Source organism: Parahaemophilus parainfluenzae (genome assembly GCF_001055095.1).
Lineage (GTDB): Bacteria > Pseudomonadota > Gammaproteobacteria > Enterobacterales > Pasteurellaceae > Haemophilus_D > Haemophilus_D parainfluenzae_Z.
The window spans coordinates 1-45270 of sequence record NZ_JVHG01000019.1 but is presented as its reverse complement, the minus strand read 5'-3'; the positions used below and the strand labels follow the sequence as shown (position 1 = coordinate 45270).

The window sequence follows — 45270 nt, the reverse complement described above, 5'->3', positions numbered from 1 at the left end:
CAACATCAAGAATTTTTGAGGTTGTATAGTTAAGTGACTAAGCGTACAAGGTGGATGCCTTGGCAATCAGAGGCGAGGAAGGACGTGCTAATCTGCGAAAAGCTTGGATGAGTCGATAAGAGGCGTTTAATCCAAGATGTCCGAATGGGGAAACCCAGTAGATGAAGAATCTACTATCACTTACTGAATCCATAGGTAAGTGAGGCAAACCGGGAGAACTGAAACATCTAAGTACCCCGAGGAAAAGAAATCAACCGAGATTTCGTTAGTAGCGGCGAGCGAACGCGAAGGAGCCTGTTAGTGATAATGACAGAGACAGAGGAACAAGCTGGGAAGCTTGGCGATACAGGGTGATAGCCCCGTACTCGAAGTCCAGGTCATGGTACTAAGCTAACGACAAGTAGGGCGGGACACGTGATATCCTGTTTGAAGATGGGGGGACCATCCTCCAAGGCTAAATACTCCTGATTGACCGATAGTGAACCAGTACTGTGAAGGAAAGGCGAAAAGAACCCCGGTGAGGGGAGTGAAATAGAACCTGAAACCTTGTACGTACAAGCAGTGGGAGCCCTTTTGGGGTGACTGCGTACCTTTTGTATAATGGGTCAGCGACTTATATTTTGTAGCGAGGTTAACCGAATAGGGGAGCCGAAGGGAAACCGAGTCTTAACTGGGCGTCTAGTTGCAAGGTATAGACCCGAAACCCGGTGATCTAGCCATGGGCAGGTTGAAGGTTGGGTAACACTAACTGGAGGACCGAACCGACTAATGTTGAAAAATTAGCGGATGACTTGTGGCTGGGGGTGAAAGGCCAATCAAACCGGGAGATAGCTGGTTCTCCCCGAAATCTATTTAGGTAGAGCCTTGAGCGGACACCTTCGGGGGTAGAGCACTGTTTCGGCTAGGGGTCCATCCCGGATTACCAACCCGATGCAAACTACGAATACCGAAGAGTGATACTCAGGAGACACACGGCGGGTGCTAACGTCCGTCGTGGAGAGGGAAACAACCCAGACCGCCAGCTAAGGTCCCAAAGTCTATATTAAGTGGGAAACGAAGTGGGAAGGCTTAGACAGCTAGGATGTTGGCTTAGAAGCAGCCATCATTTAAAGAAAGCGTAATAGCTCACTAGTCGAGTCGGCCTGCGCGGAAGATGTAACGGGGCTCAAATATAGCACCGAAGCTGCGGCATCAGTAGCAATACTGTTGGGTAGGGGAGCGTTCTGTAAGCGGATGAAGGTTAATCGAGAGGTTAGCTGGACGTATCAGAAGTGCGAATGCTGACATAAGTAACGATAAAACGGGTGAAAAACCCGTTCGCCGGAAGACCAAGGGTTCCTGTCCAACGTTAATCGGGGCAGGGTGAGTCGGCCCCTAAGGCGAGGCTGAAAAGCGTAGTCGATGGGAAACGGGTTAATATTCCCGTACTTGGATAAACTGCGATGTGGGGACGGAGCAGGTTAGGTTATCGCACTGTTGGATATGTGCGTTTAAGTTGGTAGGTGAGAGGTTTAGGCAAATCCGGACTTCTTTAACACCGAGAGATGATGACGAGGCTCTACGGAGCTGAAGTAACCGATACCACACTTCCAGGAAAAGCCACTAAGCTTCAGGTTTATCTAAACCGTACTGAAAACCGACACAGGTGGTCAGGTAGAGAATACTCAGGCGCTTGAGAGAACTCGGGTGAAGGAACTAGGCAAAATAGCACCGTAACTTCGGGAGAAGGTGCGCCGGCGTAGATTGTAGTCCCTCGCGGATGAAGGTTGAACCGGTCGAAGATACCAGCTGGCTGCAACTGTTTATTAAAAACACAGCACTCTGCAAACACGAAAGTGGACGTATAGGGTGTGATGCCTGCCCGGTGCTGGAAGGTTAATTGATGGTGTAATCGAAAGAGAAGCTCCTGATCGAAGCCCCAGTAAACGGCGGCCGTAACTATAACGGTCCTAAGGTAGCGAAATTCCTTGTCGGGTAAGTTCCGACCTGCACGAATGGCATAATGATGGCCAGGCTGTCTCCACCCGAGACTCAGTGAAATTGAAATCGCCGTGAAGATGCGGTGTACCCGCGGCTAGACGGAAAGACCCCGTGAACCTTTACTATAGCTTGACACTGAACATTGAATTTTGATGTGTAGGATAGGTGGGAGACTTAGAAGTAGTCACGCCAGTGATTATGGAGTCGACCTTGAAATACCACCCTTTAACGTTTGATGTTCTAACGAAGATTACGAAACGTGGTCTCGGACAGTGTCTGGTGGGTAGTTTGACTGGGGCGGTCTCCTCCCAAAGAGTAACGGAGGAGCACGAAGGTTTGCTAATGACGGTCGGACATCGTCAGGTTAGTGCAATGGTATAAGCAAGCTTAACTGCGAGACAGACAAGTCGAGCAGGTACGAAAGTAGGTCATAGTGATCCGGTGGTTCTGAATGGAAGGGCCATCGCTCAACGGATAAAAGGTACTCCGGGGATAACAGGCTGATACCGCCCAAGAGTTCATATCGACGGCGGTGTTTGGCACCTCGATGTCGGCTCATCACATCCTGGGGCTGAAGTAGGTCCCAAGGGTATGGCTGTTCGCCATTTAAAGTGGTACGCGAGCTGGGTTTAGAACGTCGTGAGACAGTTCGGTCCCTATCTGCCGTGGGCGTTGGAGAATTGAAAGGGGCTGCTCCTAGTACGAGAGGACCGGAGTGGACGCACCACTGGTGTTCCGGTTGTGTCGCCAGACGCATTGCCGGGTAGCTAAGTGCGGAAGAGATAAGTGCTGAAAGCATCTAAGCACGAAACTTGCCTTGAGATGAGTTCTCCCAGATTTAAAATCTGTAAGGGTTGTTTAAGACTAAGACGTAGATAGGTCTGGTGTGTAAGCGGTGCGAGCCGTTGAGCTAACAGATACTAATTGCCCGAGAGGCTTAACTATACAACGCTCAAGGGTTTTTGAGGTTGTAAGACTAAAATAAAAAGACTCAGAGACGAAAGAGAAAGTTTTTAGGTTGAATCAGCTTGTTTGGTTGTGAGCACTAGAGATAGTGAGAGCAGAAAGAGAGAGAAGAAGTTATTAAAGGAATAATCCTGGCGGCGATAGAGCGGTGGTCCCACCTGACCCCATACCGAACTCAGAAGTGAAACGCCGATGCGCCGATGGTAGTGTGGGGCTTCCCCATGTGAGAGTAGGACACCGCCAGGTAATTTTTATTTTGTTAGTTTATTTTAAGAGTAAATTAACAAAATAAAAATTTTGGCAGCAACAGTGCAATGGTCCCACCTGAATCCATACCGAACTCAGAAGTGAAACATTGTTACGCCGATGGTAGTGTGGGGCTTCCCCATGTGAGAGTAGGTCACTGCCAATCATACCTCATTTAGCGGAGTGGTAGTTCAGCTGGTTAGAATACCTGCCTGTCACGCAGGGGGTCGCGGGTTCGAGTCCCGTCCATTCCGCCAATTCTTAATACCAATAGGGGCGTAGTTCAATTGGTAGAGCACCGGTCTCCAAAACCGGGTGTTGGGAGTTCGAGCCTCTCCGCCCCTGCCATTATTCCATATCAATTTATCTTTAATTTTTATAAGAATATTGTCTATTTTGCTATTCGTTTTATACTAATTGCATTTTAGTGCTTCAGAGATATTCTTATGCGTTATTCTATTCAAGATTTTATTCAATTAATTGCACAATTACGTAATCCTGATGGCGGTTGTCCTTGGGATCTTAAACAAAATTATGACTCCATGATTCCTTGTTTAACTGAAGAAACTTATGAAGTCATTGATGCCATCCAAAAGAAAGATATTGCGAATTTAAGAGAAGAGCTTGGTGATCTTTTATTACAGGTAGTATTCTTCAGTCAGCTTGCTTCAGAGGATGGTTATTTCACATTTGATGATGTTCTTAATGATGTTTCTGAAAAGATTGTACGTCGCCATCCTCATGTATTTGGTGATGCAACAGCTGGAAATGAAGAAGAAGCGCTAGCCCGTTGGAACAGCATCAAAGCTCAAGAAAAATCAGCTCAAAAACAACAGTCTATTTTAGATAATGTTCCGAATGCTTTTCCTGCATTGTTAAGAGCACAGAAAATGCAAAAACAGTGTTCAAAGATTGGATTTGATTGGAATGAACTTGAGCCTGTATTTGCTAAAGTTGAAGAAGAATTGAAGGAAGTACGAGATGAGGTCAACCAAACACCTCGTAATCAAGAAAGAATAGAAGAGGAAATTGGGGATTTATTTTTTGCGACAGTCAATTTGTCTCGTCACCTTAAATGTAACGCAGAAGAGGCTTTACGTAAGGCGAATAATAAATTTGAACAACGTTTTCGTAAAGTCGAAGAAAAGGCATTAGAACGAGGCGTATCACTTAAAAATCTTTCTTTAATCGAAATGGATATTCTGTGGGATGAAGTGAAAAAAGAAGAAAAATAACCGAAATGGCAGAGGGCGTGTTTTACTCTGCCATTTTTTATTTTATGGAATGGATAAGTAACATATAAGCGCTGATTACTAATAAAATAATACCCAATAGTTTTTTGACTAAGTGCGGTGATAATTTACCTCGGATTTTCATTGAGAAAAATCCGGTTACAAAAGCACTTAGTACAACAATAATCACAATCGAAAAATTGACGTAACCGATTTGCCAACCAAAGTGATAAGTCGAGTTTTTTGAAAGATAGCCATAAAGGCTACCTAGCCCACCAATAAACATCATCGCATTGGTATAAGGCGCAATTTGGTGGGCTTTAACGGATTTTAATTGTCCAATTAAAGGTGCCATAATTGAGCCACCTCCAATGCCGGTCATGCCAGCAATAAATCCACCTATAGTTGAAAGACCGATTCCTTTAATCGTTTCATCCGCTGTAGATTGCTGAATTATTGCGGTTTCTTTACTAAAAATAGTACGAATTGCTAATAGGGAAAGTGTGATAACAAACACACTGATGATGGCAATATCAGGTACATAAAAACTGGATTCGAATCCTAGCTGCACACCAATAATCATACCCACAGACCAAATGAGCATCGCTTTGTAATTAATCGATACTTTTTGTTTGTAAAAATAAATTAAGTTAATAAAGGATGACCCCATGACAATCGTCAATGATGTTGCAGCAATCATTTGTAAAGGGAACTGTGGGAATAAGGTGTAGAGAATAGGTACCATCAATACGCCGCCACCGATGCCAAAAATAGCGGACATTATATTTGTCATCACACCACATAAAATTAAAATAAAAATTAACTGTAAACTCATTTCAAACTCCTTTTTTGTGGGAGTACGGCATTATTATTCTTTTGGATAAATAAATAATTTATGATCTTGCTCATAATTATCTATAAAAACAGACTTTATTTTAATTTTGTGATCCTTCTCACACAATCAGTATGACAATTATCATATGCTCTTTATACACCTAGCAGTAGTCTATAAATGGATATTAATAATGGATTCTACAAGGAGGAGCGTATGCTATTAACAGTTTCGAGTTTCCTCATCGTAACAGCTTTGGTAGCCTATATTTCATGGCTACGGACGAAAAACGATGATTTAACCACCTCGAAAGGTTATTTCTTAGCGGGACGAGGATTAAGCGGTATTGTGATTGGTTGCTCAATGGTGCTAACTTCACTTTCTACTGAGCAATTGATTGGCGTGAATGCCGTTTCTTATCAAAACAACTTTTCTATTATTGCGTGGACTGTGCCAACGGTGATTCCGCTTTGTTTCTTGGCGCTTTATATGTTGCCGAAATATTTGCGTAACGGTTATACCACTATTCCTGAATTCTTTGAAAATCGCTTTGACCGTCAAACTCGTTTGATTATGTCAGGATTATTCTTGGTCTTCTATCTTTTAATCGTTATTCCGACCGCACTTTATACTGGGGCAATTGCCTTTAACAAAATCTTCAATCTAGAAACGATCTTTGGATTAAGCTACGCTCAAGCAATTGTCTATACGGTGATTGCTATTGGTGTTGTCGGTGCGATTTATGCGATTTTTGGCGGGTTAAAAGCGGTGGCAGTTTCCGATACTATCAATGCCGTAATCTTAGTGATTGGTGCATTGCTTGTGCCTGTATTTGCATTGCTTTATTTAGGTAATGGTAGCATTTCTGAAGGCTTGAATATTATCACCACCACTCACGTTGAAAAATGGAACGCCATTGGTAGCTCAACAGATTCTACTCCTTGGCCAACAATTTTTACCGGTATTATGGTTGTTCACTTCTTCTATTGGACAACGAACCAAGCCATCGTACAACGTTGTTTAGGGGCGAAGGATTTAGCATCGGGTCAAAAAGGGATTTTAATTGCAGCACTTTTCCTACTCACATTACCGATTATTCTTAATTTACCGGGTTTATTGAGTTTCCATATTTTAGGTGAAGGCTTAAATCCAATTGATACATCTTATCCATTGTTGGTTAATAAAGTGATGCCGACTGCATTGCAAGGCTTCTTTATTGCGGCACTTTTCGGTGCAATTTTAAGTACCTTTAATTCATTCTTAAACTCTGCAGCGACCATTTATTGTAAAGACTTATTACCATCTATCAGTAAAAAACAACGCACCGATCAAGAATTGATCGTCTATGCGAAAAAAGTCTCTACCATTATGGCGATTGTGACCATGATTATTGGCCCACTTTTGATGTTCGGTACAGATGGTATTTTCTTAATCACTAAACGCTTTGCTGGTTTTGTGAATATTCCGATTGTTGCGCTATTTGCTGTGGGTTTATTTAATAAAACAGTTTCTGGCTTGGCTGCACGTATAGCTTTGCTTGTACACGTAGTACTTTATTTCAGTATTGTTTGGGTGTTCAATGTGAAAATCAATTTCGTGTATGTAATGGGCGGATTATTCGTATTTGATGTTGTTTTTATGTTGATTCTAGGTCAATTCTTAAAACGTGAACCTTATGTGGAAAATACCATCAATAAAGGCGATGTAGACTTAACCAATTGGAAATACATTAAAGTAACATCTGTTTCATTAATTCTTGGTTTAATTGCGCTTTATGCATTCTTATCACCAATTGGTATTGCTTCACCAGATGGCAATCCAATGTTAGTGTTGGAAGTGTATGCGGTATTACAACTCATTGTGTTGATTGTCTTTAGACCAAAAAATGAAAAAACAGAACATCAATTACATCTTTCTAACCAACATTAAGCAGTAGGGCGTACATCACGTACGCCCTTAAAATAGATAAGGATTGTGTATGAACATTATCTATATTTTACTCGACCAAGTGCGTAAAGATATGTTGGGGGCTTATGGTCACCAGATCGTTAAAACCCCGAATATTGACCGTCTAGCTAAAGATGGCGTACGTTTTAATAATGCTTTTACGCCCGCTTCCGTTTGTGGGCCCGCACGGACTTCACTCTTTACCGGTTTAATGCCATCTACCCATGGCATCATTCGTAATGGTGAAAAAGGTGGTACAGGTGAAGTGAGTGAAGCAGCCCCCAATATTGGTAAACTAGACGGCTATAACACCTATGTTGTGGGGAAATGGCACGTGGGTACAAAGTCTGTACCGGAAGATTATGGCATTAAAGGGCATAATTTTGATGGCTATGGTTATCCTGGCAGTGGTGTGTATAAAAATTTAGTGTTCAACCAACCGCCGACACATTCCAATCGTTATAAAGAATGGTTAGATGAAAAAGGCTATGAAATTCCTGAAGTGAGCCGTGCTTATTTCGGTGATAACCCTCATTTACGTGTACAAGAACTTTGTGGTTTGCTTTCAGGCACAAAAGAACAAACCATCCCATATTTCATTATTGACGAAGCAAAAAGCTATATTAGTGAATCACTTGCTGAAAATAAACCGTTCTTTACATGGATTAATTTCTGGGGACCGCATACGCCTTGTATCGTGCCAGAACCGTATTATTCCATGTATCGCAAAGAAGATGTGGTGCTAGATGAAAGCTTCTTCAAGCCACTAGAAGGCAAACCAGGACACTATCGTACCATCTCTAAAATGTGGGGAATGTGGGAAGCGAGTGAAGATCATTGGAAAGAAGTGATCACAAAATTCTGGGGTTATATCACCTTGATTGATGATGCAATTGGTGAGCTATTTACCTTCTTAGAAAACAACGGCATTTATGACCGCACTTTTATTGTGGCAACTGCTGACCATGGGGATGCGATGGGTGCTCATCGAATGATTGAAAAAGGGGAGTTCATGTTCGATACCACCTACAACATTCCGATGATTATTAAAGACCCAAATTCAAACCGCGTTAATCAACAAGATGATAATCTTGTCTATCTCCATGATTTAACCTCGACCGTTTATGATCTCGCTAATCAGCCTATTCCTCAAGCCTTTGAAGGGGAAAGTATTTTGCCGATTGTTCGTCAACATCAAGATAATCAACGCAAAGGGATATTGGCACAGTTGGCGGGGCATTTCGTCTATTTTGAACAACGCATGTGGCACCGTAAAGACTATAAATTAGTGTTTAATGCTTCGGACATTTGTGAGCTTTATGATGTGAAAAACGATCCGGCTGAAATGCATAATTTGTTCTACAAGCCAGAATATGAAGCGGTCAAAAAAGAGATGCTGGAAGAAATGCGTCAAGAAATGAAACGCTTAAATGATCCATTAGAAAACTGGGTATATCGGATTATCAACGAAGTGTAAAACCAATAAAAAATTGACCGCACTTTTAAGGGACGATTATGGAAAATTGCGCAATCAAGCCTACGGAATTGTCACATTGTCAGTTTACTGAGCTGCATCACTTGCCGAAAGGTTCCTTCTTGTATCAACAAGGTGAGTCAGCACATGAATTTTATTATGTGCAAGCAGGCTTGGTTGGCTTATTTCATACCCTTGAGAATGGCAAGGAAAGCTTAGTGCGATTATATTCCAAGGGCGATTATTTTGGTTTTCGAACTTTGTTTTCGATGGCAGATAAACATTATCATTGCAATGCAAAAGTCTTAATTGATGCGGTGATTACTCGCATCAAACCTAATGTCGTGAGTGAATTTTTCACGCATAATACGGTGATGAGCCAATGTTTATTACAGATTTTGGCAGATGAATTACGCGAAGCAGAAGAACGTTTGGCAAAAAGTGCCTATTTGCGTACTTTAGATCGCGTGATGGATAGTTTGTATTTTCTCAAACAACATTTTCCTGATTATAATTGGACATATCGTGAAATTGCAGAATATGCTGGCTGTGAAACTGAAACTGCGATTCGTATTGCAAAAGAACTCAAACAAAATGGCGCATTAGACCGAATATCTGGTCATAAATAATGTTGTAACAAAGGATGGTTGATGTCTGTTTTTCTACCACAAGCTCATTTTCACTTAATGGCGAAACCAAGCAGTTTTCACTGTAACATTCAGTGTGAATATTGCTTTTATTTGGAAAAATCAGAACAGTTGGGGAAACATGCGCCTTTTATGTCGAAAGACACCTTAAAACATTACGTCAAAAACTATATCCAATCTCATGTCGGTAATGTGGTTGAATTTGCTTGGCAAGGGGGGGAGCCGACTCTCTTAGGCTTAGATTTTTATAAACAAGCCGTTGAATATCAGCAGGAATTTGCCCAAGGCAAACAGATCACAAACGCCTTTCAAACCAATGGCATTGCTATTAATCATCAATGGGCCGCATTTTTCAAACAACATCATTTTCTCATTGGGCTTTCTATTGACGGTTTAAGTGCTGTGCATAATCGTTATCGTATTTCGGGTAATGGTAATCCCACCTTTGAAAAAGTCGTGAAAGCTTTAAATCTGCTACAAGAATATGGCGTGGAATTTAACACCTTAACCGTCATTAACGATCAAAACTGGCAAAAAGGAAGAGAAACCTATTTAGCACTCAAACAGCTTGGTTCAACTTATATGCAGTTTATTCCTATTGTGGAACGTCATGCCCAAACACAATCAGTAACCGATTTTTCAGTACCATCAGAAGGTTATGGGCAATTTCTTGTGGATGTCTTTCATGAATGGTACGAGTATGATGTAGGGAAAATTTATGTGTCGCAGTTTGATAATTTGCTAGGGCAATGGCTTGGTTATCCTTCCACAACTTGCGTTCACCAACCCACTTGCGGTCAATCTCTTGTGGCGGAAGCCAATGGTGATGTATATGCTTGCGACCATTTTGTGTACCCCGAATACAAGGTCGGCAATTTAACTCAGCAACCTTTAACGGAGATTGTGCTTTCCAGTAAACAGCAACAATTCCGTTTAGAAAAATCACAAAAATTGACCGCACTTTGTCGGCGTTGCGAGTTTCGTAAACTCTGTTATGGTGGCTGCCCAAAACATCGTTTTGTTTCTCTTGAAAATGAACCTGATCCACATAATTATTTATGTGCCTCTTACCGTTATTTCTTTGAGCAAACGGCACCTTATATGCAGGCGATGGCTCGTCAAATTCGGTTACATCCATCCGCTGCTTAAGGTAGAATAGCGTTTTTCTATTTTACTGTTTTATTGATATGAATCCTTGGACATTACTCGCTATCTCTATTTGCCTTGAAATCGTGGCAACGAATTTATTAAAAGTCAGTGATGGCTTTACCAAACTTTTACCCACCGTTGGTTCATTAGCGCTATATGCTATTTCGTTTTATTTTGTCTCCATTGTTTTCCGAACACTTTCCGTGGGCTTGGTTTACGCCATTTGGTCGGGCGTTGGTATTGTTCTGACCGCTATTGTGGCATATTTCGCATTTGGTCAGAAAATTGATACCGCAGGGCTGATAGGTATGGCGTTGATTATCAGTGGTGTTTTAGTGATTAACTTGTTTTCTCAAACAGGGCATTAATCCTCCAAATGAAATATGATCAAGCTCACAAATTTTATTTTTCTTCAAAATAAAATTATGTAAGCAATCGATTCACCGCTATAATTCTCCGGCATTTTTAACCGCACTTTGTGCAACTTTAAAGGAAATTCTATGAAAAAATTACTTTGCTTATTATGTGCGCTTTCTGCTGTTAGCACAGCAATGGCACAAGAAGTGAATATTAAATTATTAGGGACCTCAGATGTTCACGGTCGTATCGTACCTTGGAGCTATGGTGCAGACGTAGAGGACAAATCTGGTTCTTATGCACAAATTGCAACTTATGTGAAAGATGTGCGTAAAAATAATAAAAACGTGGTGTTAGTGGAAGTCGGTGATGCGATCCAAGACAACCAAATCGATGTGTTCGCAAAAGATAAAAAATATTACAAAGATCACCCAATTCCAAAAGTATTAAACGAAATGAATTATGATATTTTCGTATTGGGTAACCACGAGTTTAACTTTGGGATGAAAGCATTAGATGAAATCCTAAAAGATATCAAAGCGAAAAAATTAACCGCAAACTTCTATCATAAGAAAAATGACAAACGTTATATCGATGCGACAACCATAATCGAAAAAGATGGCGTGAAGTTAGGGATTATTGGTTTAAGTACCCCAATGTCAGCAAAATTTGAAGAAGACACGGGCAACTTAAAAGACATGAAATTTACTTCACCGACAGAAGAAGCGCGTACACAAGTTGAGAAATTAAAAGCAAAAGGCGTGGATGCGATTATTGCGGTGACCCACATGGGTATCGATAATGAAAACAATATTCCTGATACCGGTATGCGTGATGTCATCAATGCGGTAGATGGCATTGATGTAGTTATTGCAGGTCACATGCACAAAGATGTACCAAGTGAAACCATTAAAAATACACTAATCACTGAACCACACCGTTACGGTACCGTGGTATCTGAAGTGGATCTCACTTTTGATATCAACGATAAAAAAGAAGTGAAATTAGTGAAGAAAGAATCTAAAACGGTTCCAGTTAAAGCACTTGAAGCAGATAAGAAAATTGTGGAAATCTACAAACCTTATCACGAGAAATTACGTGAATTAAACAACGTAGTAATCGGTCAAACAGCGAATGAAATGGTACCTCAAGAGACTAAACACGGTGTATCTGCTGCATTCTCAAAAGATACTGGTCTATCTTCATTCATTAATGATGTTGAACAACATTACAGCGGTGCAGATGTGGTGACTTTCTCTTTCGACCATCAAAAAGCACGTATGGATAAAGGCGATATCAAGAAAAAAGACATCATCTTTAACTATCGTTATGCAGGCGGTGATGTTACCGTTTATGAACTGACCGGTAAACAATTGAAAGAATATATGGAATGGTCTGCGAACTACTTCGATACCATCCAACCAGGTGATACTGAATACCGTTACAATGCGGAGCGTAAAAAATCAAAATATGTGACTTACGACATTTTCGGTGGCGTAAATTACAAAATTGACTTACGTAATCCAAAAGGTAGTAAAATCGTTGATTTAACCCTTGCTGACGGCAAACCGGTCACTGATGATATGAAATTAAAAGTGGGTATGAACTCATATCGTTTCGCTCAGTTAAACGGTAAAGGTGGTATTTGGGAAGGTCAAAAAATCCCCGTACTTTGGGAATCTAAAGTAGCAATGGGTCGCGAAAAAGGCACTATCCAAAATATGATGATCGATTACATTACCAACGTGAAGAAAGGCAAAATCGATGGTCAATCTCACAACCGTTGGGAAATCATTGGATTAAACTAATCGGTCTTTTAAAAATACGATAAAAACCAACCGCACTTTGAGGTAATTGAATCAAGTGCGGTTATTTTTTTCTTTGTTTTCAGCTAAAACTTGTAAATAATCAAGGTAAAATTAAGCCTAACGTAGTAAACTACAAGGACTTTTATCCTTTAGGAGATGACAAATGAAACCTTATTTAATCGCCCCTTCTATCCTTTCTGCAGATCTTGCTCGTCTAGGAGATGATGTGCAAAACGTGTTGAATGCTGGTGCGGATGTGATTCATTTTGATGTAATGGATAATCACTATGTGCCGAATTTAACCTTTGGCCCAGCCGTGTGTAAAGCTTTGCGTGATTATGGCATTAAAGCACCCATTGACGTGCATTTAATGGTGAAACCGGTCGATCGTATTATTCCTGATTTTGCCAAAGCGGGTGCGGATTACATTACGTTTCATCCTGAAGCTAGTGAACATATTGATCGCTCGTTACAGCTTATTCGTGATCACGGCTGTAAAGCGGGTTTAGTGTTTAATCCTGCCACACCATTAAGTTATTTGGATTATGTATTAGATAAGGTAGATGTGATTTTGTTAATGTCCGTGAATCCAGGATTTGGTGGACAATCCTTTTTACCTTCAACATTGAAAAAATTACAACATGCACGTCGTCTGATTGATGAAAGTGGTTTAGATATCCGTTTAGAAGTTGATGGTGGGGTAAAAGTGGATAATATTGCAGAAATCGCCGCAGCCGGTGCAGATATGTTTGTGGCAGGCTCAGCGATTTTTGGTAAACCAGATTATAAACAAATCATTGATCAAATGCGTACGCAATTAGCGTCAGTAAAATAAAAGGTAGTAGTAATGAAGACTCAATTTAAAGTTATCGGTTTTGATTTAGATGGTACGCTCGTGAATAGCTTGCCGGATTTAGCGTTATCCGTGAATTCTGCATTGGCTGATTTTGGTTTTGCACCTGCATCAGAAGCACAGGTTTTAACTTGGATCGGTAATGGCGCACCTGTATTAATTGCGCGTGCTTTAAAATGGACTGAAGAGCAAACAGGTAAAACATTCTCTGAGGCTGAAATCGAGCAAGTGAAAGAGCGCTTTAATGTGCATTATGCTGAAAATCTTTGCAATGTGAGTCGTTTATATCCAAATGTAAAAGAAACATTGGAAACTTTGAAAGCTCGTGGTTATACCTTAGCTGTGGTAACGAACAAACCAACTCGTCACGTTCAGCCTGTATTGGCGGCATTTGGTATCGATCATTTATTCAGTGAAATGCTTGGTGGGCAATCATTACCCGCGATTAAACCACACCCAGGTCCATTGTATTATTTATGCGGTAAATTTGGCGTAGAACCTCGCCAAGTGCTTTTTGTGGGTGACTCTCGAAATGACATTCTCGCCGCACATTCAGCGGGTTGTCCGGTTGTGGGATTAACTTACGGATACAACTACAACATTCCAATTGCTGAATCAAATCCAGATTGGGTGTTTGATGACTTTGCGAAGTTATTAGAGATTCTTTAATCCATCTTAAAACGTAAAGTGCGGTTAAAAATAACCGCACTTTTTTCTTAAACCTCCCACCAAATCAACGCCCATTTGCGTTGTCCATGCTTTATCGGTTCATTATTTATTTGTTTTTGTTGATAGAATTGAGCTAAGTCTTGTTTTTCTTTTTCGGTGAGATTACCGAGAGAAAATTCCACGGAATTTAATAAATCTTCAAAGGTTTCGCCTTGGAAATAACCAGATTCGGTTTCAATAAAATTCACATTCGCGTGAATGCCTTTTTGGTAAAGACGATTGACCAAATAAATATAAGTCGGAAAGCCCACGTCATCACGGCTAATGGCTTCAAATACGCCTTCATCGAGAAAATGGCGTTGGGTCACTGAGGTTAAAAAGACGCGTTTTTTAGCCTTGCTTTGCAGCTTTTCAATCATGTCATCCAAATCATCTACAAGCGTAGAACGAGAGGCGAGTATTACATCGGCTTGAGGCACATCATCCCAGTTATCGGACCATGATTTATGTAGAAGGGTAATATTATTTAATTGGTGCTTTTCTTTGTATTGCTGCACCATATCCAACATCCCTTGGCTGTAATCGAGAGCATACACAGCTTGGCATTGTTGGGCTAAAGGAATCACAAGCGTGCCGGGGCCACAACCAATATCTAGCACCGTTTCATTGGGTTGTACATTCATGGCTTTAAGCAACGTCTCGTTATAACGGCTTGGTTTACCCACTAAATTCTCGGCCATTTTAGGCGCTTTTTTATCCCACTTTGTTGGTGGAAGATTATAGTGATTGCAGGCTTTCAGATGTTGTTGATAGAGATCGTTGAAATTAATGTCATTGATGATCATAGTGGCGCCCCAAAGTGCGGTTAGTTTTCGGATTGTTTTTAAATTTCTTGATGATTATATGCTTTCTCCCACTTAAAATCATTTGAAAATGATTGACGCAAACGTTTTCGTTTTGGCGTGTTTTCCTTTATAATAGCCCGCGATTTTCATCTCAAACACAACTCAAAGGTACCCGTATGTTTCAAACTTTTCGTGGCTCACCCGCCCTTTCTGAATTCCGTATTCAAGGTTTAATGCAAAAATTCCAACAAAATCAATTACCGGTGAAATCGGTTTATGCGGAATATTTGCATTTTGTGGAATTAAATCGACCGCTTGTTAGCGAGCAGGAAGCAAAACTAAAAGCATTGTTACATTACGGCCCAACTTTGGCAGAACACGATGCCAAAGGCGAAACTTTTATTGTGATTCCACGCGTTGGCACGATTTCTTCTTGGTCTTCTAAAGCGACGGATATCGCGCATAATTGCGGTTTAAATGAAGTAGAGCGCATTGAGCGTGGTTTGGCGTATTATTTTGAGTTAAGCAAACCGCTTGATGAAAAAACAACAGAAAAATTGACCGCACTTTTACATGACCGAATGATGGAAACTGTGGTGCGTAATCCGCAAGATGCGGAGATTTTATTCCGTCATCAAGATCCGAAACCGTTTAAAACCGTGGATATTTTAAAAGGTGGGCGTGAAGCTTTGGTGACAGCCAACGTAGAATTAGGCTTGGCACTGGCAGAAGATGAAATTGATTATTTGGTAGAAAACTTCACTCAATTAGGACGCAATCCGCACGATATTGAACTTTATATGTTCGCGCAAGCCAACTCTGAGCACTGCCGCCATAAAATCTTTAATGCGGATTGGATTATTGACGGCAAAAAACAGGATAAATCCCTGTTTAAGATGATTAAAAATACCTTTGAGAAAACCCCTGATTTCGTGCTTTCAGCTTATAAAGATAATGCTGCGGTAATGGAAGGCTCAAAAGTCGGCCGTTTCTTTGCGGATCAAGATGGGCAATATCGCTATCACAATGAAGATGCACATATCTTAATGAAAGTGGAAACCCATAACCATCCAACGGCAATTTCGCCATTCCCGGGTGCTGCAACAGGTTCGGGCGGTGAGATTCGTGATGAAGGTGCAACCGGTCGTGGTGCCAAACCAAAAGCCGGTTTAACCGGTTTCTCTGTATCTAACCTTGTCATTCCAAACTTTGAACAACCTTGGGAAAATCCACTTTCCAAACCAAACCGTATTGCTTCAGCCTTAGATATTATGATTGAAGGCCCATTAGGTGGCGCAGCATTTAACAACGAATTTGGTCGTCCTGCATTATTGGGTTATTTCCGTACCTATGAAGAGAAAGTCAACAGCTTCAACGGTGAAGAAGTGCGTGGTTATCACAAACCGATTATGTTAGCGGGTGGTATCGGTAATATTCGTGGCGAACACGTTCAAAAAGGTGAAATTCCAGTCGGTGCGAAATTGATCGTATTAGGTGGCCCAGCGATGAACATCGGTTTAGGCGGTGGTGCCGCTTCTTCGATGGACAGCGGTAAATCAAAAGAAGATTTAGATTTTGCTTCCGTTCAACGTGAAAACCCAGAAATGGAACGCCGCTGCCAAGAGGTGATTGATCGCTGCTGGCAATTAGGTGATGAAAACCCAATTCTCTTTATTCACGATGTGGGGGCGGGTGGTTTATCCAACGCGATGCCTGAATTGGTGCACGATGGTGAACGTGGCGGTAAATTTGATTTACGCTCAATCCTTTGCGATGAAAAAGGTATGTCACCATTAGAAATTTGGTGTAACGAATCGCAAGAACGTTATGTATTAGCGGTTGCGCCAGAAAAACTCGAATTATTTACCGCACTTTGTGAACGTGAGCGAGCGCCATTTGCAGTCATTGGCGAGGCAACGGAAGAGAAACATCTAACCTTGCACGATAGCCATTTCGACAATAATCCAATTGATTTGCCAATGAATGTGTTATTAGGCAAAACCCCGAAAATGACGCGTGAGGTTTCATCAAAAACTGTGGAAAATCGACCGCTTGCAACAGAAAATATTCAATTAAAAGAAGCGTTACATCGTGTATTACGTTTACCGGTGGTGGCAGAAAAAACGTTCTTAATCACCATTGGCGACCGTTCGGTAACGGGTATGGTGGCACGCGATCAAATGGTCGGCCCATGGCAAATTCCGGTGTCTGATGTGGCTGTTACAACTGCATCATTAGACAGCTATCATGGTGAAGCCATGGCAATGGGCGAACGCGCACCGGTGGCATTATTAGACTTTGGTGCTTCTGCACGTTTAGCGGTAGCCGAATCTATTACCAACATTGCGGGCACCAACATTGGCGATATTAAACGCATCAAACTGTCTGCAAACTGGATGTCTGCAGCGGGCCATGGCGGTGAAGATGCAGGCTTATATGAAGCCGTAAAAGCAGTCGGTGAAGAACTTTGCCCAGCATTAGGTATCACCATTCCTGTGGGTAAAGACTCGATGTCGATGAAAACCACTTGGGAAGAAAATGGCGAGAAAAAATCCGTCACCGCACCGCTTTCTTTAGTGATTTCATCTTTTGCACGCGTGGAAGATGTCCGCAAAACCGTGACACCTCAATTACGCACAGACAAAGGCGCAAGCCGTTTATTGTTGATTGATTTAGGTGAAAGAAAAAATCGCTTAGGCGCGACCGTACTTGCGCAAGTGTATAAACAATTAGGTGATAAACCAGCCGATGTGGTAAACGTAGCTAAACTGAAAAACTTCTTCGATGCAATGCAAGCATTGGTGGCAGAGCGTAAATTATTGGCTTACCACGACCGTTCCGACGGTGGTTTAATTACCACCCTTGCAGAAATGGCATTTGCGGGTAACTGCGGTGTAGATGTGGATATCTCTGCATTAGGCGATAATGATTTAGCCGTGTTATTCAATGAAGAATTAGGTGCGGTAATCCAAGTGTCAGAACGTGAATTAAGCGCCGTGCGTGAGGTATTAAAAGCGTATGACTTGCTTGGTTTAACTTATGAACTCGGTTCTGTAAGTTCAGAAGATCGTTTTGAAATCACACGAGGCAGTAAAAAACTATTAAGCGAAAAACGTTCTGAATTACGTGGTATTTGGGCAGAACTCACTCACCAAATGCAACGCTTACGTGATAACCCAGAATGTGCTGACCAAGAATTTGAAGCGAAAAAAGCAACAGACAACAAAGGCTTATCGGCTCACTTAACTTATGATGTGAATGAAGATATTGCCGCACCGTATATCAGCAAAGGCGTAAAACCGAAAGTAGCCGTATTGCGTGAACAAGGTGTAAACAGCCACGTTGAAATGGCGGCCGCTTTTGATCGTGCAGGCTTTGCGGCGATTGATGTTCACATGAGTGATTTAATGGCAGGCCGTTACAACTTAAACGACTTCAACGCGATGGTGGCCTGTGGTGGCTTCTCTTACGGTGACGTATTAGGCGCAGGTGGCGGTTGGGCAAAATCTATTTTATTCAACCCACAATTACGCGATCAATTCAGCCAATTCTTCGCCAATGAAAACACTCTTTCATTAGGCGTATGTAACGGCTGTCAATTTATCTCCACCCTTGCGGAAATCATTCCTGGTGCAGAAAACTGGCCACGTTTCGTACGTAATAAATCAGAACGTTTTGAAGCGCGTGCTGCGATGGTGAAAATCAACGACACCAACTCATTGTGGTTTAAAGGCATGACGGGTTCACATATGCCGATTGCCGTTTCTCATGGTGAAGGTCGTGTAGAATTCAAAACACCTGAGAATTTGACCGCACTTCAAGCGCAAAACTTGATTGTGGCACAATATATCGACAGCCATTTGAATGTAACTGAAACCTATCCAGCCAACCCGAATGGTTCAGCATTAGGGATTACCGCCATTTCTAACGTGGACGGTCGTATTGCCGCGATGATGCCACACCCAGAACGTGTATTCCGTGCCGTGAGCAACTCATGGTATCCAGAAGATTGGTCTGAAGATGGCGCATGGATGAGAATTTTTAGAAATGCGAGAGTGAATTTCAAATAATGTGAAATTGATCACGGAAAATTAATTAAAAATAAGAGATACTAAGAAATTGGTATCTCTTTTTTTATTGCATAAATCTTAGCAATAAAAAATACCAACAATATTACTCGCTAATATTGTTAATGATTTATATAAATATTTTATATAAAAATTCTTGGACATTATGTCCGTTATATCCATTGAACTATATAAGGAGTTCTGAATGAGTGCATTAGTTACATTGCTAGCTAATATTGTTGCGCCATTGCAACGTCAATTTATTAACTTTATCCGCATTGCGATTTGTGTTGTGATGGTTTGGATTGGAGGTTTAAAAGTTTGCCAGTATGAGGCAGATGGTATCGCACACTTTGTGTCAAATAGTCCTTTTTTAAGCTTCCTTTACAAAAACGGTGCAAATGAAGTGACAAATGATAAGGGTGTTTTAGTAAAAGAATATACCTTATATAAAAACCCTGAAGGCAAAATGGTCGCAAAAAATATCGAATGGCATAAAGCCAACGGCACCTATACCGCTTCTTATATTATTGGCGCAATCATTGTGACAATTGGTATTTTAGTATTAGCAGGAATTTGGTCTCCAACATTAGGTTTATTTGGGGGCTTACTCACCTTTGGCATGTCGATAGTCACGCTGTCGTTCCTGATATTTACGCCAGAAACCTGGGTGCCTAATTTAGGAGGGGACTTCCCAACCCCTAATTATGGCTTCCCATATCTCTCAGGTGCTGGCCGACTCGTGATTAAAGATATTATTATGATGGCTGGTGGCTTAGTTGCTGCAGCAGAATGTGCAAAACGCTATTTAGAGAATAAAAAGCAGTTTGCTTAATTAGTTTATTTAAAAGGCTTGCTGAGATAAATAGCAAGCCTTTTTACTTAGACATAAAAAGAGATGGGTAAATAATGTTCATGTGTCAATCTTGATGATACGATATCAAGAACCTGCACACCACGCATTTAGCAAAATTAATTGCACCTAACAAATTCTGGAAATGATATTAGCTTATTAAGGTGATTACATCATGAAAAAAAACATTACAGCTAAAATATATAAGATAACTGAATACCCAGATGTCAATGAATTGTGTGAGTTAAAGATTAACAATAGTAATATTCTCTTTTTACGTTCTGTTCTATTGTCTAATAATAAGTTTTATGAAGATAAAAATGGAAATTGGTTACTAATGTTTTTTATCGGTGAAAAATATGAACAAAGTATGTTTGTTGATTTTTCAAAAATAGAATTAGATTATAAGAAATATTCTATTTTATCAGTTTCAAAATTAATTATTGATGATTCTTTTTTCAATGATGCTATTGCAGAAGAAATCTCTCTAGAGATAAGAAAGTCAAAAGCCATAAAGAAAAATGATTTTATAGAGTATCCATCTCATTATGAGCATATTGATGGCAGAGGAATGGGATTCTATTCTCGAATACCAGAGCAAGAATATAATTTTAAACGGAGACTTATTCTGTTAGCGTTGGCTCATGCTTATTTGGGGGCTATTGAAAATATAAGCAATAGGCTTTCTGAGAGTATTTGTTGTCAGGATGATGTTGATAAGTTAAGACAGCTATATATAGAGGCTACAAAGTTTAAGGCGGTATTTTTATTCCATCAGCCAGTTGTTATGAGAAATATTAGTTTGATTGAAACATGGAAGTACTTGGATAATGTTTTTGACATAAATCAAAACTCAGATGAGTTGTTGGAGCAGTTATCTAGTGTGCATTACATCTTGAATTTGGATGAGGATAAAAAGCGGAAAGAAATAGAGAAATTAGCACATGAAAAACAAGATAAATGGAATATGAGGTTTACAATATTTGCTATATTAATTAGTTTGTTGGATTTAATAGAATTGTTTAAGTAAAGTTTAGCTAATTGTAATTATGATATCTACTTTATAAAATTATTGGAAAGTGATCTATTTAACTTTATAAATGAAAAAACGGTCAAAAATCACAACGAATTTTGACCGCTCTTTTTATTACTTTTACTTACGTATTATTTTTGTTTTTTCAAAAACTCAACGCCAGTGTCAGGGAAGTCGGTGAATACACCGGTTGCGCCAGATTTATTTAATAATGCATCGTACATTTGATTTACGTCAGTGAAGAATTCAGGTAAAGCATCTTTACGTACGGTGTATGGGTGTAATTCCACTTTGTATTGTGCGAGTTCTTTCACTAATGGGGTATACACGATGTTGCCTGGTTTAGATTTTTCTTTATCTACTAACATGTACCAGCCTGGACCAACGCCATCAGCATATTTCACCACTTCTGCCATTGCACCTGGTTTGAACATCCAATCGTAATCGTAGTTCACCCATTTGCCTTTCGCGTCTTTTTCTTCAGTTTCATGCCAGTCGGTGTATGCTACTAATTGGACAAGTTTTAAATCCATGCCCATTTTTGGTAGCAATTCATTTTTGATACGTTTTAACTCATTGAAGTCGAAGGTTTGTAAGTAAACCATGTCAGATTTCTTATCGTAACCGTATTTTTTCAACACTTTAAGGGTTTCAACTGCAATGTCTTTGCCATTTTGGTGGTGGAACCAAGGTGCTTTGATTTCAGGGTAGATACCCACTTTTTTACCGGTAGATTTTTCTAAACCTTGGATGAATTCTAACTCATCTTCAAAAGTATGGATTTTGAAGTGTGATTTCCAAAGTGGGAAACGACCTGGATATACTGCAACTTGTTTACCATCTTTAGTTTCAAAGTTTTCAGTCATATTTAAACTTTGAATTTCTTTCAAGGTGAAATCGATTACGTAGTAGCGACCATCTTTACGATGACGATTTGGGAATTTTTTCGCCACGTCAGTTAAGCCGTCTAAGAAGTGGTCATGGATAACAACTAAACGACCATCTTTTGTCATCGCTAAGTCTTGTTCTAAGTAGTCTGCATGTTGTGCAAATGCAAGCGCTTTAGACTCAAGTGTATGCTCTGGTAAGTAACCACTTGCACCACGGTGAGCAATGATAATTTTGTCTGATTTCATAGTGTCCACAGAAGAGTGTGCGCTACATCCTGCAAGTACGCCTGCAGCTAATAAAGAAAGCGCTAAAGTTTTGAGTTTCATGGTGTGTTCTCCTTGATTTACTTATTACATCTTGGTTTCATGTCGTAAAAATAGATTTCACTAATTTCACGGTCATATCCTGGATAAAATCCTTTTGGCATCCCTAACACAATTTGTTTGCCTCGGTTTGCATGGACAAGTAGTTGTTTCGTTTTTGGATTCACATTCAAGCCTTCGACTTCGCCGACATCTCGAATGTCGTTCAATGTTTTTTCTAAAACAACTCGAGCTTCATTATTTTTATCTGAAATTTCTACACGATAAATATGATCAGGTTCTTTTTCATCTGCTGTACCATCATCAGATGTGACGTAGAGATCACCGTTATAGGCATAAACACCTTGAATCCATTGTGGAACAGGTTGTAAATGCACTTTACGTTTATATTTACCGGTTGAAAGGTCATATTCATATAAATAACGGCCACTTTCCTCACCAACCCAAGATGCCATCCAAACAGAATTGTGAACGGTATCTACGGTGATGCCGGAAACTTCGACTTGACCTGACTCAGGATTAAAATCAACTGATCTTTTTAATGCGAGGGTTTCAGGATCGTGAATCGCAATTTGAATATTTTTACCTACGCCGGCATCAAACCATTCGGAGGAAACATAAAGTTCATTGTTGTAGATATCAATGTCGCCAATGTGATTGGCTTCTTTTTGATAGCCGACAAAAGGATCTTTATTTTCTTTAATCAGTTTTCCATCCATATCGTATTTGGCGAGCGTTTTACTGCCCGATACGTATAAATATTTACCATCAGTGGTAATGCCTTGACGTCCGTTGACTTCGAGTACTTTGTCTAATTTATAAGTATAAGCGGGGAGGGCTGAACGATAGGGTGCTTCACAAGTTTGATTTGCGAATGCTGCATTTGCCATAACTGCCGCGCCTAACATAATGGTTAATTTATTCAATTTCATCACATTATCTCCTTTTAAAGTGCAGTTAAAAATTCAGTTGTTTTTTGTAATAAAAAAGGCGGCAAGCCTTCGCCTGTCGCCTTTAATTTATAGATTATTTACCGTAGGTATCGCCTAATTTAGCTTTATGTTTACCTTCTTCAACCATTACGATGAAGAGTAATAACACCGCTAAGACACCACCACCGATCATGACGTAGAAACCGCCGTCCCAGCCGTAGTGTTGTGCTGCCCAACCGATAACAGCTGATGCTGATACTGTACCGCCTAAGTAACCGAATAAACCGGTGAAACCTGCTGCTGTACCTGCTGCTTTTTTCGGTGCAAGCTCAAGAGCGTGTAAGCCGATTAACATTACAGGACCGTAGATTAAGAAACCGATTAAGGTCATTAAGATGAAGTCAGTTAATTGATATGGGTTTTCATACCAAGCTGAGTAGTTTGCAAGTTCAGCTTCTGGTGTAGCTGGGTTCATCCAGTATGCTACAACTGCTGCGGTAGTTAAGATCATGAAGATGAAACCGGTTAAACCACGTTTACCTTTGAAGACTTTATCTGATACCCAACCACATAATAATGTACCTGGAACCGCTGCTAATTCATAGATTGTGTAAGCCCATGCGGTACCTTTGATGTTGAAGTGTTTTACTTCACTTAAGTAAACCGGAGACCATTTCAATACGCCGTAGCGGATTAAGTATACGAATACGTTAGCAATCGCGATGTACCATAACAGTTTGTTTTTCAATACATAAGTTACGAAGATTTCTTTTGTGCTTAAATCGTTTTCGTAAGTTTTTTCGTTATAGTCATCTGGGTAGTCATTACGCCATTTTTCAATTGATGGTAAACCACAAGATTGTGGAGTATCACGCATCACGAAGTAAACTGGAATTGCACAGATCATTGCAGCAATACCCGGATAGTAGAGGGATTGTTGCCAAATATCTTTTGCTTGTGCTTCGACACCATGAGTGCTGAAGAAGACGGCACTTGCTAATAGCACCATTGCACCCGGCATCATACCACCGATGTTGTGCGCGGTATTCCAGATAGATACGATAGTACCGCGTTCTGATTTAGACCACCAGTGTACCATTGTACGACCACATGGAGGCCAACCCATACCTTGGAACCAACCATTTAAGAAGATCATTACCCACATGATGGCAATGCCTGAAGTTGCCCATGGGAATAAACCCATCATGGTCATACAAAGACCAGAAAGCAATAAACCAAATGGTAAGAATACACGAGGGTTCGAACGGTCAGACATACCAGCCATTACGAACTTAGATAAACCATAGGCAAGACCGGCAGCTGAGCCGATAACACCTAATTCCGCTTTTGAGTACAAGCCGGCTTGAATTAAACCAGGTTGTGCCAAGTCAAAGTTTGCACGTACAAAATAGTAAGCGGCATAACCAAAGAAGATCCCTGCAAACACTTGCCAACGTAAGCGTTTATACGTGGAATCAATTTTCTCCGCTGGAAGTTCCGCAATGTGCGGAGCGGGTTTAAATGGTCCAAACATAATTTCTCTCCAAAATCATTTTAATTATGAGTCCACCCCCATGATGGGGATAGCGTGCATGATAAAATAAAAATAGAAATTAAAAAGAGAAATAATTCAAAAATGTGATGCATTTCACAAAATATTTTTTAACAAATGAGCGAATTCGAAAATTGTGTGATCTATCTCACAAAACAGCTTTCTTTTTCGCTCAGAATGTTGTGAATTTAACCGCTCTCCCATACAATAGCCATGGAATTTGTAACAGTTTTTACGTTTCTTTTTATTAATATTTTGGCTTTGGGGGTAACAATGGGATTATCGCCTAATATGTATCGTGATGTGGGAGATTTTTCCCCTATCTCGACGGATGTGATTATCATTGGTGGTGGTGCGACAGGTGCGGGGATTGCTCGTGACTGCGCATTGCGTGGAATTAACTGTATTTTATTAGAGCGTCGTGATATTGCGACAGGCGCAACAGGTCGTAACCACGGTTTGTTACATAGTGGTGCGCGTTATGCCGTAAACGATCAAGAATCAGCAGAAGAATGTATTAGAGAAAATAAAATTCTGCGCAATATCGCTCGTCACTGTGTGGATGAAACAGAAGGTTTATTTATTACCTTACCTGAAGATTCCCTTGATTATCAAAAAACTTTCATCGAAAGTTGTACTAAATCCGGTATTGAAGCTGTCGCCATTGATCCTAAACTTGCCCAAATTATGGAGCCATCAGTAAACCCAGATTTAGTGGGGGCCGTTGTTGTGCCAGATGGTTCAATCGATCCTTTCCGTTTAACGGCTTCTAACGTGATGGATGCCACCGAAAATGGCGCGAAAATGTTCACTTATTGCGAAGTGAAAAGCTTAATTCGCGAAGGTGGCAAAGTAATCGGTGTGGATGTTTACGATCACAAAAATCGCGTAAATCGTAAATTCTTTGCGCCATTAGTCGTTAATGCGGGTGGTATTTGGGGACAAGGCATCGCAGAATATGCGGATCTCAAAATCAAAATGTTCCCAGCAAAAGGTGCATTACTTGTCATGGGACACCGTATCAACAAAATGGTCATTAACCGTTGCCGTAAACCAGCGGATGCGGACATTCTTGTGCCAGGTGATACCATTTGTGTTATCGGTACAACCTCTAGCCGTATTCCTTACGATCAAATTGATAACATGGAAGTCACTCCGGAAGAAGTGGATATCTTATTCCGTGAGGGGGAAAAACTTGCACCAAGCTTGCGTCATACTCGTGTATTACGTGCTTATGCCGGTGTGCGTCCGTTAGTCGCGTCTGATGATGATCCATCAGGTCGTAACGTAAGTCGCGGTATCGTGTTGCTTGACCACGCAGAGCGTGATGGCTTAGACGGCTTTATCACTATCACTGGTGGTAAATTAATGACTTATCGCTTAATGGCTGAATGGGCAACGGATCTTGTTTGTAAAAAACTCAACAAAACCGCACGTTGTACGACTGCTGAGCGTCCATTGCCGGGTTCAACTGAAAGCCGCGCAGAAACCAATCAGAAAGTGATTTCACTTCCAAGTACGATTCGTTATTCAGCCGTGTATCGTCATGGTTCACGTGCAACTCGCTTATTAGATAAAGAACGTCTTGATCGTTCAATGGTGTGCGAATGTGAAGCCGTGACAGCGGGTGAAGTCCGTTATGCCGTTGATGAATTAAACGTCAATAACTTAGTGGATTTACGTCGTCGTACTCGTGTAGGTATGGGTACTTGCCAAGCTGAGCTTTGCGCATGTCGTGCGGCGGGCTTAATGAACCGTTTTGAAGTGGCAACACCTCGCCAATCTACCACACAATTAACCTCTTTCATGGAAGAGCGTTGGCGTGGTATTGAGCCTATTGCATGGGGCGAAGCGATTCGTGAAGCGGAATTTACTTCATGGATGTATGGCAGTGTGTTGGGCTTAAACGATGTTCAACCGCTTGAAACTGACAAACAGCAAGGGACGGATAACAATGAATTTTGATGTAGTGATTATTGGTGGCGGCCTTGCAGGTTTAACTTGCGGCATCGCTCTACAAGAACAAGGCAAACGTTGTGTCATTATTAATAACGGCCAAGCAGCAATTGATTTTGCATCCGGCTCATTGGATTTATTAAGCCGTTTACCAAATGGTGCGTTTGTTAAAAATATTCCTGAGAATTTGACTGCACTTGCAGCTCAATTACCGCAACACCCTTATAGCATTATGGGTGCTGAACGCGTATTAGCGAAAGCGCAAGATTTCGAAAAATTAGCGGAATCATTAAATTTAGATTTAATTGGTTCAACCGCAGAAAATCATCTTCGTGTAACGGGTTTAGGCAGTTTACGTGGTGCATGGCTTTCACCAAATAGCGTGCCAACCGTGCAAGGCGAAACCCCATTCCCTTATAAAAAAATTGCGGTTTTAGGCATTGAAGGCTATCACGATTTCCAACCAGAATTATTGGCAGATAACCTTACGCTCAATCCACAATTTGCACATTGTGAAGTGAAAACGGGCTTTTTAAATATTCCAGAATTAGATCAGTTACGTGCAAATTCCCGTGAATTCCGTAGTGTGAACATTGCGCAAGTTTTAGAATATAAACTGAAATTTGATGATCTTGTGGCTGAAATGAAAGAAGCTGCGAAAGGCACTGAAGCAATTTTCTTACCAGCTTGTTTCGGTTTAGAAAATCAAGAGTTTATGGAGTCACTTCGTAAAGCAACTGGCTTGCCATTATTTGAATTACCAACTTTACCGCCTTCTTTATTAGGTATGCGTCAACGTATTCAATTACGTCATCGTTTTGAGAAATTAGGCGGACTCATGATGAATGGTGATAGCGCATTAAAAGCACATTTTCATGGCAACAAAGTTCGTGCTATTCAAACGCGTTTGCACGAAGCGGAAGAAATCACAGCAGAACATTTTGTCTTAGCTTCTGGCAGTTTCTTCAGTAAAGGTTTAGTTTCTGAATTCGATAAAATCTACGAACCCGTATTCCATTCTGACATCATCGGTGTGGAAGGTTTTAACGATACGGATCGCTTTACTTGGACTGATCACCGTTTCTCAAATCCACAACCGTACCAATCTGCGGGCGTGGCGATTAATGCGCAATGCCAAGTACAAAAGAGCGGTCAATTTTTAACGAATTTATATGCGGTGGGTAATGTGATTGGTGGTTTCAATGCCCTAAAGCTTGGTTGTGGTTCTGGCGTAGCAGTGGTAACAGCGCTTGCTGTTGCTGATGAAATTCTTCACAACACACATTAAGGAGGCGTTATGAACATTCAACAATTAATTGATAATGCAAAACAATCCCTTAATGCGCCACAACATCATCATGCCTTTGATGAAAGCTTTGAGAGCTGCATTAAATGTACGGCGTGTACTGCAGTATGTCCGGTTTCGCGTCAAAATCCAAACTATCCAGGTCCAAAACAATCAGGCCCGGATGGTGAGCGTTTACGCTTAAAATCAGCCGAACTTTATGATGAAGCATTGAAATACTGTACTAACTGTAAACGTTGTGAAATTGCGTGTCCGTCTGATGTGAAAATTGGTGACATTATCGTTCGTGCAAGAAATAAATACCTTGCTCAACAACACAAACCGGCTGTGCAAAAATTACGTGATGCGATTTTAAGTAACACCGATATTATGGGGTCACTTAACACGCCACTAGCCCCAATTGTGAACACAATCACGGGTTTGAAAGCGACAAAATTTGTGTTGGAAAAAGCGTTAAAAATCAGCCGTCATCGTACGTTACCAAAATATTCCTTTGGTACGTTCCGTAGCTGGTATATGAAAAAAATGGTGGAAAGCCAACAAAAATTCGAACGCAAAGTGGCGTATTATCACGGTTGTTATGTGAACTACAATAATCCACAATTGGGTAAAGAATTTATTCAAGTGTTCAATGCTATGGATATTGGCGTGGTGTTATTGGAAAAAGAAAAATGTTGTGGCTTGCCATTAAGCGTGAACCAATTCCCAGAACGAGCGAAAAAAATTGCACAATTTAACACCGATTACATCAGCAAAATGGTGGATGAAAATGGCTTGGATGTGATCAGTGAAGCATCGAGTTGCTCCCTAAATTTACGTGATGAATATCATCATATTTTAGGTATCGACAATGCGAAAGTTCGTCCGCATATTCACATGGTGACACCATTCTTATATCAACTCTTTAAAGAAGGTAAAACCTTACCGCTTAAGCCATTGAAATTGCGTGTAGCTTATCACACCGCATGTCACGTGGATAAAGCAGGTTGGGCACCGTACACCTTGGAAGTGTTAAAACAAATTCCAGGTTTAGAAGTAGTGATGTTACCATCACAATGTTGTGGTATCGCTGGAACATACGGTTTCAAAGAAGAAAACTACGAGGTTTCCCAATCTATCGGTAAGAACTTATTCGATAACATCAATGCCGGTGGATTTGATTACGTGATCTCTGAATGCCAAACTTGTAAATGGCAGATCGATATGTCATCTAACGTGACTTGTATCCATCCATTGACGTTATTGTGTATGTCGATGAATCAAGTTTAGTGAAAAGAGCGGAAACTGATAAAAAAGTGACCGCTCTTTTTGTTATTCAATCCAATATGGAGAATTAATTATGCAAAAAATCTTCAAGGTTTCCTTGTCTTGTGATTGAAACAGTTGCTGCGTTAGATAAACCGTTAGATCAATTACAAAAAATTACGGAGAAAGACTTACTGGGTATTTATCGTGACAGCTTAAAAACAATGGGATTGCCAATGTTTAACAGTGGTGCATTACAAGATTAATTAATTTCCTAAAAACAAAAGTGCGGTGAATTTTCACCGCACTTTTTATTTTCTCTTTTGATTAAAGAATATGTTGATATTGTTCTAACATTTCTTTTGGCCATACACTTGATTGCACTTCACCAATGTGTTTTTTGTGAAGCAAAAGCATAGCCATACGAGATTGACCGATACCACCACCGATGGTGAGAGGTAATTTGCCGTTTAATAAATCTTGGTGCCAATCCATTTTTAAGCGATTTTCATCACCGGTTAAACCAACTTGTAAACGTAATGCTGATTCATCCACACGAATACCCATTGAAGAAAGCTCAAACGCTTTACCTAACTCAGCGTTCCACACTAAAATATCACCGTTTAAGCCTTTGTAGCCGTTTTCAGATTCAGTTGTCCAGTCATCATAGTCTGGTGCACGGCCATCATGTGGTTTACCGTCTGATAATTTGCCACCGATACCAATTAAGAACACGGCGCCATATTCTTTACAAATGGCGTTTTCACGTTCTTTACTGCTTAAATCTGGGTAGCGTTTCACTAAATCTTCACTGTGAACGAAGGTGATTTCTTTTGGTAAGCTTGATGGGATATCAAAGCGCGCTTCTACCGCTAATTCAGTTAAACGGATTGCACGATAGATAGAACGTACCGTTTCTTTTAAATAAGCAAAGTTACGACGACCTTCAGGAATCACTTTTTCCCAGTCCCATTGGTCCACATAAACAGAGTGAGTTTGATCCAATGAATCTTCATCTGGACGTAATGCTTTCATGTGCACAAATAAGCCTTCGCCTTCTTTAAAGTGGAAACGTGCTAAAGTGTGACGTTTCCATTTTGCTAATGAGTGAACCACTTCATAAACCGCATTTGGGATGCATTTCACGTTTACTTGAACCGCTTTCTCAATGCCTGATAAGTTATCTTGCATACCGTTGCCAACTTCACTAAGAATTGGACCTTGTACTTCGATAATGCCAAGTTGTTCAATCAAGTTTTGAGTAAAGGTGTTCTTCACAAAGCTAATTTCTTGTTGTTGCAAAATAAACGTCTTTTTCATATTTATCCTTCTTTTTATAATAACTGGTAAGATTTGTTGTGCATTATTCAATAAAATTGCAATTTGTTTCAAGTAATTTCTTTACATTGTTTTAAATGTTGAATATTATCAAAAATAAAGAAGATATTTTAAAAAAGATCTAATAGGGAGTGTTTTATGAACAATATCGATACACTTGATCGCCAAATTCTCCGAGTACTGACAAAAGATGCACGTACACCTTATGCTGAAATGGCGAAAAACTTTGGCGTGAGCCCTGGTACAATTCATGTTCGCGTAGAGAAAATGCGTCAGTCTGGTTTGATTGAAGGCACAAAAGCGATTATTGATGAGCGTAAACTGGGTTATGATGTGTGCTGTTTTATTGGCATTATTTTGAAAAGCGCAAAAGATTACGAAAAAGTGATTAAAAAGCTAGACACCTTTGATGAAGTGGTGGAAGCCTATTACACCACGGGAAATTATTCTATTTTTATCAAAGTGATGACACACACCATTGCTGAATTACATTCCGTATTGGCGACTAAGATCCAGTTAATTGATGAAATTCAATCAACGGAAACTCTGATTTCCATGCAAAATCCTATTTTACGAGACATTAAACCTTAATGTTATCGAAACAATAAAGGCGTGTATTAAACACGCCTTTTGCTTTTCTTGGATTAACGATAGCGATCGAGGAATTTGTAATATTGCACGCCGATCTTGGTGGCTAAGTTTTTGAGGCGTTTGCCACCGTAAAACGATGGGACTTTCAGTTCTTCAAAAATTCTCAAACGTTCGTCATTACCTAAAATCGCTTCTGCAATAATGCGTCCTGCAAGCCCAGTGAGTGCGACGCCATGCCCCGAGTAACCTTGTGCAAAGTAAATATGCGGTGAGATACGACCAAAATGCGGGCTTGCGTTCAGTGTCATATCAATTGGCCCTGCCCAGCCATAGTCAATTTTGACATTTTCTAACTGTGGGAAGACATGCAACATATTGCCACGCATAATTTGCACCATATCTTTTTCTGAGCTCGAGTCACTACCAAATAACAAACGGTTATCTGCACTCAAACGATAATAATCAAGCAAGATATTGTTATCGCAAACAGACATGCCGTTATTGATCACGGAGTCAGCCGTGGCTTGATCTAAAGGTTCGGTCGCAATAATAAAACTTTCTACTGGCAAAATTTTACGATTAATGCCGCGATGAATGGATTTTGGTAGCGCATCAATATAAGCGTTGGTGGCTAAAATAACATCTTGAGAAATGACCGCACTTTTATCGGTTTTGACTTCAATACAACCTGATTTTTCTACTAAATCCACAACAGGCGATTGTTCATAAATCTGCACGCCTAAATCCAAGCAAGCTTTTGCTAAGCCTAAGCAATAGTTTAATGGGTGTAAATGACCAGAATTACTATCGTATAAACCGCCCACATAAATATCACTGCCTAAATGTTGTTTCAGTTTGGCTTTATCCCAAAGTTGCATCTTGTCATAGCCAAAAGTTGCGTGGCTAGCTTTTTCCATTTCAATGAGATCGTCCATACGACGTTCATTTAAAGCCAATGTGGCATAGCCTTTTTTCCAATCACATTGAATACCATATTTAGCAATGCGTTCATCAATAATATCAATGGCTTCTAGCGACATATCCCAAAGTTTTTTCGCTTTATCAAAGCCTACTTGAGCAATATATTCATCAATGCCTTCTTCAAAACCGTTGATGGCTTGACCACCACTTCTACCAGATGCGCCGAATCCGACTCTCGCACCTTCTAGCACAATCACTTTTTTGCCTTTTTCCGCTAATTCAAGGGCAGCAGATAAGCCAAAGAAACCCGCCCCGATGACACAAATATCCGCTTCTTCTTGCTGAGTGAGAGGCGGCAGTTCAAAGGTTTGATTTCGACTATCGAGATAATAAGATTTGACGTGTTCTTGATGAGCAAATTCGAGCATAGTTGATGATTGATTAACATAAAATAGAGATGAGAGAAATCTTACCCTGATGGGAAAATATGTCAAACCTTTTGCAAAAAAGGTGCTATACTCCCCAAGTTTACATAGGTAAACGATTACTTAAGGTTTATTTTGATTGTCCTGAGGAGGTCAATAAATTGAAAAAAAATGCTGTTCAATACATTAAATCACTTTGTCTGTCTGCCGTCGCATTCGTCGCAACCTCTGTGGCATTTGCTGCTGAAAAACTTTATGTTTATAACTGGACTGACTATGTGCCATCTAATTTGGTTGCGGAATTTACTAAAGAAACCGGCATTGAAGTGATTTATTCGACATTTGAAAGTAATGAAGAAATGTATGCTAAATTAAAGCTGACCTCTAGTACCGGCAGTGGTTATGATTTAGTTTTCCCATCAAGCTATTACGTCAATAAAATGGCGAAAGAAGGCATGTTGCAAGAGCTTGATCACAGCAAATTAAGTAATTTTAAACAAATTCCAGCAAATTTATTAAACAAGGAATTTGACCCAAATAACAAATATTCTCTGCCTTACGTTTATGGCTTAACTGGTATCGGTGTGAACGCGGATGATATTGACCCAAGCAAAATTACGAGTTGGGCTGATTTTTGGAATCCAGAATACAAAGGCAAAGTGTTATTAACCAGTGATGCGCGTGAAGTGTTCCACATTGCATTACTTTTAGATGGTAAATCACCGAACACTAAGAATGAAGAAGACATTAAAGCCGCTTATGAGCGCTTACTGAAATTGTTACCAAATGTAGTGACCTTTAACTCTGATTCGCCAGAAGTGCCGTTTGTTCAAGGTGAAGCTTCTATCGGTATGTTATGGAATGGTTCAGCTTATTTAGCACACAAAGAAAATCCAAGTATCCAATTTGTGTATCCAAAAGAAGGCGCAATTTTCTGGATGGATAACTACGCGATTCCAAAAGGTGCGAAAAATACAGAGGGCGCTTATAAATTTATCGACTTCTTACTTCGCCCTGAAAATGCGAAATTAGTGGTTGAAAAAATGGGCTTCTCAATGCCAAATGAAGGCGTGAAAGCGTTACTTTCACCTGAAATGGCGAATAACCCAACCTTGTTCCCATCTGCTGAAAACATTGAAAAAGGCATTATGCAAGGCGATGTGGGCGAAGCAGTGGACATTTACGAAAAATATTGGAATAAATTAAAAACCAATTAATCAAATATTGATGAAAAGTGCGGTGAATTTGACCGCACTTTTGCTTTGTAAAGGATGACAAATGAGTTTTCTTGAGCGGCTTTTTCATGCAATCTTGTTTGAAACCACGGTTGTGTTGCTTTCTGTTTTCGCTTTGTATTTCTTTACAGAAGAAAGTGTTTCTATTCTCTTTGGGTCCATGGTACTGGTTTCCTTAACCGCCATGCTATGGAACCTCGTTTTTAATTATTTTATTGATAAAGTCTTTACGGGGCCGCGAGAAAAGCGAGGTGTCATATTTCGTACTTTACATGCCATTTCATTTGAGGGCGGTTTACTTATTTTCACCGTGCCGATCATTGCTTACTTTTTAAAAGTGGATTGGATTACAGCTTTTATGATGGATTTCAGCTTAACGGTGATGGTAACCGTTTATACCTTTATTTTTAATTGGGTATATGATCACGCGCGATTGCTGTTTATTAAGCGTGAAGGATGCAATAGCTAAGAGAAGAAATAAAAAAAGTGCGGTCAAAATTTAAAATGTTTTTGACCGCACTTTGATTTTTTAGGGCATTAAAAGCAGCCCTTTTCTTTATTAAAGTTTTTCCACTAACTCAATGGCTGCACCAATATAGGTTGCAGGAGTGAGTTGTTGTAAACGTGCTTTTTCATCGGCTGGGATATCTAGTTTTTCGATGAATTCACGCATTGCTTTTTCATCAACACGTTTACCACGTGTAAGCTCTTTTAATTTTTCGTATGGTTTTTCAATACCATAGCGACGCATCACGGTTTGAATTGGCTCAGCTAAAACTTCCCAGTTTTGGTTGAGTTCATCACGGAGATGTTGTTCATTCACTTCTAATTTGCTGATACCTTTACGCGTTGCGGCATACGCAATTAAGCAATAACCTAAACCCACACCTAAGTTACGTAATACAGTGGAGTCCGTTAAGTCACGTTGCCAGCGAGAAATTGGTAATTTTTGACCTAGGTGAGTCATCACGGCATTGGCTAAACCTAAGTTACCTTCTGAGTTTTCGAAGTCGATAGGATTTACTTTATGTGGCATGGTAGATGAACCAATTTCACCCGCGATAGTGCGTTGTTTAAAGTGATTTAACGCAATGTAGCCCCATAAGTCACGGTCGAAGTCGATGATGATGGTATTAAAACGTACCACGGCATCAAAGTATTCAGCAATGTAATCGTGAGGTTCAATTTGCGTGGTGTATGGGTTCCAATCTAAACCTAATGAGGTGACAAATTCTTCACTGAATTTATGCCAATTGATATTTGGATAAGCGGATAAATGCGCATTGTAGTTACCCACAGCACCGTTGATTTTACCTAAGATTTCATTTTGTTGAAGTTGTTTGAATTGGCGTTTTAAACGGTAAACCACGTTCGCCATTTCTTTACCCACAGTACTAGGTGAGGCAGGTTGGCCGTGTGTACGAGAAAGTAATGGGATGGTTTTGTATTCGTTCGCTAGACGGGTGATTTCATCAATCAGTTTTTGCCATTCCGGTAAGATTACTTCTTCACGTGCTGTTTTTAACATTAAGGCGTGAGAAAGGTTATTAATATCTTCCGAGGTACAAGCAAAGTGGATAAATTCAGAGACTTTGGCTAATTCTGGTAAAGCTTCACTTTTTTCTTTTAAGAAATACTCAACTGCTTTTACGTCGTGATTCGTGGTGCGCTCAATTTCTTTGATACGTTCAGCATCTTGAAGACTGAATTTTTCCACAATTTTATTAAGGTAATCGTTTGCTTCTTTGGACAAAGAAGAAACTTCTTGGATTTCAGCGGTCGCCGCCAATTTTTGTAACCAACGTACTTCCACGGTGACACGGAATTTGAGCAAGCCAAATTCACTGAAAATACCACGCAATGCAGTGGCTTTATCTTGATAACGACCGTCAATCGGGGAAAGAGCGGTTAATGCGGAAAGTTGCATAAGAGTTCTCCAAGGATTAATTTAAAGTTAAGTAGAGTTGTCGTGCCGCTTGCACTAATTTTTTACGATGAAATAACAGCTGCCATTTGCTGCCGCCGACTTGACGCCACAAGACGGCAGAACGAATGCCGGCAAGTAAACACGCGCGAATTTTGTCTTGCACGTTTTGTTGCTGCAAATGATATGCCGAACCAATAATGTGGATGCGTTTGCCTAAAGGGCTAATCGTATCGACATAAATGTTTGCCATGATAGAAAACATCTCATCATCAAATTGATTGTCGTGATAAGCAAGTTGTTCCGGTAAACGGGCAATACGGCGGCCAAGTTCTTGTTTGATTTCAGGTTGTTTGTTTAATTTGCTCTCTAACGCTAACAAACTACCCCAATAATTTAATAAATTTTTGTCATTCAATTGGGTGAGTTGCTCGATAAGTGTGTTTAATCCCATTTTAAGATGTTGAATATCACCGCCAAATACGGCTAATGTATCTTCGGGTTGAGTAATGAGAAGAGAATGAATGGTGGTTTGGAATGCATCTTGGTTATCAACTTCGCCTTTTTGTGCTAATTGACTGATTAATAAGACTGATTGACAAACACCGGCAAGAGCCAGAGCCATATCATTATAATTTTTCATTGGGATTATAAATTGTGAGCTGCAGAAATTTTTGGCGTAATATAGCATTTTTACACATTGTTTTGAACTCAATCATTAAAAAACGCCCTATCTTTTGTTATCATAGCGCCAATTCAGTTTACAGAATAAAAGGATAACCAATGACAAAACCAATTGTATTCAGTGGCGTGCAGCCTTCCGGCGAATTAACTATCGGGAATTATTTAGGTGCACTTCGCAACTGGGTGAAAATGCAAGAAGATTATGAGTGTATTTTCTGTGTGGTGGATTTACATGCCATCACGGTACGTCAAGACCCTGTAGCACTTCGCAAAGCGACCCTTGATGTGCTCGCCCTTTACTTGGCTTGTGGCATTGATCCGAATAAAAGCACGATCTTTGTGCAATCTCATGTACCAGAGCATACTCAACTAAGCTGGGTGTTAAACTGTTACACCTATTTTGGTGAAATGAGCCGTATGACTCAATTTAAAGATAAATCAGCACGTTATGCTGAAAATATTAACGTGGGTTTATTTGATTATCCGGTTTTAATGGCAGCAGATATCTTACTTTACCAAGCGAAAAGCGTGCCGGTAGGGGATGACCAAAAACAACATTTAGAAATCACCCGTGATATTGCCACTCGTTTTAATGCGCTTTATGGTGATATTTTCACGATTCCTGAAATTTTCTTAGGCAAAGCAGGTGCGCGTATTATGTCTTTGCAAGATCCTGATAAAAAAATGTCTAAATCAGATGATAACCGCAATAACGTGGTGACCTTGCTTGAAGATCCTAAATCGGTAGCGAAAAAAATCAAACGCGCGGTGACAGACTCTGATGAACCACCTGTTGTACGTTATGATGTGAAAAACAAAGCGGGGGTGTCTAACTTATTAGATATTCTTTCTGCGGTAACGGATAAATCTGTGGCAGACCTTGAAAAAGAATTTGAAGGTAAAATGTACGGTCACTTAAAAACAGCGGTGGCTGACGAAGTGTCAAACTTACTTGCAGGTTTACAAGAACGTTTCTATCAATATCGTAATGATGAAGCACTTTTAGACGAGATTTTACGTCAAGGTGCAGAAAAAGCCCGCGCAAGAGCGAAAGAAACCCTTGCCAAAGTGTACGAAGCCGTCGGCTTTGTTGCTGCAAAATAATTTTAAACTTAATAAGCCGTGTTATATCACGGCTTTTTTAGATAAGGAGAAAAAGATGGCCATTCAAACTGAAAAACCAATTGAATGCGTAGGCTGTAATACTTTCGATATGAAATCATTGTTTGATAACAGTGATTGTAGTTTACCTATCGAACAGTTTTACGCGACTCGTCAAGATGCAGAAGGCGCATTGGAATATTTCACATTAAAAGCACGTGATGTAGAAAGTGAACCTTGCCAAATTCAGTCTGAAATTCAACAGGTTGAAGAGGGATATGTACTTAAAGCGGTTTTCACATTCTGCTGCCAAGCGGAATTAGTGATTTTCCAAATGAAACTTTCGTAAGTAATGACTTACTCTAGAAAACCGCGTTTTTTGTGACCGCACTTTCTGATATTTATGTTCCCCTGCATCGTATTATTCCTTTTTCTAATGTAGAAGGGCAGGGGAATCGTACCAGTATTTTCTTACAAGGTTGTAAGTTAAACTGCCTTTATTGCCATAATCCAGAAACCATTCCTCGTTATGCAGAAGGCGCTCATCAAGTCAGCCTGCAGTATTTGTATGAGCAAGTGATGGATGCGGTACCTTTTATTCGTGGTGTAACGGTTTCCGGCGGGGAACCCACCATTCATCATAAAAAACTTGTTCCATTGTTCCAAAAGCTACGTGAGGAAGGGCTAACTTGCTATTTAGATAGCAGTGGTTTCTTTGAATTTGACGCAATTCGTCCTTTAATTGATGTTACAGACAAATTTCTCTTTGATTTGAAAGGAGAAGGACTTGGCTTACAGAGTTTGTGCTTTGATAGACAAAATCGCCAAGGCATTGTCCCGAAAAATATCATCCCCACTCATCAACATATCAAGCAAGAAAACTTAGATCGCAATTTGAAGAACTTGGCGCAATTATTACCATTAAATAAAGTGGAAGAAGTGCGGTTAGTTTATGTGGCGAATTTTTTTGATGCAGAACAGTTGGTGGAAAAAGTCGCGTCCTTATTGAAAGATTATCCGGATGTGTTGTTCAAAATTATTCGAATGCACACAAAAGGTGCACGAGACGCCGAAAGGCTAACCCCTTATGTCCCAACCGTTGAACAGACCCAAACACTTGAAAACTATGCGAAATCTTGTGGTCTGACCAAAATTGTGACCATTTTATAAGCAAACATGCCGAAAAATAGTAAAAATATTCCGACTTTTTACCGAAAAACAAGTAGAATAGGACAATTTTATTCACTTACTTATCTAACCAACCTAGGGGAAAAAAATGGGTATTTTAGGTAGCGTTTTAGGCATTGTAGTATTACTGATCATTGCCGTATTATTTTCAAATAATCGTAAGGCGATTAATTTACGTACTGTATTAGGGGCTTTGGCGATCCAAATCGGATTTGCGGCCCTTATTTTGTATGTGCCGTTTGGTCGTGATGCATTACAAGCGACAGCAAATGGTGTATCCAATGTTATCGCCTATGGTAATGAAGGGATTAACTTCGTCTTTGGTGGCTTAGCAGATCCTTCAAATGCCGGCTTTATCTTTGCGGTGAAAGTGTTACCAATCATCGTCTTTTTCTCTGGTTTAATTTCAGTGCTTTACTACTTAGGCATCATGCAAGTGGTCATCAAAGTGATCGGTGGTGCATTGCAAGCTGCGTTAGGTACATCTAAAGCAGAATCAATGTCTGCAGCAGCGAATATCTTCGTTGGTCAAACTGAAGCACCTTTAGTAGTTCGTCCTTACATTAAAAATATGACCCAATCTGAATTGTTCGCTATTATGGCGGGTGGTACTGCTTCTATCGCGGGCTCAGTAATGGCGGGTTATGCAGGAATGGGGGTGCCGTTGACTTACTTAATCGCAGCATCTTTCATGGCTGCACCAGCAGGTTTATTATTTGCGAAAATTTTATTCCCACAAACTGAACAATTTAACGATAAACAACCTGAAACGGATGATAGCGAAAAACCAACCAACGTGCTTGAAGCAATGGCAGGTGGTGCGAGTGCAGGTATGCAATTAGCGTTAAACGTCGGTGCGATGTTAATCGCATTCGTGGGTTTAATCGCTTTAGTTAACGGTATTTTAGGTGGTGTAGGCGGCTGGTTCGGTTACGGTGATTTAACATTACAATCAATCTTTGGTTGGATCTTCAAACCATTAGCGTACTTAATTGGTGTATCTTGGGATGAATCTGCAATCGCCGGTCAAATGATTGGTATGAAATTAGCTGTTAACGAATTCGTGGGTTACTTAGAGTTCGCGAAATACTTACAACCAGATACAGCAGTTGTATTAAGTGAAAAAACTAAAGCCATCATTACTTTCGCATTATGTGGTTTCGCTAACTTCAGCTCTATCGCAATCTTAATCGGCGGTATCGGTGGTATGGCACCAAATCGTCGTGGTGATGTGGCTCGCTTAGGTTTAAAAGCAGTTGTAGCGGGTACATTAGCTAACTTAATGAGTGCGACTATCGCAGGTTTATTCATCGAGTTAAGCGGCGTAGCAATGTAATTAAAATGTGGTGAATTCTGACCGCACTTTATCTCTCAACACCACGAATCATTCGTGGTGTTGTACTTTAAAGCAGGCGAAAACGTTTGCTTAAATGACTTTTTATTTATCAACAAGAGGAAAAAACAATGACTCCACATATTAACGCTCCTGAAGGCGCATTTGCAGATGTTGTATTAATGCCAGGCGATCCGCTTCGTGCAAAATATATTGCTGAAACATTCTTAGAAGATGCGAAAGAAGTGACTAACGTTCGCAATATGTTGGGTTACACCGGTACTTATAAAGGTCGTCGTATCTCTGTTATGGGTCACGGTATGGGTATCCCATCTTGCTCAATTTATGCGAAAGAATTAATTACTGAATACGGCGTGAAAAAAATCATCCGTGTTGGTTCTTGTGGTGCCGTACGTATGGACGTTAAAGTACGTGATGTTATTATCGGCCTTGGTGCATGTACCGATTCAAAAGTAAACCGTATCCGTTTCAAAGATAACGATTTTGCTGCAATTGCTGATTTTGATATGGCACAAGCCGCGGTTCAAGCAGCGAAAGAAAAAGGTAAGCCTGTTCGCGTAGGGAATCTTTTCTCTGCAGACCTCTTCTACACGCCAGATTTTGAAATGTTTGATGTGATGGAAAAATACGGCATCTTAGGCGTAGAAATGGAAGCAGCGGGTATCTATGGCGTAGCAGCAGAATATGGTGCAAAAGCACTTTGTATCTGTACCGTTTCAGACCATATTCGTACACACGAACAAACTACAGCAGAAGAACGTCAATTAACCTTCAATGATATGATTGAAATTGCGTTAGAGTCTGTATTAATTGGTGATAAAGCATAATTTATCTGATTGATAGAATAAAAAAGAGCGGTCAATTTTGACCGCTCTTTTGTTTTTTCTACTTCGCTATTTTTCATACCAAATTCGGTTCACATAAAGCACCACTTTGCCCGAGGGGGTTTCCACATGAATTTCATCATCAACACCTTTTCCGATTAAGGCACGAGCGACGGGAGAATCAATGGAGATCCAGTTTTTAGCGGGATCGAATTCATCGCAGCCAACAAGACGATATTGCTTCACTTCACCTTCTTCATCTTCTAGCTCAACCCAGGCACCGAAAAACACTTTGCCTTCTTGTTTCGGGTGGTAATCCACGATTTGTAACACTTCTAATCGTTTGGAAAGAAAACGCACGCGGCGATCAATTTCACGTAAGCGACGTTTGCCATAAATATATTCTGCGTTTTCACTGCGGTCACCAAGCGCGGCGGCATCTGAAACCGCTTGGGTAACTTTTGGTCGTTCTTCTTTCCACAAAAATTTAAGTTCTTGGTCAAGGGCAAGCCAGCCTTGACGGGTAATGTAATTTGATTTTGCCATGATAAAAATAAAAGAAATTTTTTTGAATTATATTTGAGCCTGTTGTCTAAAACCAGTATTCTATTCCCGTTTTTATCGAATCCTTTAATAACAAAGAAGTATGACAATGTTAAATCAACAAATTAGCCAAATTATTGCGGCAGAATTAACCGTTCAACCTCAACAAATCCTCGCCGCCATTCAATTATTAGATGATGGTAATACCATTCCATTTATCGCCCGTTATCGTAAAGAAGCCACAGGTGGCTTAGATGACACTAAACTTCGTCATTTTGAAACCCGTTTAATTTATTTACGTGAATTAGAAGATCGTCGTCAAACTATTTTGAAATCCATTGAAGAGCAAGGGAAATTGACCGATGAATTGCGTGACAAAATCCATGCAACACAAAGCAAAACCGAATTAGAAGATTTGTATTTACCATACAAACCGAAACGTCGCACCAAAGGGCAAATTGCGATTGAAGCTGGTCTTGAGCCATTGGCTGATTTACTTTGGAATGAGCCAAAAAATGACCCTGAAACGGCGGCAGCGGAATTTGTGAATGCTGATAAAGGCGTGACAGACACCAAAGTCGCGCTTGATGGTGCACGCTATATTTTAATGGAGCGTTTTGCTGAGGATGCGGGTTTATTAGCGAAAGTCCGTGATTATTTAGCGAAAAATGCCGTTATAGTATCTAAAGTGATCGAAGGCAAAGAAACGGAAGGGGCAAAATTCCAAGATTATTTTGACCACCAAGAATTATTAAAAAATGTGCCTTCTCACCGTGCATTAGCCATGTTCCGTGGACGTAATGAGGGTATTTTACAATTAAGCTTAAATGCTGATCCTGATGCGGAAGAGGGAAGTCGCCAAAGTTATTGTGAAGAGATTATTCGTGATTATTTAGATGTACGTTTCACGGGGCTGCCTGCAGATAAATGGCGCGAGCAAGTGATTGCCTGGACATGGAAAATCAAAGTTTCGTTGCATTTAGAAACGGAATTAATGGCAAGTTTACGTGAAAAAGCGGAAGAAGAAGCCATTGATGTTTTCGCCCGAAATCTGACCGCACTTTTAATGGTGGCACCAGCTGGGGCGAAAAACACTATGGGCTTGGACCCGGGCTTGCGTACGGGAGTTAAAGTCGCGGTGGTGGATAACACAGGTAAATTATTAGATACCACCACCATTTATCCACACACGGGGCGTGAAGCCGAAGCACAAGTGGCGATTTTCAGTTTGATCCGCAAACATAACGTAGAATTAATTGCCATTGGTAACGGTACGGCTTCTCGTGAAACTGAACGTTTTGCGAAAGAAGTGATTAAAGAAATCAAAGAAAATAAACCACAAACCGTTGTGGTGAGCGAAGCTGGCGCATCGGTTTATTCCGCCTCTGAATTTGCGGCAAATGAATTTCCGAATTTAGATGTATCTTTACGTGGTGCGGTGTCTATTGCTCGTCGTTTACAAGATCCATTGGCGGAGCTAGTGAAAATCGAACCGAAAGCCATTGGTGTTGGGCAATATCAGCATGATGTAAACCAAACCCAACTTGCGCGTAAACTCGATGCGGTGGTGGAAGACTGTGTAAACGCAGTAGGTGTGGATTTGAATACGGCATCCGCACCGTTACTTGCTCGCGTGGCGGGGATGACAAAAACCTTAGCGCAAAACATTGTGGAATATCGTGATGAAAATGGGCGTTTTGAAAGCCGTAGCGAATTGAAAAAAGTGCCGCGTTTAGGGCCAAAAGCCTTTGAGCAATGTGCAGGCTTTATGCGTATTGCAGGCGGGAAAAATCCACTTGATGCTTCAGGTGTCCACCCAGAAGCTTATCCTGTGGTCGAAAAAATCTTGCAAGCGACAGCACAATCTATCCAAGATTTAATGGGTAATGCCGGTGTGGTGCGCCAACTTGATGCTAAACAATTCATTGATGAGCAATTTGGTTTACCAACCGTCCAAGATATTTTCAAAGAATTGGAAAAACCAGGGCGCGATCCGCGTGGTGAGTTTAAAACTGCTGTATTCGCAGAAGGCGTGGAAGAAATTACCGATTTAAAACCAGGTATGATTTTAGAAGGTACCGTCACCAATGTGACTAATTTCGGCGCATTTGTGGATATTGGTGTTCACCAAGACGGTTTAGTACACATTTCATCATTAAGCGATAAATTCGTAGAAGATCCACATCAAGTGGTGAAAACGGGCGATATCGTAAAAGTGAAAGTCTTGGAAGTGGATGTGCCACGTAAACGTATTGCGTTGACGATGCGATTAGATGAAAGTGCGGTTAAAAATGACGGCAAATCTGACCGCACTTTAAGCGCAAAACCAAGAAGTAATGCACCTCGCCAAGATCGTCATCCTAGAGGAAATAGTGCGATGGGGAATGCCTTTGCCGATGCGTTGAAAAATTGGAAAAAATAATTTCGTCATTTAGATGAACATTGTGGCCAAATAGGCGTACAATGAAGGGGATCTGGTCAATCATCCAATCCCCTTTTTTATTTCAACGAAAGGAATATTCTTATGGAAAAAGGTATTCTTGGGCCGCATGAAGGCAAGGAGCTGGAATTAATGTTAAGGGGCGAAAAGCAAGTGGCATTATTCAATCAGGAGCTCGGTATTCCTGACGCCTTTCTCCCTTATCTTGAGCTAGGAATGCTTCATTCAAAAACGGTGCAACGTCATGTAAATGATGTTTGCTTAACTGATTTTATTGTCTATTTACCTCAATCTCTTGCACTCGCTGAACAAATGGAAGTGCTACTTCCAGCAAGCACTGTGAATGGTTTTGATCCAAAAGTGGAACGTGAAATCGGCCGAATTCTTGGCTACCGAGAAAAAGACATCGAATACTATATTCAGCATTTTCAAGATAATTTAGAGAAGTATCGGCAGCAGTATAGCTAATTGATAAAATAAAAGTGCGGTTGGTTTTTAAGTAAGATAGGCGTATATAGATTTGAAAATCCACATATGTTTTTATATTTTTATTTATGCGTGTGGACCTGTTGTTCCTTCTGCATTAGCTATAAAAATTAAGTAGGTTTTGATGGAAAAATATAAAGTTTTTTTAGGTAGTGATCTTGCAAAGACTTACAGTGATGCAAAGAAATTCACTTTGGATAGGGTTGAAGAATATGTAGAATTTGACAATAAAAAATTGAAACTAGTATTGAGTCATATAGAAGAATTCAATGGAAATGTATTTTCATTGATATTTTGGATGAAAGATTATCATGTAGCATTAGCCTCTAAGCATTTATTAGAAAATGATATTTCAGGATTTAAAGAAAATGCTTCTATTGCAGGTTTCTTAGGTATTTTATCTAAGTATGATTTTCAATGGGCGTACAACGGAATTAATACAAATTTCTTTTTTATGAGTTTGCTTTCAGATAATCAAAAGTTGATTGATTATTTAATTAAACATCGTGATGAAATTGTGGATATTTCAGTCCCTTATAAACGAACTGATATCAGACCTTTTTTTAATGCGAACACTTTATTGGCGTTAAGTGGCGATTGGCAATTATTAAAAGAGCGCGCACTCACGTTCTTAAATGATGAGAAAAAAGCCCGTAGCGATTTAAAGCGCATTCCCGATCATGAATTTTATGTGGCACTAGCAGATAAAAATATAAAAGGAATGCAAGAAGCTTTAGATAAATTACTCGAACTTAAGCTTGCTAAACGAGCAGCAAAAGGAACACTTTTACATTTTGATTTTTACTTGCAACCGCAAGTTTTAATGTATGCCAAAATCGCAGCAATCCACGGTTTTGATTTGGGTATTGATAGTCCTATAGCACCCAAAGAATTGATTGATATAAATCCATTAGCGGAATATAAAATTCCTTATGATTTTATGAAATCATTTGATTTTGATGCGCCCCATCAAGTTTGGGTAAATTATGTCAAACAAAGAATGGAAGAAGCGAAGCAAAAGAAAGTTGAAAATAAAAAAGGATTTTGGGCTTC

Annotated in this window: 36 protein-coding genes, 2 tRNA genes, 3 rRNA genes and 1 pseudogene; 32 read left to right on the top strand and 10 right to left on the bottom strand. The window is 40.2% G+C overall.

Going from position 1 to position 45270, the window contains the following annotated elements; translation table 11 throughout:
* Positions 1–27: 27 nt before the first annotated feature.
* The 6 genes from ADA56_RS05615 (at position 28) to mazG (ending at position 4427) form a co-directional block, all read left to right on the top strand.
* A 23S ribosomal RNA gene (locus ADA56_RS05615) occupies positions 28–2925 on the top strand.
* A 151-nt stretch (positions 2926–3076) separates the two neighbouring features.
* Positions 3077–3192 (top strand): 5S ribosomal RNA (rrf, locus tag ADA56_RS05610).
* Between the two features lie 50 nt (positions 3193–3242).
* Positions 3243–3358: ribosomal RNA gene (gene rrf, locus ADA56_RS05605) — 5S ribosomal RNA — on the top strand.
* A 14-nt stretch (positions 3359–3372) separates the two neighbouring features.
* A tRNA-Asp gene (locus tag ADA56_RS05600) sits at positions 3373–3449 on the top strand.
* A gap of 15 nt (positions 3450–3464) precedes the next feature.
* Positions 3465–3540: transfer RNA gene (locus tag ADA56_RS05595), tRNA-Trp, on the top strand.
* 98 nt (positions 3541–3638) lie between these two features.
* Positions 3639–4427, top strand: a complete 789-nt coding sequence (gene mazG / locus ADA56_RS05590; protein ID WP_049369765.1) for a nucleoside triphosphate pyrophosphohydrolase — start codon at positions 3639–3641, stop codon at positions 4425–4427.
* Between the two features lie 37 nt (positions 4428–4464).
* Here mazG and ADA56_RS05585 read toward each other — a convergent pair whose 3' ends face one another.
* Positions 4465–5259 carry a sulfite exporter TauE/SafE family protein gene (locus tag ADA56_RS05585; RefSeq protein WP_005694806.1) on the bottom strand — a complete coding sequence of 265 codons (795 nt, stop codon included), beginning with the start codon at positions 5257–5259 and terminating at the stop codon, positions 4465–4467.
* 213 nt (positions 5260–5472) lie between these two features.
* On the opposite strand from ADA56_RS05585, the gene ADA56_RS05580 reads away from it, so the two are divergent.
* The 8 genes from ADA56_RS05580 to ADA56_RS05545 all read left to right on the top strand — a co-directional run bounded on the left by ADA56_RS05580 (position 5473) and on the right by ADA56_RS05545 (position 14160).
* Positions 5473–7185 (top strand): solute:sodium symporter family transporter, encoded by a 1713-nt coding sequence (locus ADA56_RS05580; protein WP_032822348.1) that lies wholly within the window; start codon positions 5473–5475, stop codon positions 7183–7185.
* A 49-nt stretch (positions 7186–7234) separates the two neighbouring features.
* Complete coding sequence (locus tag ADA56_RS05575) at positions 7235–8680, top strand: sulfatase-like hydrolase/transferase (protein WP_005697443.1); 1446 nt, start codon at positions 7235–7237, stop codon at positions 8678–8680.
* A 38-nt stretch (positions 8681–8718) separates the two neighbouring features.
* A complete protein-coding gene (locus ADA56_RS05570; RefSeq protein WP_049369764.1) occupies positions 8719–9306 on the top strand; it encodes a Crp/Fnr family transcriptional regulator in 588 nt (195 codons plus the stop codon).
* Between the two features lie 21 nt (positions 9307–9327).
* Positions 9328–10473: an anaerobic sulfatase maturase gene (locus tag ADA56_RS05565; protein ID WP_049369763.1), complete on the top strand. Its 1146-nt coding sequence runs from the start codon at positions 9328–9330 to the stop codon at positions 10471–10473.
* Positions 10474–10511: 38 nt separating this feature from the next.
* Entirely contained in the window at positions 10512–10841 is a 330-nt protein-coding gene (locus ADA56_RS05560) for a DMT family transporter (protein ID WP_049362401.1), read from the top strand.
* A gap of 132 nt (positions 10842–10973) precedes the next feature.
* Positions 10974–12638 carry a bifunctional metallophosphatase/5'-nucleotidase gene (locus tag ADA56_RS05555; RefSeq protein ID WP_049369762.1) on the top strand — a complete coding sequence of 555 codons (1665 nt, stop codon included), beginning with the start codon at positions 10974–10976 and terminating at the stop codon, positions 12636–12638.
* A 163-nt stretch (positions 12639–12801) separates the two neighbouring features.
* Positions 12802–13473 carry a ribulose-phosphate 3-epimerase gene (gene rpe / locus ADA56_RS05550; RefSeq protein ID WP_049369761.1) on the top strand — a complete coding sequence of 224 codons (672 nt, stop codon included), beginning with the start codon at positions 12802–12804 and terminating at the stop codon, positions 13471–13473.
* Positions 13474–13485: 12 nt separating this feature from the next.
* The gene (locus ADA56_RS05545) at positions 13486–14160 is read left to right on the top strand and encodes a phosphoglycolate phosphatase (protein ID WP_032822351.1); all 675 of its coding nucleotides are present in this window, start codon (positions 13486–13488) and stop codon (positions 14158–14160) included.
* 47 nt (positions 14161–14207) lie between these two features.
* Here the strand turns inward: ADA56_RS05545 and ADA56_RS05540 are convergent, their stop codons facing one another.
* Positions 14208–15005 (bottom strand): class I SAM-dependent methyltransferase, encoded by a 798-nt coding sequence (locus ADA56_RS05540; protein WP_049369760.1) that lies wholly within the window; start codon positions 15003–15005, stop codon positions 14208–14210.
* A 176-nt stretch (positions 15006–15181) separates the two neighbouring features.
* Between ADA56_RS05540 and purL the strand changes: the two genes are divergently transcribed.
* The 3 genes from purL to ADA56_RS05525 all read left to right on the top strand — a co-directional run bounded on the left by purL (position 15182) and on the right by ADA56_RS05525 (position 20955).
* Entirely contained in the window at positions 15182–19075 is a 3894-nt protein-coding gene (gene purL / locus ADA56_RS05535) for a phosphoribosylformylglycinamidine synthase (protein WP_049369759.1), read from the top strand.
* A gap of 202 nt (positions 19076–19277) precedes the next feature.
* Positions 19278–19907: a YkgB family protein gene (locus ADA56_RS05530; protein ID WP_005697450.1), complete on the top strand. Its 630-nt coding sequence runs from the start codon at positions 19278–19280 to the stop codon at positions 19905–19907.
* Positions 19908–20100: 193 nt separating this feature from the next.
* Positions 20101–20955, top strand: a complete 855-nt coding sequence (locus ADA56_RS05525; protein WP_049365711.1) for a hypothetical protein — start codon at positions 20101–20103, stop codon at positions 20953–20955.
* Positions 20956–21089: 134 nt separating this feature from the next.
* Here the strand turns inward: ADA56_RS05525 and glpQ are convergent, their stop codons facing one another.
* From glpQ to glpT, 3 genes are all read right to left on the bottom strand, one after another.
* The gene (gene glpQ, locus ADA56_RS05520; protein ID WP_005697412.1) at positions 21090–22175 is read right to left on the bottom strand and encodes a glycerophosphodiester phosphodiesterase; all 1086 of its coding nucleotides are present in this window, start codon (positions 22173–22175) and stop codon (positions 21090–21092) included.
* Positions 22176–22192: 17 nt separating this feature from the next.
* Positions 22193–23104: a hypothetical protein gene (locus tag ADA56_RS05515; RefSeq protein ID WP_049367604.1), complete on the bottom strand. Its 912-nt coding sequence runs from the start codon at positions 23102–23104 to the stop codon at positions 22193–22195.
* 94 nt (positions 23105–23198) lie between these two features.
* Positions 23199–24638 (bottom strand): glycerol-3-phosphate transporter, encoded by a 1440-nt coding sequence (glpT, locus tag ADA56_RS05510; protein ID WP_049365713.1) that lies wholly within the window; start codon positions 24636–24638, stop codon positions 23199–23201.
* A gap of 291 nt (positions 24639–24929) precedes the next feature.
* Here glpT and glpA point away from each other — a divergent pair, with 291 nt between their 5' ends.
* The 4 genes and pseudogenes from glpA to ADA56_RS09700 all read left to right on the top strand — a co-directional run.
* Complete coding sequence (gene glpA / locus ADA56_RS05505) at positions 24930–26621, top strand: anaerobic glycerol-3-phosphate dehydrogenase subunit A (RefSeq protein ID WP_049369758.1); 1692 nt, start codon at positions 24930–24932, stop codon at positions 26619–26621.
* A complete protein-coding gene (glpB, locus tag ADA56_RS05500; RefSeq protein WP_049369757.1) occupies positions 26611–27900 on the top strand; it encodes a glycerol-3-phosphate dehydrogenase subunit GlpB in 1290 nt (429 codons plus the stop codon). The genes glpA and glpB overlap by 11 nt, the downstream gene beginning before the upstream one ends.
* A 9-nt stretch (positions 27901–27909) precedes the next feature.
* Positions 27910–29187 (top strand): anaerobic glycerol-3-phosphate dehydrogenase subunit GlpC, encoded by a 1278-nt coding sequence (glpC, locus tag ADA56_RS05495; RefSeq protein ID WP_049369756.1) that lies wholly within the window; start codon positions 27910–27912, stop codon positions 29185–29187.
* Between the two features lie 104 nt (positions 29188–29291).
* A pseudogene (locus tag ADA56_RS09700) lies at positions 29292–29429 on the top strand (transporter); the annotation flags it as partial.
* 61 nt (positions 29430–29490) lie between these two features.
* On the opposite strand, the gene asnA reads toward ADA56_RS09700, so the two are convergent.
* Positions 29491–30483, bottom strand: coding sequence for an aspartate--ammonia ligase (gene asnA, locus ADA56_RS05490; RefSeq protein ID WP_049369755.1), 993 nt, complete (start codon positions 30481–30483; stop codon positions 29491–29493).
* 156 nt (positions 30484–30639) lie between these two features.
* Between asnA and asnC the strand changes: the two genes are divergently transcribed.
* A complete protein-coding gene (gene asnC, locus ADA56_RS05485) occupies positions 30640–31092 on the top strand; it encodes a transcriptional regulator AsnC (RefSeq protein ID WP_005697406.1) in 453 nt (150 codons plus the stop codon).
* Positions 31093–31145: 53 nt separating this feature from the next.
* Here the strand turns inward: asnC and ADA56_RS05480 are convergent, their stop codons facing one another.
* Positions 31146–32441 carry an NAD(P)/FAD-dependent oxidoreductase gene (locus ADA56_RS05480; protein WP_049369754.1) on the bottom strand — a complete coding sequence of 432 codons (1296 nt, stop codon included), beginning with the start codon at positions 32439–32441 and terminating at the stop codon, positions 31146–31148.
* Between the two features lie 158 nt (positions 32442–32599).
* On the opposite strand from ADA56_RS05480, the gene ADA56_RS05475 reads away from it, so the two are divergent.
* A complete protein-coding gene (locus ADA56_RS05475; RefSeq protein WP_049369753.1) occupies positions 32600–33655 on the top strand; it encodes an extracellular solute-binding protein in 1056 nt (351 codons plus the stop codon).
* A 61-nt stretch (positions 33656–33716) separates the two neighbouring features.
* Complete coding sequence (locus ADA56_RS05470; RefSeq protein WP_049369752.1) at positions 33717–34142, top strand: PACE efflux transporter; 426 nt, start codon at positions 33717–33719, stop codon at positions 34140–34142.
* Between the two features lie 90 nt (positions 34143–34232).
* Here the strand turns inward: ADA56_RS05470 and purB are convergent, their stop codons facing one another.
* Together purB and hflD are read right to left on the bottom strand one after the other, a co-directional pair.
* Entirely contained in the window at positions 34233–35600 is a 1368-nt protein-coding gene (gene purB / locus ADA56_RS05465; protein ID WP_049369751.1) for an adenylosuccinate lyase, read from the bottom strand.
* A 16-nt stretch (positions 35601–35616) separates the two neighbouring features.
* A complete protein-coding gene (gene hflD, locus ADA56_RS05460; RefSeq protein WP_049369750.1) occupies positions 35617–36240 on the bottom strand; it encodes a high frequency lysogenization protein HflD in 624 nt (207 codons plus the stop codon).
* A gap of 140 nt (positions 36241–36380) precedes the next feature.
* Between hflD and trpS the strand changes: the two genes are divergently transcribed.
* From trpS to deoD, 5 genes are all read left to right on the top strand, one after another.
* Complete coding sequence (gene trpS, locus ADA56_RS05455; RefSeq protein WP_049369749.1) at positions 36381–37385, top strand: tryptophan--tRNA ligase; 1005 nt, start codon at positions 36381–36383, stop codon at positions 37383–37385.
* A 55-nt stretch (positions 37386–37440) separates the two neighbouring features.
* Entirely contained in the window at positions 37441–37731 is a 291-nt protein-coding gene (locus ADA56_RS05450; RefSeq protein WP_049369748.1) for a YfcZ/YiiS family protein, read from the top strand.
* A 32-nt stretch (positions 37732–37763) separates the two neighbouring features.
* Positions 37764–38552: a 4Fe-4S cluster-binding domain-containing protein gene (locus tag ADA56_RS05445; protein WP_049369747.1), complete on the top strand. Its 789-nt coding sequence runs from the start codon at positions 37764–37766 to the stop codon at positions 38550–38552.
* A 106-nt stretch (positions 38553–38658) separates the two neighbouring features.
* Entirely contained in the window at positions 38659–39906 is a 1248-nt protein-coding gene (locus ADA56_RS05440) for a NupC/NupG family nucleoside CNT transporter (RefSeq protein WP_049369746.1), read from the top strand.
* Between the two features lie 128 nt (positions 39907–40034).
* Positions 40035–40751 carry a purine-nucleoside phosphorylase gene (deoD, locus tag ADA56_RS05435; RefSeq protein WP_014064632.1) on the top strand — a complete coding sequence of 239 codons (717 nt, stop codon included), beginning with the start codon at positions 40035–40037 and terminating at the stop codon, positions 40749–40751.
* 66 nt (positions 40752–40817) lie between these two features.
* Here the strand turns inward: deoD and greB are convergent, their stop codons facing one another.
* Positions 40818–41294 carry a transcription elongation factor GreB gene (greB, locus tag ADA56_RS05430; protein ID WP_005697419.1) on the bottom strand — a complete coding sequence of 159 codons (477 nt, stop codon included), beginning with the start codon at positions 41292–41294 and terminating at the stop codon, positions 40818–40820.
* Positions 41295–41400: 106 nt separating this feature from the next.
* On the opposite strand from greB, the gene ADA56_RS05425 reads away from it, so the two are divergent.
* The 3 genes from ADA56_RS05425 to ADA56_RS05415 all read left to right on the top strand — a co-directional run.
* A complete protein-coding gene (locus tag ADA56_RS05425) occupies positions 41401–43713 on the top strand; it encodes a Tex family protein (RefSeq protein ID WP_049369745.1) in 2313 nt (770 codons plus the stop codon).
* A gap of 102 nt (positions 43714–43815) precedes the next feature.
* On the top strand, positions 43816–44199 hold the full coding sequence (locus ADA56_RS05420; protein WP_005694761.1) for a hypothetical protein: 384 nt from the start codon (positions 43816–43818) through the stop codon (positions 44197–44199).
* A 142-nt stretch (positions 44200–44341) separates the two neighbouring features.
* A partial coding sequence (locus ADA56_RS05415; RefSeq protein ID WP_049369744.1) for an Imm49 family immunity protein occupies positions 44342–45270 on the top strand: 929 nt, incomplete at its 3' end.

What these genes read in the sequence shown, in the direction of transcription:
- mazG (WP_049369765.1), top strand. Translation starts at nt 3,639, where the DNA reads ATGCGTTATTCTATTCAAGATTTTATTCAATTAATTGCACAATTACGT.
- ADA56_RS05585 (WP_005694806.1), bottom strand. Translation starts at nt 5,259, where the DNA reads ATGAGTTTACAGTTAATTTTTATTTTAATTTTATGTGGTGTGATGACA.
- ADA56_RS05580 (WP_032822348.1), top strand. Translation starts at nt 5,473, where the DNA reads ATGCTATTAACAGTTTCGAGTTTCCTCATCGTAACAGCTTTGGTAGCC.
- ADA56_RS05575 (WP_005697443.1), top strand. Translation starts at nt 7,235, where the DNA reads ATGAACATTATCTATATTTTACTCGACCAAGTGCGTAAAGATATGTTG.
- ADA56_RS05570 (WP_049369764.1), top strand. Translation starts at nt 8,719, where the DNA reads ATGGAAAATTGCGCAATCAAGCCTACGGAATTGTCACATTGTCAGTTT.
- ADA56_RS05565 (WP_049369763.1), top strand. Translation starts at nt 9,328, where the DNA reads ATGTCTGTTTTTCTACCACAAGCTCATTTTCACTTAATGGCGAAACCA.
- ADA56_RS05560 (WP_049362401.1), top strand. Translation starts at nt 10,512, where the DNA reads ATGAATCCTTGGACATTACTCGCTATCTCTATTTGCCTTGAAATCGTG.
- ADA56_RS05555 (WP_049369762.1), top strand. Translation starts at nt 10,974, where the DNA reads ATGAAAAAATTACTTTGCTTATTATGTGCGCTTTCTGCTGTTAGCACA.
- rpe (WP_049369761.1), top strand. Translation starts at nt 12,802, where the DNA reads ATGAAACCTTATTTAATCGCCCCTTCTATCCTTTCTGCAGATCTTGCT.
- ADA56_RS05545 (WP_032822351.1), top strand. Translation starts at nt 13,486, where the DNA reads ATGAAGACTCAATTTAAAGTTATCGGTTTTGATTTAGATGGTACGCTC.
- ADA56_RS05540 (WP_049369760.1), bottom strand. Translation starts at nt 15,005, where the DNA reads ATGATCATCAATGACATTAATTTCAACGATCTCTATCAACAACATCTG.
- purL (WP_049369759.1), top strand. Translation starts at nt 15,182, where the DNA reads ATGTTTCAAACTTTTCGTGGCTCACCCGCCCTTTCTGAATTCCGTATT.
- ADA56_RS05530 (WP_005697450.1), top strand. Translation starts at nt 19,278, where the DNA reads ATGAGTGCATTAGTTACATTGCTAGCTAATATTGTTGCGCCATTGCAA.
- ADA56_RS05525 (WP_049365711.1), top strand. Translation starts at nt 20,101, where the DNA reads ATGAAAAAAAACATTACAGCTAAAATATATAAGATAACTGAATACCCA.
- glpQ (WP_005697412.1), bottom strand. Translation starts at nt 22,175, where the DNA reads ATGAAACTCAAAACTTTAGCGCTTTCTTTATTAGCTGCAGGCGTACTT.
- ADA56_RS05515 (WP_049367604.1), bottom strand. Translation starts at nt 23,104, where the DNA reads ATGAAATTGAATAAATTAACCATTATGTTAGGCGCGGCAGTTATGGCA.
- glpT (WP_049365713.1), bottom strand. Translation starts at nt 24,638, where the DNA reads ATGTTTGGACCATTTAAACCCGCTCCGCACATTGCGGAACTTCCAGCG.
- glpA (WP_049369758.1), top strand. Translation starts at nt 24,930, where the DNA reads ATGGGATTATCGCCTAATATGTATCGTGATGTGGGAGATTTTTCCCCT.
- glpB (WP_049369757.1), top strand. Translation starts at nt 26,611, where the DNA reads ATGAATTTTGATGTAGTGATTATTGGTGGCGGCCTTGCAGGTTTAACT.
- glpC (WP_049369756.1), top strand. Translation starts at nt 27,910, where the DNA reads ATGAACATTCAACAATTAATTGATAATGCAAAACAATCCCTTAATGCG.
- asnA (WP_049369755.1), bottom strand. Translation starts at nt 30,483, where the DNA reads ATGAAAAAGACGTTTATTTTGCAACAACAAGAAATTAGCTTTGTGAAG.
- asnC (WP_005697406.1), top strand. Translation starts at nt 30,640, where the DNA reads ATGAACAATATCGATACACTTGATCGCCAAATTCTCCGAGTACTGACA.
- ADA56_RS05480 (WP_049369754.1), bottom strand. Translation starts at nt 32,441, where the DNA reads ATGCTCGAATTTGCTCATCAAGAACACGTCAAATCTTATTATCTCGAT.
- ADA56_RS05470 (WP_049369752.1), top strand. Translation starts at nt 33,717, where the DNA reads ATGAGTTTTCTTGAGCGGCTTTTTCATGCAATCTTGTTTGAAACCACG.
- purB (WP_049369751.1), bottom strand. Translation starts at nt 35,600, where the DNA reads ATGCAACTTTCCGCATTAACCGCTCTTTCCCCGATTGACGGTCGTTAT.
- hflD (WP_049369750.1), bottom strand. Translation starts at nt 36,240, where the DNA reads ATGAAAAATTATAATGATATGGCTCTGGCTCTTGCCGGTGTTTGTCAA.
- trpS (WP_049369749.1), top strand. Translation starts at nt 36,381, where the DNA reads ATGACAAAACCAATTGTATTCAGTGGCGTGCAGCCTTCCGGCGAATTA.
- ADA56_RS05450 (WP_049369748.1), top strand. Translation starts at nt 37,441, where the DNA reads ATGGCCATTCAAACTGAAAAACCAATTGAATGCGTAGGCTGTAATACT.
- ADA56_RS05440 (WP_049369746.1), top strand. Translation starts at nt 38,659, where the DNA reads ATGGGTATTTTAGGTAGCGTTTTAGGCATTGTAGTATTACTGATCATT.
- deoD (WP_014064632.1), top strand. Translation starts at nt 40,035, where the DNA reads ATGACTCCACATATTAACGCTCCTGAAGGCGCATTTGCAGATGTTGTA.
- greB (WP_005697419.1), bottom strand. Translation starts at nt 41,294, where the DNA reads ATGGCAAAATCAAATTACATTACCCGTCAAGGCTGGCTTGCCCTTGAC.
- ADA56_RS05425 (WP_049369745.1), top strand. Translation starts at nt 41,401, where the DNA reads ATGTTAAATCAACAAATTAGCCAAATTATTGCGGCAGAATTAACCGTT.
- ADA56_RS05420 (WP_005694761.1), top strand. Translation starts at nt 43,816, where the DNA reads ATGGAAAAAGGTATTCTTGGGCCGCATGAAGGCAAGGAGCTGGAATTA.